This is a genomic window from Sphingomonas yantingensis, from assembly GCF_014199325.1.
In the GTDB taxonomy this organism is placed as follows: Bacteria; Pseudomonadota; Alphaproteobacteria; order Sphingomonadales; family Sphingomonadaceae; genus Sphingomonas; species Sphingomonas yantingensis.
In genome coordinates, this window is the sequence record NZ_JACIJJ010000004.1 from 335,178 (window position 1) to 391,620 (window position 56,443).

52 protein-coding genes (1 of these 52 running past the window's edge) are annotated in these 56,443 nt (G+C 68.4%); 26 read left to right on the top strand and 26 right to left on the bottom strand.

From position 1 onward, the window contains the following. Positions 1-112: 112 nt before the first annotated feature. The 3 genes from hslV to FHR19_RS14310 are packed head-to-tail and all read right to left on the bottom strand — an operon-like array spanning position 113 to position 1,677. Positions 113-664 carry an ATP-dependent protease subunit HslV gene (hslV, locus tag FHR19_RS14300; protein ID WP_184029677.1) on the bottom strand — a complete coding sequence of 184 codons (552 nt, stop codon included), beginning with the start codon at positions 662-664 and terminating at the stop codon, positions 113-115. A gap of 42 nt (positions 665-706) precedes the next feature. After that, positions 707-1,120, bottom strand: coding sequence for a holin family protein (locus FHR19_RS14305; RefSeq protein WP_184029680.1), 414 nt, complete (start codon positions 1,118-1,120; stop codon positions 707-709). Further along, positions 1,117-1,677 (bottom strand): glycoside hydrolase family 108 protein, encoded by a 561-nt coding sequence (locus FHR19_RS14310; RefSeq protein ID WP_184029683.1) that lies wholly within the window; start codon positions 1,675-1,677, stop codon positions 1,117-1,119. Before FHR19_RS14310 ends, FHR19_RS14305 begins: the two co-directional genes overlap by 4 nt. 76 nt (positions 1,678-1,753) lie before the next feature. Here FHR19_RS14310 and FHR19_RS14315 point away from each other — a divergent pair, with 76 nt between their 5' ends. Then, positions 1,754-2,359, top strand: coding sequence for an SOUL family heme-binding protein (locus tag FHR19_RS14315; protein WP_184029685.1), 606 nt, complete (start codon positions 1,754-1,756; stop codon positions 2,357-2,359). Positions 2,360-2,390: 31 nt separating this feature from the next. Continuing rightward, positions 2,391-2,612 carry a hypothetical protein gene (locus FHR19_RS14320; protein WP_184029688.1) on the top strand — a complete coding sequence of 74 codons (222 nt, stop codon included), beginning with the start codon at positions 2,391-2,393 and terminating at the stop codon, positions 2,610-2,612. Positions 2,613-2,667: 55 nt separating this feature from the next. On the opposite strand, the gene FHR19_RS14325 is transcribed toward FHR19_RS14320, so the two are convergent. Together FHR19_RS14325 and FHR19_RS14330 are read right to left on the bottom strand one after the other, a co-directional pair. Then, positions 2,668-3,234 carry a glycine zipper 2TM domain-containing protein gene (locus tag FHR19_RS14325; protein WP_184029691.1) on the bottom strand — a complete coding sequence of 189 codons (567 nt, stop codon included), beginning with the start codon at positions 3,232-3,234 and terminating at the stop codon, positions 2,668-2,670. Positions 3,235-3,317: 83 nt separating this feature from the next. Further along, on the bottom strand, positions 3,318-4,139 hold the full coding sequence (locus tag FHR19_RS14330; protein WP_184029693.1) for a class I mannose-6-phosphate isomerase: 822 nt from the start codon (positions 4,137-4,139) through the stop codon (positions 3,318-3,320). A gap of 144 nt (positions 4,140-4,283) precedes the next feature. Here FHR19_RS14330 and FHR19_RS14335 point away from each other — a divergent pair, with 144 nt between their 5' ends. Beyond that, positions 4,284-5,114: an outer membrane protein assembly factor BamD gene (locus FHR19_RS14335; RefSeq protein WP_184029696.1), complete on the top strand. Its 831-nt coding sequence runs from the start codon at positions 4,284-4,286 to the stop codon at positions 5,112-5,114. A gap of 22 nt (positions 5,115-5,136) precedes the next feature. Further along, positions 5,137-6,801 carry a DNA repair protein RecN gene (recN, locus tag FHR19_RS14340; RefSeq protein WP_184029698.1) on the top strand — a complete coding sequence of 555 codons (1,665 nt, stop codon included), beginning with the start codon at positions 5,137-5,139 and terminating at the stop codon, positions 6,799-6,801. Between the two features lie 272 nt (positions 6,802-7,073). Here recN and pyrF read toward each other — a convergent pair whose 3' ends face one another. The 7 genes from pyrF to FHR19_RS14375 form a co-directional block, all read right to left on the bottom strand. Further along, positions 7,074-7,748, bottom strand: a complete 675-nt coding sequence (gene pyrF, locus FHR19_RS14345) for an orotidine-5'-phosphate decarboxylase (RefSeq protein ID WP_184029701.1) — start codon at positions 7,746-7,748, stop codon at positions 7,074-7,076. Then, positions 7,745-8,107 carry a lipopolysaccharide assembly protein LapA domain-containing protein gene (locus FHR19_RS14350; RefSeq protein ID WP_184029704.1) on the bottom strand — a complete coding sequence of 121 codons (363 nt, stop codon included), beginning with the start codon at positions 8,105-8,107 and terminating at the stop codon, positions 7,745-7,747. The genes pyrF and FHR19_RS14350 overlap by 4 nt, the downstream gene beginning before the upstream one ends. Before the next feature lie 53 nt (positions 8,108-8,160). After that, positions 8,161-10,464: a patatin-like protein gene (locus FHR19_RS14355; RefSeq protein WP_184029707.1), complete on the bottom strand. Its 2,304-nt coding sequence runs from the start codon at positions 10,462-10,464 to the stop codon at positions 8,161-8,163. After that, positions 10,464-11,153 carry an endonuclease/exonuclease/phosphatase family protein gene (locus tag FHR19_RS14360; RefSeq protein WP_184029710.1) on the bottom strand — a complete coding sequence of 230 codons (690 nt, stop codon included), beginning with the start codon at positions 11,151-11,153 and terminating at the stop codon, positions 10,464-10,466. The genes FHR19_RS14355 and FHR19_RS14360 overlap by 1 nt, the downstream gene beginning before the upstream one ends. Before the next feature lie 43 nt (positions 11,154-11,196). Next, the gene (locus FHR19_RS14365; RefSeq protein ID WP_343053280.1) at positions 11,197-12,549 is read right to left on the bottom strand and encodes a sensor histidine kinase; all 1,353 of its coding nucleotides are present in this window, start codon (positions 12,547-12,549) and stop codon (positions 11,197-11,199) included. After that, the gene (locus FHR19_RS14370) at positions 12,546-13,265 is read right to left on the bottom strand and encodes a response regulator (protein WP_184029713.1); all 720 of its coding nucleotides are present in this window, start codon (positions 13,263-13,265) and stop codon (positions 12,546-12,548) included. The genes FHR19_RS14365 and FHR19_RS14370 overlap by 4 nt, the downstream gene beginning before the upstream one ends. Positions 13,266-13,361: 96 nt before the next feature. After that, positions 13,362-13,940: an EF-hand domain-containing protein gene (locus FHR19_RS14375; protein WP_184029716.1), complete on the bottom strand. Its 579-nt coding sequence runs from the start codon at positions 13,938-13,940 to the stop codon at positions 13,362-13,364. 304 nt (positions 13,941-14,244) lie between these two features. On the opposite strand from FHR19_RS14375, the gene FHR19_RS14380 reads away from it, so the two are divergent. Next, positions 14,245-17,040: a TonB-dependent receptor gene (locus FHR19_RS14380; RefSeq protein WP_184029719.1), complete on the top strand. Its 2,796-nt coding sequence runs from the start codon at positions 14,245-14,247 to the stop codon at positions 17,038-17,040. Between the two features lie 43 nt (positions 17,041-17,083). Here the strand turns inward: FHR19_RS14380 and FHR19_RS14385 are convergent, their stop codons facing one another. After that, complete coding sequence (locus tag FHR19_RS14385) at positions 17,084-18,169, bottom strand: Zn-dependent alcohol dehydrogenase (RefSeq protein ID WP_184029723.1); 1,086 nt, start codon at positions 18,167-18,169, stop codon at positions 17,084-17,086. After that, complete coding sequence (locus FHR19_RS14390; protein ID WP_184029726.1) at positions 18,166-19,404, bottom strand: acyl-CoA dehydrogenase family protein; 1,239 nt, start codon at positions 19,402-19,404, stop codon at positions 18,166-18,168. Before FHR19_RS14390 ends, FHR19_RS14385 begins: the two co-directional genes overlap by 4 nt. 156 nt (positions 19,405-19,560) lie before the next feature. Here FHR19_RS14390 and FHR19_RS14395 point away from each other — a divergent pair, with 156 nt between their 5' ends. From FHR19_RS14395 to FHR19_RS14410, 4 genes are all read left to right on the top strand, one after another. Next, positions 19,561-20,808, top strand: coding sequence for a TetR/AcrR family transcriptional regulator (locus tag FHR19_RS14395; protein ID WP_184029728.1), 1,248 nt, complete (start codon positions 19,561-19,563; stop codon positions 20,806-20,808). Further along, the gene (locus tag FHR19_RS14400) at positions 20,808-21,602 is read left to right on the top strand and encodes an SDR family NAD(P)-dependent oxidoreductase (protein ID WP_184029731.1); all 795 of its coding nucleotides are present in this window, start codon (positions 20,808-20,810) and stop codon (positions 21,600-21,602) included. The genes FHR19_RS14395 and FHR19_RS14400 overlap by 1 nt, the downstream gene beginning before the upstream one ends. 118 nt (positions 21,603-21,720) lie before the next feature. Further along, positions 21,721-22,746 carry an aspartate-semialdehyde dehydrogenase gene (locus FHR19_RS14405; RefSeq protein WP_184029734.1) on the top strand — a complete coding sequence of 342 codons (1,026 nt, stop codon included), beginning with the start codon at positions 21,721-21,723 and terminating at the stop codon, positions 22,744-22,746. 30 nt (positions 22,747-22,776) lie between these two features. Continuing rightward, positions 22,777-23,547 carry an alpha/beta fold hydrolase gene (locus tag FHR19_RS14410; RefSeq protein ID WP_184029737.1) on the top strand — a complete coding sequence of 257 codons (771 nt, stop codon included), beginning with the start codon at positions 22,777-22,779 and terminating at the stop codon, positions 23,545-23,547. A gap of 115 nt (positions 23,548-23,662) precedes the next feature. Here FHR19_RS14410 and FHR19_RS14415 read toward each other — a convergent pair whose 3' ends face one another. The 3 genes from FHR19_RS14415 to FHR19_RS14425 form a co-directional block, all read right to left on the bottom strand. Beyond that, on the bottom strand, positions 23,663-25,096 hold the full coding sequence (locus FHR19_RS14415) for an AMP nucleosidase (RefSeq protein ID WP_184029740.1): 1,434 nt from the start codon (positions 25,094-25,096) through the stop codon (positions 23,663-23,665). Between the two features lie 91 nt (positions 25,097-25,187). Next, entirely contained in the window at positions 25,188-25,640 is a 453-nt protein-coding gene (locus FHR19_RS14420; protein WP_184029742.1) for a hypothetical protein, read from the bottom strand. Between the two features lie 52 nt (positions 25,641-25,692). Beyond that, the gene (locus FHR19_RS14425; RefSeq protein ID WP_184029744.1) at positions 25,693-26,172 is read right to left on the bottom strand and encodes a peroxiredoxin; all 480 of its coding nucleotides are present in this window, start codon (positions 26,170-26,172) and stop codon (positions 25,693-25,695) included. Between the two features lie 102 nt (positions 26,173-26,274). Between FHR19_RS14425 and FHR19_RS14430 the strand changes: the two genes are divergently transcribed. After that, a complete protein-coding gene (locus FHR19_RS14430; RefSeq protein WP_425505971.1) occupies positions 26,275-26,841 on the top strand; it encodes a YqgE/AlgH family protein in 567 nt (188 codons plus the stop codon). Positions 26,842-26,946: 105 nt separating this feature from the next. Continuing rightward, positions 26,947-28,374, top strand: a complete 1,428-nt coding sequence (gene ahcY, locus FHR19_RS14435; protein WP_184029748.1) for an adenosylhomocysteinase — start codon at positions 26,947-26,949, stop codon at positions 28,372-28,374. A gap of 193 nt (positions 28,375-28,567) precedes the next feature. Here the strand turns inward: ahcY and FHR19_RS14440 are convergent, their stop codons facing one another. The 3 genes from FHR19_RS14440 to FHR19_RS14450 all read right to left on the bottom strand — a co-directional run bounded on the left by FHR19_RS14440 (position 28,568) and on the right by FHR19_RS14450 (position 32,759). Beyond that, positions 28,568-28,858, bottom strand: coding sequence for a GIY-YIG nuclease family protein (locus FHR19_RS14440; protein ID WP_246359535.1), 291 nt, complete (start codon positions 28,856-28,858; stop codon positions 28,568-28,570). 130 nt (positions 28,859-28,988) lie between these two features. Further along, positions 28,989-32,468, bottom strand: a complete 3,480-nt coding sequence (gene mfd / locus FHR19_RS14445; protein WP_184029750.1) for a transcription-repair coupling factor — start codon at positions 32,466-32,468, stop codon at positions 28,989-28,991. 24 nt (positions 32,469-32,492) lie between these two features. Then, positions 32,493-32,759, bottom strand: a complete 267-nt coding sequence (locus FHR19_RS14450; protein WP_184029754.1) for an FAD assembly factor SdhE — start codon at positions 32,757-32,759, stop codon at positions 32,493-32,495. Positions 32,760-32,834: 75 nt separating this feature from the next. On the opposite strand from FHR19_RS14450, the gene recG reads away from it, so the two are divergent. Further along, on the top strand, positions 32,835-34,895 hold the full coding sequence (recG, locus tag FHR19_RS14455) for an ATP-dependent DNA helicase RecG (protein ID WP_184029756.1): 2,061 nt from the start codon (positions 32,835-32,837) through the stop codon (positions 34,893-34,895). A 177-nt stretch (positions 34,896-35,072) separates the two neighbouring features. Next, the gene (locus tag FHR19_RS14460) at positions 35,073-35,513 is read left to right on the top strand and encodes a DMT family transporter (RefSeq protein ID WP_184029758.1); all 441 of its coding nucleotides are present in this window, start codon (positions 35,073-35,075) and stop codon (positions 35,511-35,513) included. Here the strand turns inward: FHR19_RS14460 and FHR19_RS14465 are convergent. Continuing rightward, positions 35,510-35,827 carry a PilZ domain-containing protein gene (locus FHR19_RS14465; RefSeq protein ID WP_184029760.1) on the bottom strand — a complete coding sequence of 106 codons (318 nt, stop codon included), beginning with the start codon at positions 35,825-35,827 and terminating at the stop codon, positions 35,510-35,512. The genes FHR19_RS14460 and FHR19_RS14465 overlap by 4 nt on opposite strands. Before the next feature lie 77 nt (positions 35,828-35,904). Beyond that, positions 35,905-37,137, bottom strand: coding sequence for a tyrosine--tRNA ligase (gene tyrS, locus FHR19_RS14470; protein ID WP_184029762.1), 1,233 nt, complete (start codon positions 37,135-37,137; stop codon positions 35,905-35,907). A gap of 83 nt (positions 37,138-37,220) precedes the next feature. Between tyrS and FHR19_RS14475 the strand changes: the two genes are divergently transcribed. From FHR19_RS14475 to FHR19_RS14490, 4 genes are read left to right on the top strand one after another with little or no spacing between them, the layout of a single operon-like run. Next, positions 37,221-38,321, top strand: a complete 1,101-nt coding sequence (locus tag FHR19_RS14475) for an anhydro-N-acetylmuramic acid kinase (RefSeq protein WP_184029764.1) — start codon at positions 37,221-37,223, stop codon at positions 38,319-38,321. Continuing rightward, positions 38,318-39,493 (top strand): hypothetical protein, encoded by a 1,176-nt coding sequence (locus tag FHR19_RS14480; protein WP_184029766.1) that lies wholly within the window; start codon positions 38,318-38,320, stop codon positions 39,491-39,493. The genes FHR19_RS14475 and FHR19_RS14480 overlap by 4 nt, the downstream gene beginning before the upstream one ends. Before the next feature lie 37 nt (positions 39,494-39,530). Continuing rightward, positions 39,531-40,610, top strand: a complete 1,080-nt coding sequence (locus FHR19_RS14485) for a hypothetical protein (protein WP_184029769.1) — start codon at positions 39,531-39,533, stop codon at positions 40,608-40,610. Then, positions 40,607-41,932 carry a sensor histidine kinase gene (locus tag FHR19_RS14490; RefSeq protein WP_184029771.1) on the top strand — a complete coding sequence of 442 codons (1,326 nt, stop codon included), beginning with the start codon at positions 40,607-40,609 and terminating at the stop codon, positions 41,930-41,932. Before FHR19_RS14485 ends, FHR19_RS14490 begins: the two co-directional genes overlap by 4 nt. A gap of 6 nt (positions 41,933-41,938) precedes the next feature. On the opposite strand, the gene FHR19_RS14495 is transcribed toward FHR19_RS14490, so the two are convergent. Genes FHR19_RS14495 through gltX form a run of 3 tightly spaced genes read right to left on the bottom strand, consistent with a single transcriptional unit; the run spans position 41,939 to position 44,898 of the window. Continuing rightward, entirely contained in the window at positions 41,939-42,139 is a 201-nt protein-coding gene (locus FHR19_RS14495) for a hypothetical protein (protein ID WP_184029773.1), read from the bottom strand. 10 nt (positions 42,140-42,149) lie between these two features. Next, positions 42,150-43,433 carry a citrate synthase gene (gene gltA / locus FHR19_RS14500; RefSeq protein ID WP_184029775.1) on the bottom strand — a complete coding sequence of 428 codons (1,284 nt, stop codon included), beginning with the start codon at positions 43,431-43,433 and terminating at the stop codon, positions 42,150-42,152. A 13-nt stretch (positions 43,434-43,446) separates the two neighbouring features. Next, on the bottom strand, positions 43,447-44,898 hold the full coding sequence (gene gltX / locus FHR19_RS14505; protein ID WP_184029777.1) for a glutamate--tRNA ligase: 1,452 nt from the start codon (positions 44,896-44,898) through the stop codon (positions 43,447-43,449). Between the two features lie 28 nt (positions 44,899-44,926). Between gltX and FHR19_RS14510 the strand changes: the two genes are divergently transcribed. Continuing rightward, entirely contained in the window at positions 44,927-47,101 is a 2,175-nt protein-coding gene (locus FHR19_RS14510; protein WP_184029779.1) for a ComEC/Rec2 family competence protein, read from the top strand. Beyond that, positions 47,098-47,946, top strand: coding sequence for a subclass B3 metallo-beta-lactamase (gene bla / locus FHR19_RS14515; RefSeq protein ID WP_184029781.1), 849 nt, complete (start codon positions 47,098-47,100; stop codon positions 47,944-47,946). Before FHR19_RS14510 ends, bla begins: the two co-directional genes overlap by 4 nt. Positions 47,947-48,043: 97 nt before the next feature. Here the strand turns inward: bla and FHR19_RS14520 are convergent, their stop codons facing one another. Beyond that, the gene (locus FHR19_RS14520; protein ID WP_184029784.1) at positions 48,044-48,496 is read right to left on the bottom strand and encodes a GatB/YqeY domain-containing protein; all 453 of its coding nucleotides are present in this window, start codon (positions 48,494-48,496) and stop codon (positions 48,044-48,046) included. A 141-nt stretch (positions 48,497-48,637) separates the two neighbouring features. Here FHR19_RS14520 and carA point away from each other — a divergent pair, with 141 nt between their 5' ends. From carA to FHR19_RS14555, 7 genes are all read left to right on the top strand, one after another. Continuing rightward, positions 48,638-49,837, top strand: a complete 1,200-nt coding sequence (carA, locus tag FHR19_RS14525) for a glutamine-hydrolyzing carbamoyl-phosphate synthase small subunit (protein ID WP_184029786.1) — start codon at positions 48,638-48,640, stop codon at positions 49,835-49,837. After that, positions 49,834-50,142 carry a hypothetical protein gene (locus FHR19_RS14530; RefSeq protein ID WP_184029789.1) on the top strand — a complete coding sequence of 103 codons (309 nt, stop codon included), beginning with the start codon at positions 49,834-49,836 and terminating at the stop codon, positions 50,140-50,142. Before carA ends, FHR19_RS14530 begins: the two co-directional genes overlap by 4 nt. A 2-nt stretch (positions 50,143-50,144) precedes the next feature. Then, complete coding sequence (gene carB, locus FHR19_RS14535) at positions 50,145-53,468, top strand: carbamoyl-phosphate synthase large subunit (protein WP_184029791.1); 3,324 nt, start codon at positions 50,145-50,147, stop codon at positions 53,466-53,468. 78 nt (positions 53,469-53,546) lie between these two features. Then, entirely contained in the window at positions 53,547-54,023 is a 477-nt protein-coding gene (greA, locus tag FHR19_RS14540; protein ID WP_184029794.1) for a transcription elongation factor GreA, read from the top strand. 8 nt (positions 54,024-54,031) lie between these two features. After that, positions 54,032-54,667: a rhomboid family intramembrane serine protease gene (locus FHR19_RS14545; RefSeq protein WP_343053281.1), complete on the top strand. Its 636-nt coding sequence runs from the start codon at positions 54,032-54,034 to the stop codon at positions 54,665-54,667. Further along, complete coding sequence (locus FHR19_RS14550; protein WP_184029797.1) at positions 54,664-55,530, top strand: aldose 1-epimerase family protein; 867 nt, start codon at positions 54,664-54,666, stop codon at positions 55,528-55,530. The genes FHR19_RS14545 and FHR19_RS14550 overlap by 4 nt, the downstream gene beginning before the upstream one ends. Positions 55,531-55,583: 53 nt before the next feature. Further along, on the top strand, positions 55,584-56,443 hold the 5' portion of the coding sequence (locus FHR19_RS14555) for an MFS transporter (protein WP_184029799.1). It continues 337 nt past the right edge of the window; the window shows 860 of its 1,197 coding nt (coding positions 1-860); the start codon lies at positions 55,584-55,586; the stop codon falls past the right edge of the window.

Sequence of the window (56,443 nt, forward strand, 5' to 3'; positions counted from 1 at the left end):
GCTCCCCTCCCTGGAAGGGAGGGGCTGGGGGTGGGTTGGTTCGCGGGGCAGACCGATCGTGCTTTGCAGACCGACCGACCCCCGGCCTCTCCCTTTCAGGGAGGGGAGTAGCTCAGCTTGCGCTTTCCAGCGTCTCCACCGTCAGCCGGTCGTTGGTGTAGACGCAGAGCTCCGCGGCGATGCCCATTGCTTTCCGCGCCAGCACTTCCGGATCGGGCTCGTAGTCGGCGAGCGCGCGCGCCGCGGCGAGGGCGAAGTTGCCGCCCGACCCGATCGCCGCAATCCCGCCCTCGGGCTCCAGCACGTCGCCATTGCCGGTGACGACCAGCGTCACGTCGTTGTCCGCGACGATCAGCATTGCCTCGAGATTGCGGAGGAACTTGTCGGTGCGCCAGTCCTTGGCCAGCTCGACCGCGGCGCGCAGGAGCTGGCCCTGATGCCGCTCGAGCTTGGCCTCCAGCCGCTCGAACAGGGTGAAGGCATCGGCGGTCGCGCCCGCGAAGCCTGCAATGACCTTGCCGTCGCCGAGCGGGCGTACCTTTCGGGCATTGGGCTTCATGACGGTGTTGCCGGCCGAGACCTGGCCGTCGCCCGCGATGACCACGCGGCCCCCGCGGCGCACGGAGAGGATCGTCGTGCCGTGCCACGCATTGTCTTTGCTCATGGCGCGCATATGGGGAGGGGCCGCCCGCTGCCAAGAGCGCGGCTATTTCTCCACGCCCCTGACCTTGCCCCACTGGCGCATCGCCGCATAGCCCAGATAGCCGGTGCCGAAGAGCGTGTAGAGTTCCTCGGGCAGTGCGCGCAGATAGCCGGTGATGCCGCGCGCGATCGCGTCGGCGGTGGCCGGGCTGGCGGCGGCGATCAGGCCCATCGGGATCGCCCAGAGAAACAGTGCGTACATGACGTAGAGGAAGCCCGGCCGCGCCCGACTGGTCCACGGGTCGGGTGACTGCGCCTCCGCCACGATTGCAGAGAGCTGGGCGCGCAGCTGTTCCAGCTCCTGGCTGCCCTGAAGCTTCAGCAGTTCCAGCTTGGCGGCGTCGCGCGCACGCGGGTCGGGGATCACCTTGTCGATGAGGCCGGCGAGCGGGCCGATGATCGTGTCGAGGATGCTCATGCGCCGTTCTCCACCGGATCGGCGAGGCGATTGGCGAGCCAGCCATAGAGAAACGCCTCGTTCGCCGGGCGCTGTTCGGCAAGGCGGAGATATCGCTCGCCCTGCATCGCCTCGACCGCTTTCAGAAGGACGATTTCGCCGCGATCCCCGCGAACCGCTAGAAACGCATCGAGCGCTGCGAGCGTTCGCGGCCCGATCCGGCCATCGACGGCGATGTCCGCATAGTCGCGGCCCTGCCGGTTGAGCGCGGTCAGCGCGCGCTGGAGGAACCCGCTCGCGACTGCCGGCCCCATGTTGACGCCGGTGTCGAACAGCTCCGCCGCCAGTCGCGGTGCCCGTTCCGCCACCGCATCGAAGCGCGGCGCCAGCCAGTAGCGGCTGCGATACAACGACGCGGCGGCACTTCGCGGATAGTCGCGCATCGCCCCGCGATAGCCCGAGGCGCGCGCAGTCTCCTCCGTCACGCCCCAGCGCGTCGGACCGCCGCGATCGGCGGGGTGATCGACGAAGCCCCCCTCGCGCGCGATGAGATCGTCGATCATCGTCTCGATTTCCATGCTACTCTCCCGCCCGAAACGATTCGACGGCTAACCCATATGGTTCGCTGTAGGACAGGTGCGAAAGGGCGTGAGCATGGGCGAGGATACCAACCGGCGGGCATGGCTGATCGGCGGTGGCGTCGCGGGCGCGGCGGCGGCGGGCGTCGCGGCGTGGTGGCTGACGCGTACCGAGACGCCCGATTACTCGCTGGTGCTCAAGGACGGGGCGATCGAGGTCCGCGCATATGGCGCGCTGCCGATCGCGGAGGCGGTGCATGAGGGCGACCGCGACGCGGCGCTCGGCAAGGGCTTTCGCGCGCTGGCCGACTATATCTTCGCCAAGTCGCGGGTGGGCGAGAAGATCGCGATGACCGCGCCGGTCATCGCCGACCGCGCCGGCGACAAGTGGCGCACCCGCTTCATCCTGCCCGCGCAGTATCGGGACCTGACGCCGCCCGAACCCACAGGGAACGAGGTGACGACGGCGACACTGCCCGCGCGCCGCGTGGCCGCAATCCGCTTTGCGGGCCGCGCCGATGATGCGCTGCTGGCCGAGCGCGAGGACGAACTGCGCGATTGGCTCGGCAGCTACGGCCTCAAGCCGACGGGGCCGGCCGAATACGCCTTCTACAACGCGCCCTTCGTGCCGGGGCCGCTTCGTCGGAACGAGGTGCTGCTGCCGGTCGCCAGTATCTATTGAAGCCGGTGTCCTAGAGGACTATATCACTCTCATGTTGAACCTGCTCTCGATCCTCATCGGACTCGTCGCGCTGCCGTTCCTGCTGTTCGGCTTCATCCCGTTCCTCGGCTGGTCGCTGTGGTTCGGGTTGATGATCCCGGCTGTGGGCGCGGTGGTAGGGGCGTTGTCGGACAGCAATGCCGGCCGCAACCTCAACCTCGTCATTCTGGGCATCGGCGCGATTCGCCTCGCGCTCGGCGGCGGCATCATCTGATACGAAAAAGGCCCGGCGATCGCTCGCCGGGCCTTTCGTTCAGGCTAACGGTCGCTTAGCGGCAGCTGACACCGCCGCGGTCGATCTCGCGGCCCAGCAGCGCACCGCCGCCTGCACCGAGCAGCGTTCCGAGCAGGCCCGAATTGCCGTTGGTCAGCACGTTGCCGAGCACGCCGCCGCCCACCGCGCCGATCACCAGACCGGTCGTGCCGTCATTGCGGCGGCAATAATACCGCCCATCATTGCCGCGATAGAGCCGGTCGTTCCGGCCAAGGCGGCGCGGCTGATAGTAGCGGCCGTCGCGATAATAGTTGTCGGCATAGTAGCGGCGCTGGCCCGGGGGCAGGCGATTCCAGTCATAGTTGCGGGCCTGACGCCAGTCGCGGCGATCCTCGCGATAGTCCTGGCGGGCGTCGCGGACGTTGTCGCGATACTCGCGGCGCGCCTCGCGCACGTCGCGGCGCGAGTCGGCGTCGCGAAGGTCCTCGCGATACTCGCGCTGCGCGTCGCGCACTTCGCGGTTGTATTCGCGGTTATACTCGCGCGGGCTCTGCTGGGCTATGGCGGGCACGGCCGGGATCGCGACTGCGGCGATCAGCGCGCCGAGGATGGGGGTACGCATCGAACTTCCTCCTGTCATAGGTGGCGGAAGAACGACGCGACCCACATCAAGTTTCGTGAACGTAAAACTACGTTCGGTTCAGGTTAGAGCCGGGTCGTGCCAGGATAGGCAAAAAGAAGATCAGTCTCCTGATCTGCCTCGATATTTTCCGAACCCGTCACCGATACGCATTCGCCCGCCTGCCATTCGACGCCGGCGACATTTCCATTGCCGCGGACCGGCACCAGCCATCCGGTAACGCCCACGGGCAGCGACACGTCGCGTCCGCCGGTCCAGCGTTCGAGCACGAACTTCGGCCCCTCGACGAGGATCGTGCGCCCCGCCTCGACCTCGCCGGGCGAGGGGTAGGGGACGTAGGGCACCGGATCGCTGACCGCGACGCCGTCGTCGAGATGCAATTCGCGCGGTCGGCCGTAGTCGTAGAGGCGATAGGTCGTCTCGCTGTTCTGCTGCACCTCGATCAGCGTGATGCCGGCACCGATCGCGTGGATCGTGTTCGATTCCGAATAGAGGAAGTCGCCCGCCTTCACCGGCTGCCAGTGGACCAGATCCTCGATTGACCCGTCCAGCGCGGCGGCGCGCAGTTCCTCCGCCGACAGCGGGCGGACCGTACCGAGCGCGATGGTCGAATCGGGTTCGGCATCGAGGATCAGCCAGCATTCGTCCTTGCCGCGCGGCAGGCCGCGGGCCTGCGCCTGCTCGTCATTGGGGTGGACCTGCACCGACAGCTTCTCGCTGGTGAACAGATATTTGATGAGCAGGTCGGGGGTCGCATCGCCCGGTTCCTGGAACCAGACCTCGCCCACCGGCTCGCCGCCGGGCGCCGGATCGGGAAAGCCGGGAAACAGGTGCGTGCGGCCCCAGGGTTTTTCGACGCGGTGGGTGGCAAGCTTGGTCGCGGGCAAGGGGCTTCTCCGTCGGATGGCAGTGGCTGCTGCAACGCAGCGGTATCGGCGCGGGCTCCCCCGCGAGCAACCGTTTTTCAGGTGCGTCCGCCCGCCTCCAAAAATCCGTTGTTCGCGCCTTCAACCCTCGGGTAAGGAGGCGCGATGCGTAGCCTGCCCACCCGCCCGTTCGCGATCGCCGCGATTGCCCTGTCCGCCTTCGGCCTGTCGGGCTGCGCCAAGTCGAAGAAGGGCGCGGATATCCCCTATGTCGCGCGCGACGTGGGCACGCTCTACACCGCGGCCAAGCAGCGCCTCGATCGCGGCCAGTACAAGCAGGCGGCGGCGCTGTTCGATGAGGTCGAGCGCCAGCATCCCTATTCGATCTGGGCGCGCCGCGCGCAGCTGATGAGCGCGTTCAGCTATTACCTGAACAAGGATTACACCGAGTCGATCCAGTCGGCGCAGCGCTTCCTGTCGGTGCATCCGGGCAATCGCGACGCGCCCTATGCCTATTATCTGATCGCGCTCGGCTATTACGAGCAGATCACCGATGTGACGCGCGACCAGAAGATCACGCAGCAGGCACTCGACGCGCTGGGCGAGCTGTCGCGCCGCTATCCCGACACGCGCTATGCCGCCGATGCGCGGCTGAAGGTCGATCTGGTCCGCGACCACCTGGCTGGCAAGGAGATGGAAGTCGGGCGCTTCTATGGTCGACGCGGCCAGTGGCTTGCCGCGTCGATGCGCTATCGCACCGTCGTCGACCAGTTCCAGACGACCAGCCACGCGCCCGAGGCGCTGCTGCGCCTGACCGAGGCCTATCTGAACCTCGGCCTGCGCGAGGAAGCGAAGAAGTCGGCCGCCGTGCTCGGCGCCAATTATCCGGGCACCGACTGGTACGAGCGCGCGTACAAGCTGGTGAACGAATATCCCGTGCTGCCGGCGCAGCAGGTCGAGAAGCCCGCCAAGGAAATGCAGCCGGTCGGCGCCTGACGCCCGCCGCGACGCCCCGCTCATGCTGAACGCGCTGTCGATCCGCGATGTGGTGCTGATCGAGGCGCTCGACCTCGATTTCGGCCCGGGCCTTGCCGTGCTCACGGGTGAGACGGGCGCGGGCAAGTCGATCCTGCTCGACGCGCTCGGCCTCGTCCTCGGCGCGCGCGGCGACAGTGGGCTGGTGCGCCACGGCGCCACGCAGGCGGTGGTGACGGCCAGTTTCGAGACGCCCGACGCCGCCGGCCCGATCGCCGCGCTGCTCGCCGACAACGGCCTCGACCTCGATCCCGGTGAGCCCTTGATGATCCGCCGCCTGGTCAAGGCCGATGGCGGCAGCCGTGCGTTCGTCAACGACCAGCCGGCGTCCGCCGGTCTGCTGCGCGAACTCGGCGCAATGCTGGTCGAGATCCACGGGCAGCACGACGATCGCGGGCTCCTCAACCCGCGCGGGCACAGGGCGCTGCTCGATGCGTTCGCGCGGACCGACACGGCGGCGGTCAATGCCGCGTGGCGGGACTGGCGCGCCGCGCTCGCCAAGCTGGACGAGGCGCGGGCGGTGCAGGAGGTGGCCGAGCGTGACCGCGACTACCTCGCCCACGCGGTCGAGGAACTGACGAAGCTCGCGCCCGAACCGGGCGAAGAGGCATTGCTGGCCGAGCGCCGCGCGACGATGCAGCACGGCGAACGGGCGGCGGGCGAACTCGCTGCGGTCGCCGACTTGCTCGACGGATCGGACGGCGCGCTGTCGCGCCTGCGGCAAGCGGCGCGTATCCTCGAACGCACCGGCGACGCGCATCCCGCGCTGGTCGAGGCTCTGGCGGCGATCGATCGCGCAATCGTCGAGGCGGCGGGGGCGCAGGATCAAATCGATGCCGCGGCAGAGGCGCTCGCCTTCGATCCCGCAGTGCTGGAGGCGGACGAAGCGCGGCTGTTCGAACTGCGCGGGCTGGCCCGCAAGCACCGCGTCCAGCCTGACGATCTCGCCGCGCTGGCGGCGGACTTCGCCGAGCGACTGGCGCTGGTCGAGGGCGGGGAGGCGAGCATCGCCGGCCTGACCCGCGCCGCCGCGACCGCAGAAGCGCGATTTGCAGAGGCGGCTGGCGTGCTTTCGGCGCAGCGGACAGAGGCGGCTGCTCGCCTTGATGCCGCGGTGATGGCCGAACTCGCGCCGCTGAAGCTCGACGCTGCTCGCTTCCGCACCGCCGTCGTGCCGCTGGCGCGCGAGGGCTGGGGGCCGGATGGCAGCGACCGCGTCGAGTTCGAGGTGTCAACCAATCCCGGCGCGCCGTTCGCCCCCTTGATGAAGATCGCCAGCGGCGGCGAATTGTCGCGCTTCATCCTCGCGCTCAAGGTCGCGCTGGCGGAGGAGGGCGGCGCCCGCGCGCTGGTGTTCGACGAGATCGATCGCGGCGTCGGCGGCGCGGTGGCGAGCGCGATCGGCGAACGGTTGTCGCGGCTGTCGGGCCGCAACCAGGTGCTCGTCGTCACGCACAGCCCACAGGTCGCGGCACGCGGCGACCGGCACTATCGCATCGCCAAGTCGAGCGACGGCACGGTCACACGCACCGGCGTCACCCCGTTGGATGCCGACGAACGGCGCGAGGAAATCGCTCGGATGCTGTCGGGGGCGGAAGTGACGCCCGAAGCCCGCGCGCAGGCGCAGCGATTGCTCGCCGTCGCCTGAACCCGTCGGTCACCCCGGACTTGATCCGGGGTCCCGCTTCTTTCTTTCGCCGGAAGCAAGAAGGTGGTTCACGCAGAGACGCGGAGAGGTTGCGATCGCTGCCGGGTCAGCGGCTCCTATCCGCGGCACACCTGCTTTCAGGAGTTGGGTTGGGCTGCTACGCGGCCGCAGGCGCGATCTCTCCGCGCCTCCGCGCCTCCGCGTGAACCTACTTTCCTTTTGCGCGAGGAGAAGAAGAAGCGGGACCCCGGATCAAGTCCGGGGTAACGAGGCTAGAGCGTCGCCTCGATCGCCCGAGCCGCCATGTCCGGGTCCTCCGCCTGCGTGATCGGACGACCCACCACCAGGATCGACGCCCCCGCATCCAGCGCGGCGCGCGGCGTCACTACCCGCTTCTGGTCGCCGACCGGGCCATCGGCGGGCCGCACCCCCGGTACGACGAAGAAACCGTGCGGCCACGCCTTCTTCGCTGCGGCGACCTCGGCGCCGGAGCATACGATGCCGTCGACCCCGGCATCGTATGCCAGCTCGGCGAGGCGCAGGACCTGCTCGTGCGGATCGCGCTCAACGCCGATCGCGCGGAGGTCCTCGCCGTCGAGGCTGGTGAGCGTCGTGACGGCGACGACCTTCGTCCCCGTCGGCGCCGCCGCCTTCGCATCCTCGAGCATCGCACGCCCGCCCGAGGCATGGACGGTCAGGATCGCCGGCTCCAGCGGGCGGAGCGCCTGGATCGCCTTGGCAACGGTATTGGGAATGTCGTGGAACTTGAGGTCGAGGAAGATCGGCAGCCCGATCTCCGCCATTTCCTTCACCCCTGACCGACCGTTCGCCATGAAGAATTCGAGGCCGAGTTTCAGCCCGCCGACATGATGCCGCACGCGCTTGGCAATCGCGGCGGCGCGCTCCAACTCGGGGGTGTCGAGCGCGACGAACAGCGGCGAGCTCATGCCCGCGTCTCCACCGGCGTCTCGGCAGGAATCAGCGGCGGTGCGGCGACGGGTGAGGCTGTGAGGACCGGATCGCCCGGCACCGCGGCGGGTGGAGGCGCCGCCTGAACCGCCCGAAGCTCCGCCACGGTCCGCTCGCTGCTGGCAAGCCGAGACTTCAGCCGCCAGCGCGTGCCGACATGGACCAGCCACAGCGGCAGAAACCCCAAGAGGAACATGACGCCCATCAGGAGCGGCAGGTTGATGTCGGCGACCAGCCCGCCCCACAGCTTCACCGGCACCGGTGCCCAATTGTTGAACGAGAAGGCAACGACGATGCCGGCGATCAGCACCCAAATCAACGTGCGCAGAAACTGCATTGCGACCCCTAGGGCAGTGGAGCCGCGATGCTAGGCCCAGATGCCCGCCGCGGCTAGTCCCCGCGGGGACCAAGCTCGGCGCGGATCGAGGCGAGCAGGCCCGGGATCGTCGTCAGCCGATCCGCTTCCTCGTCGAGGATCGCGTGGAACAGCGCGCGCTTGATCGCGGTCGCACGGCCGGGGCGCAGGCGGGTGCCGGCAGGCAGCGACGACAGGACGATATCGACCAGCCTCTCCGCCCCGTGCAGGCGGCCCCAGAGATAGTCGTTCTCTCGATAGGCGCGGCTGAAGAACGCGCCGAAATTGTGGAACTGCGTTCCCTTGAGGCAGGCGTCCGCGCCGCCTTCGCGGATCGCAGTCGCGTCGTCAGGGCTGATGCGGTCGACGCGGACGGGATCGAACTCGTCTAACCCCTCGCCCTGCAGCAGCGGCAGCGTGGCGATATCGAAGAAGGGAAAGCCGAGATAGGCGAGCAGCAGCGGCCGTTTGAGGTCGCGCGACAGCCCGCTCAGCGCCGTGGCGAGCGCGGCATCGGTTTCCGCGTCGAGCCGCGTCAGGTTCAGCGTAGCGTCCAACGCATCCAGCGCCGCACCGGCATCGGCGGGCAGCCGGCGCGCCACGTCGCGAAGGCCGGCATGCGGCTCGGCACGCTGCGCCTCCAGATAGGCCGACAAGGCGGTGTACGCCGCCTCGCGCACCTCGCTCAGGTCGCTGCGTTCGTGATCCCCGTCCTGCTCGCCGATGCGCCGGACGAGCAGGCGCAGGCGGCGGATGCGAAAGCCGATGTCGAACGCGCGCAGAAACGCGATCGCCTCCGGCCCCGCGCCGCCGGCATGGGCGGTGCCGATCTCGTACGCCCCCCGCTCGCGCGCGGCCGCAGCGACGGCTTCGCGGATGCGGCGCTGGGGTTCCGGGCCCTCGCGCCCGGCGAGCTGTGACAGGAGCTGGGCGGTGCGGTCGATCACGCCCTCGAGCTTGAGGATGCCGTATGCCGCCTGTCCGTAGCCCGCGCGCGTGGCCGCCGCCGCCTGCGCCCGGCGACGCCATGCCGCCAGCCGCTTCGGCGTCGGATAGTCGAGGAGGAAGGTATAGCCGAACAGACCCTCGACCTGCCCCTCCACCTCGCCGCGAAGCTGGTCGAGGATCGCGTTCATCCGCTCGATTCGCGCCGACCGGGCTGACAGCGCCTCCAGGCTGTCGCGGATCGGCTGCTGGCGCGGGATTTCTGACAGGGCGCCGATCAGCGTCTGGAAGAAGCCGGGCACGCCGTCGATCTTGCCGTTGAGCGCAAAGGCGAAGCCGGGGGCAGGGTCGATGAAGACGAAGCGACGGTCGATCTGTCGCCGCGCGGGCCGCTCGCGCAGCGCAGCGATGGCTGGGCGGAACGGCGCGTTGGCGAGGACGGAGCCGTCGATCAGCACCGCCCGCTCGGCCCCGCGCGCGCTTGCGTGGCGCGGCATTGCGCGGGCGAGGAAGGCGTCGCGCGTCGGCCATTCGCTCTGGCGCGCCGCCATCACGCGGTCGAGCTCGGCGACGGTGAAGGGCGGGAAGGCGCCCGGAAAGCTCGACGTCGCCCGTGCGGCGAAGGTGAGGTCGGGCGCCTCGGCCAGTCGCTCCCCCGGCCGCCCCTGCGACGAGAAGGAGAGGACGAGGCGATGCTCGGTCTCGACAACCTCCGCCGGCGAGTTGAGCCGCAGCCGTTCCGGATGCCCCGCGAAATCGGTGACGGTGACGAACAGGTCGAGGGGCTGGCCGGCGGGAAGCAGGCGCGGGCCGGCCGGCGCCGCCGCCATCGCGTCGAACGCGTCGAGGATCAGGTTGCACAGCCGCTCACCCCCGAACGGCGGCTCGAACCAGCGGGAGCGGACGAAATGGTCGAGCTTGGCGCGCACCTCATCCCGCGCCGCGGCCTCCACCGTTTCGTCGATCAGCTTGCCGCTGCCCGCCGCCATCCAGGCGAGCGGGCGCGCCCAGAACTTGGTCATCGCGTGGCCGGGCGCCTGGGCCGGGTCGATCAGCCGCTCCACATCGGCATCGCGCAGCCACAGGTCGGTCAGCGGGTCGAGGCTCTCGCCCGTGTCGATCGCCCGGGCGAGGAACACGCTGTTGATGCCGCCCGCCGATGCGCCGGCCAGAATGTCGGTCAGCACGCGCAGCCGCACGCCGGATGCTTCGGCGATCTCCTCGAACATCGCGCGATAGACGCGCTCGCTGCCTCCCGACGCCGGATCGCCCGCGCAGAACGCGCGGCTGGCGCTGAGCAGTCGCCACAATTCCTTGGTGATGCCGTGCATGTAAACGGCGAGGCTGATGCCGCCGTAACAGACCAGCGCGAGCCGCAATTCCTTGTCGCGCATCAGTGAAGTAGTGCCCAGATCGGCAGGTGGTCGGACGCGACACGGGCGGCGGCGCTCATATGGACGCCGCACTCGGTGATGGTGAGGCCGGGGCTCACCATGATCCGGTCGAGCCGGCCGATCGGTCGGCGCGCATGGAAGCTTGGCCCCGTTTCAGCGATTGCATGGCTGCGCCCGAAATCCTGAAGGCATCCGGCGGTCGGCCGCCATTCGTTGAGGTCGCCCATCATCACGCTCGGCAGCTTATGCTGTGCAGCATCGAGGTGGTCGAGCACCGCCTTCGCCTGTTTCCGTCGCCACAGGCCCGACAGGTCTAGATGCATTCCGACCACGCGCAACTTGTGCTTGCCGATGCGCAGGTCGGCGCGCACCGCGCCGCGCGGTTCGAGCGCCGGCAGGACGATCGGCTGCGCGTCGAGGATCTCGGCGGATTTGCGCACGAGCAGGACGTTGCCGTGCCAGCCCATGCTGGCGGCACGGACGGCGACGGGCACCGCCTGATAATCGCTGTGCTCGGCGAGTAGATGCGGGGTCAGCACCGCGGCGCGCGTGCCGAACCGGCGGTCGGCCTCCTGCAAAGCGACGATATCGGCGTCGATCTCGCGCAGCACCTCGAGGATGCGGTCCGGGCTGCGGCGGCGGTCGGTGCCGATGCCCTTTCGCATGTTGTAGCTGGCGACCTTCAGCATCGTCAGGCTGAAAGCCGCCGCGGCGCCGCGGGTTCCGCCCGGCTCACCGATCGAGCTCGATCCGCGCGATCAGCCCGCCCCCGTCGCGGTTCTGTAGCGTCACCCGCCCGCCCGCATCGCGCACGATCGCGCGAGTGAGCGCGAGGCCGAGGCCGATCCCGCCGGTATCGCGATTGCGCGAGCTTTCGAGGCGAACGAACGGATCGAACACCGCATCGAGCTTGTCGGGGGGCAGGCCGGGGCCGCGATCGCACACGGCGATGACGACGCGGCTCGCCTCGTTCGCGATCTGCACCTCGGCCGCGCCGGCATATTTGATTGCGTTCTCAATGAGGTTGCGCACCGCTCGCCGCATCAGGCTGGGGCGCAGGCGCATGCGGATGCGCTCTGCCTCGTCGAAGGCGACGTCGTGGTCGAGGTCGCGGAAATCCTCGACCACCGCATCGACGAGTGCCGCAAGGTCCACATCGGCCAGCGGCTCCGACGGGCGGCCGAGCCGCGCGAGCGAGAGAATGTCCTCCAGCGTCCGCGTCATCTCGTCGACGATATCGGCCATCCGCTGCCGGTCGGTGTCGTCGTCGACCGATTCGATGCGAACGCGCAGCGCCGCCAGCGGCGTACGCAGGTCGTGACCGATCGCGCCGAGCATCCGGTCCTTCTCATCCAGCATCGCCGACACCCGCGAAGACAGCTCGTTATACGCGGCGATCAGCGCGCGCAGGTCGCCCGGCCCGCGTTCGACCATGGGCTCGGGATCACTGCCCGGCGCGAAGGCTCTCGCACGGGCGGTGAGTTCGGACAGCGGCCGCGCCACGCGCCGGCCGATCCAGAGGACGGGCAGCAGGACGACCGCGTAGAGGATCAGCGTCTGCGCGATGAGCTGCCAGACCAGCCCCTGTTCGGTCCGCGGCCACGGGCCGTTGAGGCTGAGCCAGCGGCCGCCCGGCAGCTCGACCCCTACGATCACCTCGGCCCCCAGGCTGGCGAGGCGGCGGGCGCGGTCTGGGCGCATGTCCGCGAGCCGCGGGTCGTTCGGGCGGAAACGACGGATGCCGCTGACGACGGTCCGATAGGTGATGTTGCTGTCGGCAAGGCCGGCACGGATGCCCGCCTCGATCTCCTCGGCGTGCGGGAGCCCGGCGGGCACCGGGTTCGCCCGGACAATGCGCAGGCGCGAGCGCGGGCGCTCGAACCCGGCGATGCGGCCAGACTGATAGCGCTCGGCGGCGTCGACGACGCGCGTCACCGTGGGCACGACGATCTGCGTAAAGCGCAGTTCGCGCCGCTCGCGATAGAGGAGGGCGAAGTTGATCGCCTGCGCCACGAACAGCGCCACCGCAACGAGCAGCGCGATCTGGCCGGAGAGGCTGCGCGGCGGCCCGAGGGGAACTTTCACAGGCGGGTGACTTCGGCCGCCAGCGTGTAGCCGCCGCCCCACACAGTCTTGATAATCGCAGGGTTCTTTGCATCCGCCTCGATCTTCTTGCGCAGCCGGCTGACCTGATTGTCGATCGCGCGGTCGAAGGCAGCGGCTTCGCGCCCCTGTGTCAGGTCGAGCAGCTGGTCCCGCGTCAGCACCTGTCGCGGGCGCGTGACGAGCGCGAGAAGCAGATTGTATTCGCCGGTCGACAGCGGCACCTCCACCCCCTCGCGGTCGACCAGCGTGCGCTCGCCGGTCTTGAGAACCCAGCCCGAAAAGGCATAGGCGCCAGCCTCCGGCGCATGCTGCCGCACCGAGCCGGAAGCAACACGGCGCAGGATCACCTTGATCCGGGCGAGCAGCTCGCGCGGGGAAAACGGCTTCACCACGTAATCGTCGGCGCCCATCTCAAGGCCGACGATCCGGTCAGTCTCCTCGCTGCGCGCGGTCAGCAGGATGACCGGCGTCTCACTCGTCTCGCGGATGTGGCGACAGAGGCTGAGGCCGTCCTCGCCCGGCATCATGATATCGAGAATGGTAAGGTCGATCGCATAGGCCGCCAGCCGCGCACGCGCACCCTCCGCATCGCCCGCCTGCGTCACGCGAAAGCCCTGCTTGGTCAGGTACTGTGCGAGCGGTTCGCGGATCGAGCGTTCGTCGTCGACGAGGAGGAGGTGCGGAATCTCGGCCATGTGCAAACCTTGGCAGGCGGCGGGGCGCCCTGACTAGCGAAAAGGTTGCGCCGGGCGAGCGTCGGGGAGGAGGCTCGCCCGCCCGGCGCGCCGGCGTCAGGCGCCGGTAGCGGGTGGGGTCATGCCGGGGCCGCCGCGATGACCGCGCCGGGCCTGCATTTCGACGGCGTCGATGCGGCCGTCGGCGTTGGTGTCCATCTTCTGGAAGCGCTGCTGCGCGCCCGCGACGAACTCGGCCTGGCTGATCGCGCCGTCGCGATCGGTGTCGAGCCGGGCGAGCATCCGCTCGCCGCCGCCGCGTCCACCGCGCTTGCCCCATTTGCCCTGGCGCTCGCCGGGCTCGATCGTGCCGTCACGATCGGTGTCCGCCCGGGCGAAGCGATCGGCGGCGGCGGCGCGGAACTCGGCCTGGCTGATCGCGCCGTTCTTGTCGGTGTCGAAGCGGCCGATCATCCGGGCGGCGCGCGGCCCCTTGAGTTCGTCGGCGCTCAATTGGCCGTCGCGGTTCGCATCCAGCTTGGCGAAGCGCTGATCGGCGCGCGCCATCGCCTCGGCCTGCGTCGTGGGCGGGGCGGGGCGCTGGTTCATGTCCTGCGCGGCATAGGCCACACCGGCAAAGGCGGCGCCGCCGAGTGCGGTGGCGGCAATCCATCGGGGAAGGGTCCTGGCGTTCATCGTCATCGTCCTGTCTGGGCGACGGGGTTCATTCCCGACGTCGTGGGTCACGTTATGGCGGGCGCCTGTCGCGCCGATATGTCGCCCGGCCGTAGGGTTTGTCGCGAGATGTCGCAGTGCAAGGTTTCAAATCGCTACGTTTCGGAAGGCGGGTATGCTCCTTTCGAGTGATGGCATGGACGCAACACTGTCCGGAAATCCCCTTGATGACGGTGCAGATAGCGCTTGACGTACGAGGCGTCGCATCGCTTATTCGAGCAATGGGTACGCACAGGTTCAGATGTGCGGTCCGGGAGGAGAGGATATGACCAAGCCGCAGTTGATGACCGCGTGCGGGCTTGCCGCGCTGACGCTCGCATGGGGATCGCCCGCCTTCGCACAGACGGCCGCGACCGACCCCGCCGCGCAGCCGGCAAGCCCCACCGAACAGGCATCGACCGAGCAGTCGAGCGACGATGCCGCCGCCGACATCATCGTGACGGCGCAGGGCCGCGCGCAGATCCTGACCGACGTGCCCGTCGCCGTATCCGCGGTATCGGCGGAGGCGCTGCAGCTTTCGGGCGCGACGGACATTCGTGCGCTCAATCAGCTCGCACCGTCGCTGCTCGTCAGCTCGACGGGCTCGGAAGCGAACGGGTCGGCGCGTATCCGCGGCATCGGTACGGTCGGCGACAATCCCGGCCTCGAAAGCTCGGTCGCGGTGTTCATCGACGGCGTCTATCGCTCGCGCTCTGGCATCGGCCTCAACGAGCTGGGCGAGATCGACCGGATCGAGGTGCTGCGCGGGCCACAGGGGACGCTGTTCGGCCGCAACGCGTCGGCGGGCATCATCAACATCGTCTCGAAACAGCCGACCTTCGACGGCATCCACGGCATGGCCGAGGCGACGTACGGCAATTACGACTTCTGGCGGCTTCAGGGCGCGCTGAACCTGCCGCTCGGCGAGACGCTCGCGGCGCGGGTCGACGGCGTCTATGTGAAGCGCGACGGCTTCTACAACGACGTCGCCAACAACATCGACGTCAACAACCGCGACCGCTGGTTCGTCCGCGGCCAGCTGAAGTTCGAGCCGACGAGCGATTTCAGCGTCCGCATCATCGGCGACTATACCAAGCGCGACGAGCGGTGCTGCGGCGCGACTTATGTCGACCGCTCGGTCACGCCATCGGTCGGCAACCTCAACAACCCCGCGACGCCGCTGACGACGGGGCTGGCCAACGGTAACAACATCATCAACGTCCTGCGCGACCTCGGCCAGCCGCTGGCGTCGTTCAATCCGGGTTACGACCGGACGATCTATTCGACGCCGGGCCGCAGCTTTGCCGGCAAGACGACCGACAAGGGCATTTCGGGCCAGATCGACTATGATTTTGGCGCTGCGAAGCTGACTTCGATCACCGCCTATCGCGACTACAAGTCGGACCAGGGGTCGGACACGGACTATTCGACGATCGACATTCTTTACCGCGCGGCGGACGGCAATTCCTATCGCCAGTTCCAGACGTTCAGCCAGGAACTGCGGCTTCAGGGCGAGGCGTTCGGCGGCAAGCTCGACTGGCTGGTCGGCGGCTATTACGCCAACGAAGACCTGACGGTGAACGACAATCTGCGCTTCGGGAACCAGTATGGCCGGTTCGCGACCTGCCGCATCATTTCGGGCAGTGCGCTGGCGTCGCTCTACTCGCCGACCAACGCATCGTGCATCAGCCCCACGGGCCGCGCGGTGCTCAACGGGCAGGTGCCGGGCGTCGCCTCGCCGTTGGGCGCGGCGGGGCCGCTCGTCGTCGCCGCGCTCGACCGTCTGAACGGCATCAACGACCGCGGCACGGTGCGCGATCATTTCGAGCAGAACAGCCGCAACTATGCGTTCTTCACGCACAACATCATCCATCTGGCCGACACGCTCGATCTGACGCTCGGCCTTCGCTACACCAACGAGCGCAAGCGGCTGGATGCCAGCTTCCAGAACGACAACACCGCGTGCGTCCAGAACCAGCAGGCGCTGGGCAGCTTCCTCGCCAACCCCGCGCTTGCCGCGGTGGCGGGCGGCATCATCGGCCTGTCGTGCCAGGGTAACTCGACCGCAGAAATCAACAATGCGACGCTCAGCGACGAGCGCAAGGAAGACGAGTTCACCGGCACCGCGATCGTGTCGTGGAAGCCGACGGACGACGTGCTCCTCTACGGCAGCTATTCGCGCGGCTACAAGGCGGGCGGCTTTAACCTGGACAAGTCGGCGCTGAAGAATCCGCTTCAGAGCTTCGCGCAATTGGGCGGTGTGCAGGCGCTGTCGCGCAACCTCCAGTTCGACCCCGAGATCGTGAACGCGTACGAAGTCGGTGCCAAGCTGTCGGTCCGCAACTTCACGCTGACTGCTGCGGCATTCCGGCAGGAGTTCAAGAATTTCCAGCTCAACACCTTCAACGGCGCGGTCTTCCTCGTCGCGACCGTCAACTCGTGCGACACGGACCTGGGCGGCGGGGATCGCGATCTGAGCGCGGCGACTGGGGCGTGCGCGCCCGACGACGTGAAGTACGGCGTCGTCTCTCAGGGCGTCGAGCTAGAGGCGAGCGTGCGTCCAATTCGCGACGTCAACATCAACCTCGGCATGACGTACGCCGACACGCACTACCGCGAGAACCTGGTCGGCAGCGCCAACGGCATCCCGCTCGACCCGGCGCTGCGCGTCCTGCCCGGCAAACAATTGTCGAACGCGCCGGAAATCGTCGCGACGGCCAGCGCGTCGTGGACGCCGGAGCTCGGCAGCTCGGGGCTACAGGCGCTGTTCTACGTCGATACACGCGTGACCGACGACTATAACACCGGCTCCGACCTGTTCCCGCAAAAGGCGCAGGACAGCTTCGTCCTCGTCAACGCGCGCGTCGGCATCCGAGGCCGTGACGAACTATGGGCGCTGGAGCTCTGGGCGCAGAACCTGACCAATACCCAGTATACGCAGGTCGCGTTCAACTCGCCGTTCCAGGCGGGTGCGACCAGCGCGCCGTTCGTCGACCCGTCCTTCCCGGGCGGCCGCCAGATCTTCTCGCAATATCTGGCCGAGCCGCGCACCTATGGCGTGACGCTGCGTACCCGCTTCTGATGGGGAGAGGGGGGGCGGGGGCTTTCGGGCCTCCGCCCCTTTTCTATTCGAAGACGACAACCGACCGCACGCTGTCGCCGGCGCGCAGCTTGTCGAAGGCGGCATTGATGTCGGTCAGGGCGATCCGCTCGGCCACCATCGTGTCGAGGTCGAGCAGCCCGTCGAGATACATCCGCACCAGGCGCGGCAGGTCGATTGGGAAGCGGGTGGAGCCGAGTAGCGAGCCCTGCAATTTCTTGCCCGTCAGGAACGAGGGGCCGGGTAGCGACACCGAGTGACCCGGCGCGATCATGCCGAGGATCGTCGCGGTCCCGCCGCGTTTCAGGAGTGCCCAAGCGAGTTCGGCCGTCGCCTGCCGCCCGACCGCCTCGATCGCGTAATCGACCCCGCCGCCGGTCAGCGCCATCAGCTCGCGCGCGGTATCGTCCGGGGCAAAGGCGTGGGTGGCGCCCATCTTGAGCGCAAGGTCGCGCTTGTCGGCGACCGGGTCGATCGCGGCGATCACGCCGGCGCCTGCGATCCGCGCGGCGTTGATCGCGGCCAGCCCGATGCCGCCCGCGCCGATCACCGCAACGCTCTCGCCGGGCTTCACCTTGCTGTCGTTGAACACCGCCCCCGCGCCGGTGATGACTGCGCAGCCGAGCAGCGCGGCGCGATCGAGCGGCATCGCCTTGTCGATCGCGACACACGCATTCTCGTGCACCAGCATCGCGCCGGCGAAACCCGAGAGGTTCAAGAACGGTGTCAGCGGCGTGCCGTCCTCAAGACTGAGGCGCGGCGGCGCATCCTTCGGCCGCCGCGTTGCGGGACTGACGCACAGCGACGGGCGGCCGCTGGCGCAGAACTCGCACGCGCCGCAAAAGACGGTGAAGAAGGTGACGACATGATCGCCCGGCTTCACACTTACCACGCCGTCGCCAACGGCCAGCACGACGCCCGCTGCCTCGTGCCCCGGCACCATCGGCATAGGGTGGGGGAAGGCGCCGTCGACGAAGTGCAGGTCCGACCGGCACACCCCGCATGCGGCGGTGCGGATCAGCACTTCGCGCGGACCCGGCGCGTCGACCTCGATCGTCTCAATTGTCAGTGGGCTGCGGGGTTCGCGAAGGACGGCGGCCTCGACCTTCATGCGCCGTACCGCCCGAACTCGGCGCGGGCGATCGCGCGGTTATGCACCTCATCCGGCCCGTCGGCGAAGCGGAGCGTGCGCAGCCCGGCCCAGGCGGCGGCGAGCGGCGTATCCTGCGACACGCCCATGCCGCCGTGCGCCTGGACCGCGTCGTCGAGCAGTTGCAGCGCCATCGTCGGGGCCTGCACCTTGATCATCGCGATCTCGAGCTGCGCGGCCTTGTTGCCCGCGCGGTCCATCATGTCGGCGGCCTTGAGGCAGAGGAGGCGCGTCATCTCGATATCGATGCGCGCGCGGGCGATCCGCTGTTCCCAGATCGAATGGTCGGCGATCCGCTTGCCGAAGGCGGTGCGCGCCATGAGGCGCTTCGCCATCAGCTCGATCGCCATCTCGGCCGTGCCGATCGTGCGCATGCAGTGGTGGATGCGCCCCGGTCCGAGCCGTCCCTGCGCGATCTCGAACCCGCGCCCTTCGCCGAGCAGCAGGTTTTCGGCGGGCACGCGGACATTCTCCAGCACCACCTCGCCATGCCCGTGCGGCGCGTGGTCGTAGCCGTAGACGCTCAGCATCCGCTCGATCCGCACGCCCGGCGTGTCGAGAGGGACGAGGATCATCGACTGCTGCTGATGCCGCTTCGCCTCGGCATTGGTCTTGCCCATCAGAATCGCGATCTTGCAGCGCGGATCGCCTGTGCCCGACGACCACCATTTGCGGCCGTTGATGACATAATGGTCGCCGTCGCGCCGGATCGAGGTTTCGATGTTGGTCGCGTCGGACGAAGCGACCGCCGGCTCGGTCATCAAAAAGGCCGAGCGGATCTCGCCGTTCATCAGCGGGCGCAGCCAGCGCTCCTTCTGTTCCAGCGTGCCGTAGCGTTCGAACACTTCCATGTTGCCGGTGTCGGGCGCGGAGCAGTTGAACACTTCGCTCGCCCAGTGAAAGCGCCCCATTTCCTCGGCACAGAGCGCGTATTCGAGGTTGGTGAGCTGCTCCCCCTCGAACCGGAACGTCTCGTCCACGGGCTTTAGCGCGGGGGCGGGGGGCATGAACAGGTTCCAGAGGCCGGCGCCGCGCGCTCGCGGCTTCAGTTCCTCGATGACCGACGACGGCGCCCAACGGTCGCCGCGCTCGACCTCAATGTGATATTCATGGTCACGCGGGGCGATCTCGCGGGCGATGAAATCGCGCACCCGGTCGCGGAAATGCGTCTGGCGCTCGGTCAGCGTGAAGTCCATCTGGCCCCTCCGGCAATTGGCGTTTGCGATGGGGTTAGACCATACCCGATCTTCGGACAAGCCGGCCGAAGGGTGTCTCGCCGCTTCGTTAGCGAGGAGCGGCGGGCACGCGCAAAAAACACTGGTTCTTCGAAAACCATTCGCTAATCTCGGGCCATGAGCGCGAACGAGGGGGCCGTACGGGCGGCCGAGGGGACCAAACGCTTTCAGGCCAAGCGCGACGCGATCCTCGCGGCGGCGGCAGAGGCGATCAACGAGCAATCGGCAAAGGGCATGACCTTTGCCGACGTGGCGCGGCGTGTCGGGCTCAATACCACCAGCGTCACCTATTACTTCAAGCGCAAAGAGGATCTGGCCGCCGCGACGTTCGAGCAGACGATCGATACGCTGCTCGCGACGCTCGACGACGCGCTGGAACAGGCGACGCCGCAGGACCGGGTGGCACGGTTTGTCGCGCTCACCTTCGCCCGGCTGGCGCGGGTGCGCGAGGGGACGGATTCCTCGGTCGCCGTGCTGTCCGACCTTCGCGCGATGGACGAGCCCGCCAAGGGCGCGCTGCTCGCCCGCTGGCGCGAGGTGTTTCGGCGGACGCGGCAATTGTTCGGACCGATGACGACGCGGGCGCAGACCGACCTCAACGGCGCGCGCGCGCACGTGCTGCTCGAAAACAGCTTCTGGCTGACCGTCTGGCTCGACCGCTATGACCTGGACCAGTTCCCGCGGATCGAGGCGCGGCTGATGGAGCTGTTCGCCGGCGGGCTGGCCGGGCCGAACGCGCGCTGGTCGCCGCAATTGCTCGACCTCACCCACGGAGCGCCGCGGACGAGCCGGGAGAATTTCCTGCTCGCCGCCACGCGCCTCATCAACGAGCTCGGCTATCGCGGCGCATCGGTGCAGCGGATCGCGAGCGAGCTCAACGTCACCAAGGGCAGCTTCTACCACCATCTCGACGCCAAGGACGATCTGGTCGCGCAATGCTATGCGCGCAGTTTCGAGACGATTACCGGCGCGCAGCGAGAGGGCGATGCGGCGGGCGGCAGCCACTGGCAGCGGCTGTCGAGCATGATCGCAACGCTGCTCGACATCCAGTTTTCGGAAGCGGGGCCGCTCCTGCGCACCACCGCGCTGTCAGGCCTTCCGGTCGAGACGCGGCAGGGGATGATCGATCGGTCGAACCGAATCGCCCGTCGCTTTGCCGGCACGATCAGCGACGGGATTGCCGAGGGGTCGTGCCGCGCGGTCGACCCGCTGGTGGCGGCACAGGCGCTGATGGCGATCCAGAACGCCGCGTTCGACATGCGTAAATGGGCAAGCACGATGCCACGCGAGCGGGCGGTCGCGCTCTACGCCTCGACGCTGATGTTCGGGATGTTCGACGATTCGGTGATCGAGGGGGCACGCTGATGCGGTTCGAGGGTAAGTCGGCGATCGTCACGGGCGCGGGCTCCGGCATCGGCCGCGCGACTGCGATCTGGCTGGCAGTGGAAGGGGCGGCGGTGGTCTGCGCTGACCTGTCGGGTGCCGATGCAACCGCAGCGACGATCCGCGAGGCGGGCGGCCGGGCGATCCACGCGACCGCCGACGCAGGCGACGAAGCGGCGGTGGCCGAGCTGGTCGAGGCGGCGGTGGCGGCGCATGGCGGGCTCGACGTCTTCCACGCCAATGCCGGGGTGTCGGGCGGGCTGGCGGGTCTGTTCGACCAGAGCGCAGCCGACTGGGCGGAGATCCTGCGCATCAACCTGATCGGCCCCTTCCTTGCCGTAAAATACGCCGCGCCGCGCATGGCTGAGCGCGGGGGCGGATCGATCGTGCTGACCGCCAGTGTCGCGGGGCTTCGTTCGGGCGCGGGCGGGGCGGCTTACTCCGCGTCGAAGGCGGGCGTCATCAACCTGGCGCAGACCGCGGCGCAGCAGCTCACCGGCTCGGGCGTCCGGGTGAACGCGGTCTGTCCCGGTCTGATCGAAACCGGCATGACCCAGATGATTTTCGACCGCGCGCGCGAAAAGGGTGTGGAGGACAGGATCGGCGCGCTCAATCCGCTGAAACGCCACGGCGCGCCTGAGGAGATCGCCGCCGCCGTCCTGTTCCTCGCCAGCGACGCGGCCAGCTATGTCAACGGTCAGGCGATCGTCGTCGACGGCGGCCTCTCGTCCAGCCACCCGATGACCGTCCAGCGATATGGCCGCGTCGCTGCCTGATCAAGCAACGCTTGCCGTCCGACAAGCCGAAAGCCCTTCCATTCGCGGGCGGACCTTCTAAAGCGGCCGTCGTTTTCTTGTCCCCATGCGGGGCGTTTACGACAGGAAGTTGCGGACCATGGGTTATCGGATCGTCGTCGCGGGTGCCACGGGCAATGTCGGGCGCGAGATGCTCAACATCCTCGCCGAGCGCGAGTTTCCGGCCGACGAGATCGCGGTGCTCGCCAGCAGCCGCTCGGTCGGCGAGGAGGCCGAATATGGCGAGACCGGCCGCCGTCTGAAGATCCAGAATATCGAGCATTTCGATCCCAACGGTTGGGACATGGCGCTCTTCGCGATCGGCAGCGACGCGACCAAGATCCATGCGCCCCGGTTCGCGGCGGCGGGCTGCGTCGTGATCGACAATTCATCGCTTTATCGCATGGATCCCGACGTGCCGCTGATCGTGCCCGAGGTGAACCCCGACGCGATCGATGGCTATACGGCCAAGAACATCATCGCCAACCCGAACTGCTCGACTGCGCAGATGGTCGTGGCGCTGAAGCCGCTGCACGATGCCGCCGGCATCAAGCGTGTCGTCGTTGCAACCTATCAGTCGGTGTCGGGCGCGGGCAAGGCGGGGATGGACGAGCTGTTCGAGCAGAGCCGCAACATCTTCGTCGGCGATCAGGCGGAGCCCAAGAAGTTCACCAAGCAGATCGCCTTCAACGTCATCCCACACATCGACAGCTTCCTCGACGACGGGTCGACCAAGGAAGAGTGGAAGATGGTGGTCGAGACCAAGAAGATCCTCGACACCAAGATCAAGGTCGTCGCCACCTGTGTCCGCGTGCCGGTGTTCGTCGGCCATTCCGAAGCGATCAACATCGAGTTCGAGCGCGAGCTGTCGGCCGAGGATGCGCAGACGATCCTGCGCGAGGCGCCGGGCGTGATGCTCGTCGACAAGCGCGAGGACGGCGGATACGTCACGCCCGTAGAATGCGTCGGCGACTTCGCCACCTTCGTCAGCCGGGTGCGCGAGGATTCGACGGTCGAGAACGGCCTGTCGCTGTGGTGCGTCAGCGACAATCTGCGCAAGGGGGCGGCGCTGAATGCAGTGCAGATCGCCGAGCTCCTGGGCCGTCGCCACCTCAAAAAGGGTTGAGCGCAGCGGCCCTCGCGCTAGTCAGGCGCGATGACCGATCAATCGACGCTCCACCACCTGACCGCGGCCGACGGCACGCGCCTTGCCTGGCACGAACTGGGCGAGGGGCGGCCGATCGTCCTGATACACGGCTACATGTCCGATGCGTTCACCAACTGGATGCGTTGGGGCCATGCGGGCAAGGTCGCGGCGCAGGGTTACCGCGTCATCATGCCCGACCTGCGCGCGCACGGGCAAAGCGACCGCCCGCACGATGCCGCCGCCTACCGCCCCGACGTTCTGGCCGAGGATGCAGAAGCGTTGATCGCGCAGCTCGACCTTACCGACTATGACCTTGGCGGCTATTCGCTGGGCGCGCGCACGACGATGCGGGTGCTCGACCGGGCGATCGCGCCCGCGCCGCGGCGGGTGATCTTCGTCGGCATGGGGCTGGAGGGCCTCACCGACACGAACCGCCGTAGCGGCCGTTTCCGCGGCATCCTCGACAATCTCGGCACGTTCGAGCGCGGGTCGCCCAAATGGATGGTCGAGGCGTTCCTGAAGACGACGAAGGGCGATCCGGTGGCGCTACGCCACATCCTCGACACGTTCGTCGATACGCCGATCGAGCGGGTGCGCGCGATCACGCAGCCGACCTTGGTGCTGGCGGGCGAGGAGGACGACGACAATGGCTCGCATCGCGAGCTCGCGGCGGCGATCCCGGGCGCGGCGCTGGCGGAGGTGCCGGGCGGACATATGAGCGCGGTGACGAAGCCGGAACTGGGCGACGCACTGGCCGACTGGCTCGACCCGGCCCACTGAGTCGATCAGTCGGCCGGCGGCGGATTTCGCTTCAGCGTCCCGTCGCCCAGCCGCGTCGGGCGCAGCAGCAGCCACACGGTCGCCGCCACCCCGATCGCGCCGAGCGCTCGCGGGCTCACCGGAACGGTGGCTCGTTGAACGCGCGCAGCTTGCGGCTATGCAACTTGGCGCCCTCGCGGCGGAGTTCCTCGACCGTCTCGATGCCGATCCGCATATGCTCGCTGATCGCGCGCTCGTAGAAGCGGTTGGCCTGACCCGGCAGCTTGAGTTCGCCGTGCAGCGGCTTGTCGGAGACGCACAGCAGCGTGCCGTAGGGAACGCGGAAGCGGTATCCCTGCGCGGCGATCGTCGCCGATTCCATGTCGATCCCGACCGCGCGGCTGAGCGAGAACCGCAGCGCCGAGGCGGAGAAGCGCAGCTCCCAGTTGCGATCGTCCGTGGTGACGATCGTCCCGGTACGCAGCCGCCGCTTGAGCTCGTCGCCGGACTGCCCGGAGATCGTCTGTGCCGCGCGGGCGAGGGCCTGCTGCACCTCTGCGATGGCGGGCACGGGGATGGCCGGCGGCAACACCTCGTCCAGCACATGGTCGTCGCGCAGATAGGCGTGGGCGAGCACATAGTCGCCGATCCGCTGGCTGGGGCGCAGGCCGCCGCAATGGCCGATCATCAGCCAAGCCTCGGGCCGGGTGACGGCGAGGTGGTCGGTGATCGTCTTGGCGTTCGACGGGCCGACGCCGATGTTGACCAGCGTGATGCCGCTGCGATCGGGCGCGATCAGGTGATAGGCGGGCATCTGGTGCCGGCGCCACGCGCTGTCGGCGACATGATCGGTCGGATCGGCGCCCGGCTCCAGATACAGCCCACCCGCGCCCGACAGCGCGGTATACTGACCCTTGCCGAGCTGCTCGGTGCCCCAACGCACGAACTCGTCGACATAGCGGTGATAGTTGGTGAATAGCACATACTTCTGCACATGCTCGGTCGGCGTGCCGGTATAGTGGCGCAGCCGCGCGAGGCTGAAATCGGTGCGGAGGCCATCGAACAGCGCCAGCGGGCGCGTGCCGTCCAGGCTGACCCACAGACCGTCGGCAATCTCGTCGCCGATATGCGCGAGCTCGGTCGCGGGGAAGAAGCGGGCGAGTTCCGAGGCCGAAACCTCGTCCAGTTGCAGTGCATGGCCGGGATCGAGGACATAGGGGAAGGGGATTTCCTGCCGCCCCGGCACCGCCTCGACTTCGACGTCGTAATCTTCGATCAGGAGCGTCAGCTGTTCAGTCAGATAGTCGCCGTACATCGCCGGCTTGGTTACGCTGATGCGATAGTCGCCCGCGGTGACGAGTCGGCCGAACGAGCGCGTCGGCGCGGGACGGTCGGGGCCGCCGGTATAGCGGACGCGAATCTCGGGATAAGCGAAACTGCCGTCCTTGCGCATTTCGGGCGCGGGGGCTTCGCCGGTGGATAGATAGGTCTCGAGCGCCGCCTGAAGGCGCGAGACGGAGGCGGTGTAGAGCCGATCGAGTTCGGCGACGATTGATTCTGCCTTTGTCATCTTGGACGGCTAATTCGCCGCGATGACGCTGGCAAGACGGGGCCGTGACGATTCCGCGGCGGTACGCTGATCGCACCGCCGCGGGGGATCGTCAGTGCTGGGTCGCGCCGTTGGGCTTGGCGACGGGCTTCTTCGCGGCAGGTTTGCGCGCCGGCGCCTTGGTCGTCGCGGGCTTCTTGGCGGCAGCCGCCTTTGCGGTCGCCGGCTTCGGCGGAGTCGCGGCCTTCTTCACCGTGGGCTTGCGCTTGGGCGCGGGCTTGGCTTCCTTGCGCTTCTCGACCAGCTTGGTGGCGCCGAACGCAGCGCCGGCGATGGCGGCGGCGGTGCCCACCGCGATCGCGGCGGCGGCGACGGGGTGGCGCTTGGCCGTGTCGACCGTCGTCTCGGTCACTTCGTCCACGCGCTTCGCCGCCTTCTTGGCAACGATGCGGCTCTTGTCGGCGGCGGTGGTCGCCGCCTTCTTGACGGTGGCGCTTGCCTTTGCGGCCTTGGTCTTGGTCGCTTCGGCCGCGTCGTGCGCGGCCTTGGTCACGTCGGTGGTCATCGCGAAATCTCCTTTCGGACCAGCAACATTCCAAGGCCGTCACGGTTCCGGTTCAGAGCTTTTCGAGGAGATGGTCGGCCGAGCTGACGCTGAATTCGCCGGGCTGTTCGACATGGATCTGTTCGACGACGCCGTCGTTGACGATCATCGCATAACGCTGGCTGCGCATGCCCATCCCGTAAGCGCTGCCGTCCATCTCCAGCCCAGCCGCCTTCGCGAACTCGCCGTTGCCGTCGGCGAGCATCGTCACCGCATCGGCATTGTTCGCCTTGCCCCACGCGCCCATCACGAACGCATCGTTGACGGAGGTGCAGGCGATCTCGTCGATGCCCTTTTCCTTGAGCTCGTTCGCGCGCTCGATGAATCCGGGCAGGTGCCGCGCCGAGCAGGTCGGCGTGAACGCGCCGGGCACCGCGAACACCGCGACGCGGCGGCCCTTGAAGAAATCGGCGGCGCCGATCTGCTCTGGGCCTTCGGCGCCGGCCTTGACCAGTTTTGCGTCGGGAATGCGGTCGCCTGCCTTGATCGTCATGCCATGCTCCTGTTGGACTGGACGCCAGCTTGGCGCGGCCCACGCCTTTTTCAAGCGATGGCGGATCGCATTCGCCGCTCTTATTGTTCTTCGGCGATGGTTATGTCCGTTTCCGCCAGCCCGTTCCTGACCGGCCAGTTCCTGCTGGCGATGCCGGGGATCGGCGATCCGCGCTTCGAGCAGGCGGTGATCGCGATGTGCGTGCACGATGCCGACGGTGCGCTCGGCATCGGCATCGGTGCGCTGGTCGAGGGACTGACGTTCCACGACGTCCTCGAACAGCTCGACATCCCCACCGACGGCGTGCCCGCGGTGCCGGTGCATTTCGGTGGGCCGGTCGAGCCGCGTCGCGGCTTCGTCGTCCATAGCGCCGACTGGAGCGGCCAGGACACCGTCGATGTCGCGGGCCGCTGGGCGCTATCGAGCACCGTCGACGTACTGCGTGCGATCGCCGAGGGGCGGGGGCCGTCGCGCTGGATCGTCGCCTTGGGCTATGCCGGCTGGAGTGCGGGGCAGCTCGACGAGGAGATGACGCGCCACGGCTGGTTCAACGTCGACGGGGACGAGGCCTTGTTGTTCGATGCCGACGTCAATGCGCGCTGGCTGACCGGTTTCGCGAGCGTGGGCATCGACCCGCTGCTCCTTTCGACCAGCGCGGGCAACGCCTGACAGTCCCAGCGGCTGGCGATCACACTTAAAGATATCTTTATATCGCGTTTGCGTTTGAGCGATCGGCGCGGTAAGGCGCACGGCATCCATCCAGACCCAGGAGTAATGCCCGTGGCCACCGCCCCCGTCCTCGCGACGAAGGATTACGTCGTCGCCGATCTGTCGCTCGCCGATTTCGGCCGCGCCGAGATCAAGATCGCCGAGACCGAGATGCCGGGCCTGATGGCGCTGCGCGAGGAGTTCGGCGCGTCGCAGCCGCTCAAGGGCGCGCGCATCACCGGTTCGCTCCACATGACGATCCAGACCGCAGTGCTGATCGAGACGCTGACCGCGCTGGGCGCCGACGTTCGCTGGGCGACGTGCAACATCTTCTCGACGCAGGACCACGCCGCCGCCGCGATCGCCGCGTCGGGCGTGCCCGTCTTCGCCGTGAAGGGCGAGACGCTGGCCGATTACTGGAACTATGTCGGCGACATCTTCAGCTGGGACCATGAGGTCGAGGGCCAGACCGCTAACATCATCCTCGACGACGGCGGCGACGCGACGATGTTCGCGCTGTGGGGCGCCAAGCTCGAAGCCGGGCACACCATGCCCGAGCCCGAGAACGAGGAAGAGGTCGAGATGCAGCGCGCGCTCAAGGCGTTCGTGGCGCGCAAGCCCGGCTACCTGACAGAGACGGTCAAGAACCTGAAGGGCGTGTCGGAAGAGACGACGACCGGCGTCCACCGCCTGTACGAGATCGCCAAGAAGGGCGAGCTTCCGTTCCCCGCGATCAACGTCAACGACAGCGTCACCAAGTCGAAGTTCGACAACCTCTATGGCTGCAAAGAATCGCTGGTCGACGCGATCCGCCGCGCCACCGACGTGATGCTGGCGGGCAAGGTCGCGGTCGTCGCCGGCTTCGGCGACGTAGGTAAGGGCTCGGCCCAGTCGCTCCGCAACGGCGGCGCGCGCGTGATGGTGACCGAAGTCGATCCCATCTGCGCGCTCCAGGCCGCGATGGAAGGGTTCGAGGTCGTAACGATGGAGGAAGCGGTGACCCGCGCCGACATCTTCGTCACCGCCACCGGCAACGCCGACGTCATTACCGCCGATCACATGAAGGCGATGCGCCCCATGTCGATCGTCTGCAACATCGGCCACTTCGACAGCGAGATCCAGATCGCCGCTTTGTCGAACTACAAGTGGACCGAAGTGAAGCCGGGCACCGACCTGGTCGAGTTCCCCGACGGCAAGCAGATCATCGTCCTTGCCAAGGGTCGTCTCGTGAACCTCGGCTGCGCGACCGGCCACCCGTCGTTCGTCATGTCGGCCAGCTTCACCAACCAGACGCTCGCGCAGATCGAGCTCTGGACCGACGGCGACAAGTACGAGAACAAGGTCTACGTCCTGCCCAAGCACCTCGACGAAAAGGTCGCGGCGCTGCACCTCGAGAAGCTGGGCGTGAAGCTGTCGAAGCTGTCCGACAAGCAGGCCGGCTATATCGGCGTGCCGGTCGAGGGGCCGTTCAAGCCGGACCACTACCGCTATTGACGCGAGCGGGCGGGGCTACCCGTCCCCGTTCGAGAGGGGCGCGGCTTCCGCTCGGAGGTCGCGCCCTTTTCGTTGCGCGCGTGAGAGAAGAAGCGGGACCCCGGATCAAGTCCGGGGTGACATGGTTGGGTAGGTGTTGCCCTAGCCAAAATCGTCATCCCGGGCTTGACCCGGGATCCCGCTTCTTCCTTCTTCACCCAAGCGTTTCGAACAGGTCCCGCCACTCGCGATTGTCGCGCTCGATCAGCTCGAACTTCCAATCGCGCTGCCAGCGCTTGATCCGCTTCTCGTGCGCAATGGCGTCAAGCGTCGTTTCAGTACGCTCCGCCCAGACCAACCGGTCGAGGCCGTAGCGACGACAGAAGTCTGACCCTTCGCCGGCCCGATGTTGCGCGACGCGAGCCGCTACGTCCGCCGTCACCCCGACGTACATCGTGCCGCGGTAGCGATCCGCCATGATGTAGACCCAGCCGCCCGTCGCCATTGGCGGAAGAAGAAAGAAGCGGGATCCCGGGTCAAGCCCGGGATGACGTGACTGGTTAGGGACGGTCCCCAACAAAATCCGTCACCCCGGACTTGATGCGGGGTCCCGCTTCTTCTGCTTCTCCGGGCAGTCAACCCGCCGCCTTCGCCAACCCCCGACTGATCTGCAGCGCCGCGTTCAAGCGCGCCTTGGGCGTCGCGAAGGGGCGGTTGACGACCAGCTTCATGTCCGGGCGCAGCTTCGCCGTTCCCTCCAGCCGGCCGACATAGGCCATCAGCCCATCGACATTGGGGAAATGATCCTTGGCGAAGCTGACCAGCGCGCCCTTCGGTCCCACGTCGAGCTTGGCGATGCACGCGGTCTTGGCATTGAGCTTGGCTTCCATCAGCACCAGCAGGTTCTCGGTCGCCTCGGGCAGCTTGCCAAAGCGGTCGATGAGTTCGGCGGCGAACGCCTCGATCCCGCGACGGTCCTCGACGTCGTTGAGCCGGCGATAGAGACCCATGCGCAGGTCGAGGTCGGGGATGAACTCCTCGGGCAGCATGATCGGCGCATCGACGGTGATCTGGGGCGAGAAGTCGCCGGGCTTCAGGTCGCCGTCGTCGGCGGTGCGCCCTGACTTGGCCTCGAGGATCGCTTCCTCCAGCATCGCCTGGTAGAGTTCGTAGCCGACCTCCTTGATATGCCCCGACTGCTCGTCGCCGAGCAGGTTGCCCGCACCGCGAATGTCGAGGTCGTGGCTGGCGAGTTGGAAGCCCGCCCCCAGCGAATCGAGGTCGGACAGCACCTTCAGCCTCTTGTCCGCCGCCTCGGTCATCATCCGCTCGGGCGGGGTCGTCAGGTACGCATAGGCGCGCGTCTTGGCCCGCCCGACGCGGCCGCGAAGCTGATAGAGCTGGGCGAGGCCGAACTTGTCCGCGCGATTGACGATCATCGTGTTGGCGCTCGGAATATCGAGGCCGCTTTCGACGATGGTGGTGGAGATCAGCACCTCGAACTTCTTGTCGTAGAAGGCGGACATCCGCTCCTCGACCTCGCTTGCCGCCATCTGGCCGTGTGCGACGACGTAGCGAACCTCGGGCACTTCGTTTCTGAGGAACTCCTCGATCTCGGGAAGGTCGGCGATGCGCGGGGTGACGAAATAGCTCTGACCGCCGCGATAATGCTCGCGCAGCAACGCCTCGCGCAGCACGACCGGGTCCCATGGCATGACGTAAGTGCGCACGGCGAGGCGATCGACCGGCGGCGTCTGGATCACCGACAGCTCGCGCAGCCCCGACATCGCCATCTGAAGCGTGCGCGGGATCGGCGTGGCGGTGAGGGTGAGGACGTGGACGTCGGCCTTCAGCGCCTTCAGCCGCTCCTTGTGCGTGACGCCGAACCGCTGTTCCTCGTCGACGATGACGAGGCCGAGGCGCTTGAAGTCGAGGCCCTTGGCGAGCAGCGCGTGGGTGCCGATCACCACGTCGATCGTCCCGTCCGCCAGCCCTTCCTTCACCTTCTTGATCTCGGGCGCGGGGACGAGGCGGCTGATGCGGCCGACATTGATCGGGAACCCCTCGAACCGGGCGGAGAAGTTGGTGTAGTGCTGGCGCGCGAGCAGCGTGGTGGGGCAGATGACCGCGACCTGCATCCCCGCCATCGCCCCGACGAACGCGGCGCGCAGTGCCACCTCGGTCTTGCCGAAGCCCACGTCACCGACCACCAGCCGGTCCATCGGCTTGCCGGAGGACAGGTCGCCGAGCACGTCGTCGATCGCGCGGTCCTGATCCTCGGTCTCCTCGTAAGGGAAGCGGTCGAGGAAGGCGGGATAGCCGCCGGCATCGGGTTCGGCGACCTGGCCGGGGCGCAGCGCGCGCTTGGCGGCGGTCTTGATGAGCTCGCCCGCGATCTCGCGGATGCGTTCCTTCATCGCCGCCTTGCGCCGCTGCCAGCCCTCACCGCCGAGGCGGTCGAGGCTCGCGCCCTCTTCGCTCGAACCGTAGCGGCTCAGGACCTCGAGATTCTCGACCGGGACGTAGAGCTTGTCGCCGCCGGCATAGGTGAGCGCGACGCAGTCGTGCGGCGCCTTCTGTACCGGGATCTGCGTCAGCCCCTCGTACCGGCCGATGCCGTGATCGACATGGACGACGAGGTCGCCGGGCGACAGCGTGGCGAGTTCGGCGAGGAAGGCGTCGGTCGATTTCTTGCGCTTCTTGCGCCGGACCAGCCGGTCGCCGAGCATGTCCTGCTCGGTCAGCACCGCGATCCCAGGCGCGGTGAAGCCGTGGTCCAGGGGCAGGACGATCAGGCTGACGCCGAAGCTCTTGGTCGTATCCGCCTTGCCCAGCGCGTCCTGCCACGTGTCGGCGAGCACGGCGCCCTTCAGCCCGTGATCGACGAGCAGGCCCATCAACCGCTCGCGCGCGCCTGCCGAATAGCTGGCGAGGATCGGCTTGCGGCCGTCCTTGCGCAGCTTTTCGACATGGCTTGCGACGGCTTCGTACACGTTGGCCTGCGCGGTGCGTTCGGGCGTGAAGTCGCGCGGGCCGTCGACGCCGAAGTCGAGGACACGGGCGCTTTCCGGCTCGTGGAACGCGGTGACGAGGTGCGCGGGGGCTTCCTCGACCCGCTTCGCCCATTCGTCGGCGAGTAGGTAGAGCTGGTCCTGGCCGAGCGGGCGATAGCTGCCCGGATCGCTCGACTGCGCGCGGACGCGGTTCGCCTGATAGTCGGCGATCCCCTCGAACCGCGCCTCCGCCGCCGAGACGGCATTGGCGTCGCGGACGATGACGGCATCAGCGGGCAAATGGTCGAACAGCGTCTCCAGCCGCTCCTCGAACAAGGGCAACCAATGCTCCATGCCGGCAAGGCGGCGGCCGTCGCTGATTGCTTGATAGAGCGGGTCGCCCGTCGCGGTCGCGCCGAACCGCTCACGGTATCGGGTGCGGAAGCGTCTGATCGTGTCCTCGTCGAGCAGCGCTTCGGACGCGGGCAGGAGGGTGAAGCCGTCGATCCGGCCGGTGGTGCGCTGGTCGGCGGGATCGAACGTCCGCACGCTCTCGATCTCGTCGCCGAAGAAGTCGAGGCGCAGCGCCTGTTCCGCGCCGGAGGGGTAGAGGTCGGCCAGCCCGCCGCGAATCGCGAACTCGCCCGCGTCGTGGACGGTATCGGTGCGGACATAGCCGTTGCCCGCGAGCAGCGCCGCTAGCTTGTCGAGCGAGATGCGCTCGCCGGGGGCAAGACGGGCGACGAGCTGGCGGACGCGGAAGCGGGTCAGGACGCGCTGCGTCGCGGCATTGACCGTCGTCAGGAACAGGCGCGGGCGCGTGGCCTTCTGCTGAAGCGTGTGGAGCGCCGCCAGCCGTTCCGACATGACGCGCAGCGAGGGGCTGGCGCGGTCGTAGGGAAGGCAGTCCCAGGCGGGGAACTGCACCACCTCGATCTCCGGCGCGAAATAGGGCGCGGTTGCGGCGATCGCGCGCATCTCGTTGTCGTCGGTGGCGACGAACACCGCGCCGCCCGATGCCGCGCGCGTGAGGTCGGCGAGCAGCGAGGGCAGGAAGCCGCTCGGCACGCCCGCGAGGGTGAGCGGGGCCTTGGCGGTGAGGATCTTAGAGAGGTCGGGCATCGGCTTCCTAGGCGGCGCGGAGGATCACTCGGCGATCGGGACGTAGTTCAGCGCCTCCAGCGCCTGCATCATCGGGCCGCGATATTCGGGCGGGACCGGCTGCGACTGCGTGGCCCAGCCCATGATGTCGACGTCCTGCTCCTCCAGCAGCCGCTCGAACAGGTCGATCTGCGTGTCGTCCCATTCGCCATGCTGCCGGTCGAAGAAGCCGCCGATCAGCAGGTCAGCTTCCTTGGTCCCGCGATGCCAGGCGCGGAAGCGCAGGCGCTTCAGTCGGTGTTCGCGGTCCATGGGCGTTCCTCCAATGCCGAATAGCCGGCGGGCGCTGGCGGCGGCCGTCGGCTGGTGTATGGGGGCGAGATAGGCATGAGACCCCAATTGCTCAATCCGCTGTTTGCAGAGATCACCGCGCTGAAGGGCGTGGGGCCGGCGCTCGCCAAGCCGCTGGAGCGGCTGAAGATCGCGCGCGTCGTCGACATGGCGTTCCACCTGCCCACGGGTTACGTCGACCGCGTGCGGCGCGACACGCTGGATGCCGCCGACGCGGGGCGGGTCATCGCGATCACACTGACCGCGATCGATTATCGCACCTCGAGCGGGCGCGGGCCGACACGGGCGATCGCGGCCGATGCAGCAGGCAACGTCGTCGCGCTCACCTATTTCGGCGGCCATTCGGGCTGGGTGAAGAAGCTGTTTCCGCTGAACGAGCCGCGGTTCGTGTCGGGCAAGCTCGAAACCTATGGCGAGGTGCTCCAGATCGTTCACCCCGACATCGTTGTGCCGCCGGAGGAAGCGGAGACCGTGGGCGGGCGAGAGGCGATCTACCCGCAGTCGGAGGGGGTGAACTCCAAACGCCTCGCCAATTTCGCCGCACAGGCGATCGAGCGCGCGCCCGAGCTGCCGGAATGGATCGAGCCGAGCGTGCTCGCGCAGCGGCAATGGCCGGGCTGGCGCGAGGCGCTGGCGCGCATCCATGCCGACCCGTCGGACGGCCCGGCGCGCGCACGCCTCGCCTATGACGAACTCCTCGCCAATCAGCTCGCGCTGTTGCTGGTCCGCGGGGAGGCGCGGGCGAAGCGGGGGCGGGCGCTGACGGGCGACGGCCGGCTGCGCGCGAAGTTGACCCTGCCCTACACCCCCACCGGCGCGCAGTCGCGGACCGTGGGCGAGATCGAGGGCGACATGGCACAGGCGCGGCCGATGCTCCGCCTGCTTCAGGGCGATGTGGGCTCCGGCAAGACGCTGGTCGCGACGATGGCGCTGCTGATCGCGGTCGAGGGTGGGGCGCAGGGTGCGCTGCTGGCCCCCACCGAAATCCTCGCGCGCCAGCATTACGAGAACCTCTCACGCAGCCTGTCGGGCATCGCCCGCGTCGCGATCCTGACCGGCCGCGACAAGGGTCGTTTGCGAGAGGCGACGCTGATGGGCCTCGCCGCGGGCGAGATCGACATCCTGATTGGCACGCACGCGATCTTTCAGGAGGCCGTCACCTATCGCGACCTCGGCCTCGTCGTGGTGGACGAACAGCACCGCTTCGGCGTCGCGCAGCGGATGCTGTTGCAGGCGAAAGCAGAACGCCCGCCGCACCTGCTCGTCATGACCGCGACGCCAATCCCGCGCACGCTGACGCTCGCGCAATATGGCGAGATGGATGTCAGCCGCCTCGACGAGATGCCGCCGGGGCGCGAGCCGATCGAGACGCGCGTGGTGTCGGAAGATCGGCTGGCCGAGGTGATCGAGGGGCTGGGCCGGCATCTGGCGAGCGGCGGCCAGGCCTATTGGGTGTGCCCGCTGGTCGAGGAGAGCGAGAAGTCCGACATGGCCGCCGCCGAGATGCGCGCGGAGGTGCTGCGCAAGCGCTTCGGCGACGACGCGGTTGCGCTGGTCCATGGACGGATGAAACCGCCCGAAAAGGATGCCGAAATGGCGCGCTTCTTGTCCGCCCGCGCGGGCGTGCTCGTCGCGACGACGGTGATCGAGGTGGGCGTGGACGTGCCCAATGCGACGCTGATCGTCATCGAACATGCCGACCGGTTCGGCCTTGCCCAGCTCCACCAGCTGCGCGGCCGGGTGGGGCGCGGCGGGGGCAAGTCGATCTGCCTGCTCATGCGCGGCGGCGGGCTGTCGGAGACGTCACGCGCGCGGCTGGCGCTGATGCGCGAGAGCAACGACGGGTTCGTGATCGCCGAGCGCGACCTCGAGCTGCGCGGCGCCGGTGAACTGCTCGGCACGCGCCAGTCGGGGGAGGCGGCGTTCCGGCTGGCCGCGCCGGAAATGCTGGGCGAGCTGCTGCCCGTCGCCAATGCCGACGCCCGCCTGCTGGTCGATCGCGACGGGGGCCTGAGCGGCCCACGCGGGGAAGCGGCGCGGATGGCGCTGTACCTGTTCGAGCGCGACGCCGGGGTGGCGCTGCTGCGGTCGGGTTGAAGTAGCCCGCACCCCGGCGGAGGCCGGGGTCCAGTTGCGGGCGGCCGATTTGGATGCGGATACGGCACCCAACTGGACCCCGGCCTTCGCCAAAGTACGGTGAGGCGGGGAAGGGTGCCGCGAGCCCCGGAACAAGTCCGGGGTGACGATCAGGGAGCGATCCGCTACCGCGCGGCCATGAACGCGCTCCTTCCTTTCATCGCCGCGCTTCTGGGCGGGATCGGCCTGGCGTCGCAGCCGCCGACCAATGCCGCGCTCGGCCGCGCGGTGGGGTCAGTGACGCTCGCCGCGCTGATCTCGTTCGCGGTGGGGACGACGATCCTGATCGCCGCGTGGCTCAGCTTCGACCGGACGCCGCTGTCCGCGCTCCGGGGCGTGAAGCCCTGGATGTTCGTCGGCGGCGCGTACGGCGCCTTCTACGTCGCGGCGACGGCGTTCGCGGCGCCGCGGCTGGGTCTCGCCTCGATGCTGACGATCGCGATTGCGAGCCAGCTCGTTGCCGCGCTCGTCATCGACCATTTTGGCCTGATCGGTCTGCCGCGCTCGCCCGTCACCTGGGTCAAGATCGCGGGCGTGCTGCTCGTGCTCGTCGGCGTCGTGATCGTTCGAAAGGGTTAGGGGCGCAGGATCGCCGCCAGCATTTCGTAATAGCTTGCCCGGTCGATGCCCTGACCAAAGCGCCCGCCGATCCGGCCGCCGAGCGACCAGCGAACCTCCGCCACCACCACCCCCACGACGGGCAGTGTCACGCGGATGCGCGTCCCCTCCGCAAGCTCCGTGTCGCAGCGCGCCATCAGGCCGTGCGGCGACAGGTTCACGATGGTGAGCGACAGCGGCCGGGCATCCGGGCCAAAGGCGCGGGCACGCCAATGGACATGATCGCGATGCTCGGCCCGGTCGTCGTGAAAGATACGCTGCGCTGACTGTGCCACCTTAGCCCTCCGCCCCCGAGCGATCGTTATCCCGGACAGCGATAAAGGCTTGGCGAAGGAAGGCGGCTAACGCGACGTTACCCTTGCCGGATCAACAGCCCGTGATGCTTCTTGCCCGCCGACACGCGCACGTCGGCGCCGTCGACGGTGATGACCATCGCCTCATCCTCGACCTTGACGCCGTCCACGCGTGCGCCGCCGCCCTTGATGAGGCGGCGTGCCTCGCCCTTCGACGCGGCGAAACCAAGCGCGACGAGCGCATCGACGATGGCGATCGATTCGCCGGCGACGGCGTGGGTCGGCAGCGCCTCGCCCGCGGCGCCTTCCTCGAAGGTCCGCCGCGCGGTCTCGGCCGCCAGCACCGCGGCGTCGCGGCCGCGGCACATCGCCGTCGCCTCGTCCGCCAGCACCTTCTTCGCCTCGTTGATCTCGGCCCCGCCCAGCGCCTCCAGCCGCGCGATCTCATCGAGCGGCAGGTCGGTGAACAGGCGCAGGAACCGGCCAACGTCCGCGTCGTGCGTGTTCCGCCAGAACTGCCAATAGTCGTACGCCGGCAGCGCATCCTCGTTCAGCCAGACCGCGCCCGACATCGTCTTGCCCATCTTGCCGCCATCGGCCGTGGTGATGAGCGGGGTGGTGACGCCGTACACCTCGGTCCGGTCGACGCGGCGCGTCAGCTCGATGCCGTTGACGATGTTCCCCCACTGGTCGGACCCGCCCATCTGGAGCCGCACGCCCAGCCGCCGCGACAGCTCGCGGAAATCATAGGCCTGGAGGATCATGTAGTTGAATTCGAGGAAGCTCAGCGACTGCTCGCGGTCCAGCCGCAGCTTGACCGAATCGAAACTGAGCATCCGGTTGACCGAGAAATGCTGGCCGATGTCACGCAGGAACGGGATGTACTCGAGCTTGTCGAGCCAGTTGGCATTGTCGACCATCACCGCATCCGACGGCCCGTCGCCGAAGGTCAGGAAGCGGTCGAACACCGTCCTGATCGACGCGACGTTGCTCGCGATCACCTCGTCAGTCATCAGCCGCCGCGCCTCGTCCTTGAAGCTCGGGTCGCCGATCTTGCCGGTGCCGCCGCCCATCAGCACGACGGGCTTGTGCCCCGCCTGCTGCATCCGGCGCAGGAGCATGATCTGGACGAGGCTGCCGACATGGAGCGAGGGCGCGGTCGGGTCGAAACCGATATAGCCGGGCACGATCTGCTTTTCGGCCAGCGCATCGAGCGCCGCCGCGTCGGTGACCTGGTGGATATAGCCGCGCGCCGACAGCGTGCGAAGAAGCTTGGACCGGTATTCGCTCATGATGCCTGCGCCGATAGCATGAAATTGTCGCGGTGCGAGGGGGGACGTCTCGACTTCGCCCGCGCGGCGGCTAGAGGAAAGCGATGGACAAGGGTGCGTGCGTGAAGGCGATCGGGTTGATGTCGGGCACTTCGCTCGATGCGATCGATGCCGCGCTGATCGAAACCGACGGCGAGGGGCAGGTGCGCTCGCTGGGCTTCGTCGCGATCGAGTGGTCGGCCGAGGATCGCGAGCTATTGATGGCGGCGACCGAACGGGCGCTGACGATGGCATCGCCGGGCGCCGATCCGCTGATCGAGCGAGCCGAGGCTCGCGTTGGCGCCGCTCATGCCGAGGCGGTTGCGACGCTGCTTCGCGAAACGGGTGCCGACGACGTGGCGGTGATCGGCTTTCACGGCCAGACGATCGCGCACCGCCCGGATCGCGGCTGGACGTGGCAGCTCGGCGACGGCGCGGCGCTCGCGGCGGCAACGGGGATCGACGTGGTCGCCGATTTGCGCAGCGCCGACGTGGCCGCGGGCGGACAGGGGGCGCCGCTGCTCCCCGTCTATCACCGCGCGCTGGTCGCCGGACAGACGGGGCCGGTGGCGGTACTCAACCTTGGCGGGGTCGCCAACGTCACGTACATCGACGGCGACACGCTGATCGCGTTCGACACCGGCCCGGCCAATGGCCTGATCGACAGCTGGGTCGGCGAAACGCGCGGGGCTCGCTTCGACGAAGGCGGCGCGCTGGCGGCGGCGGGGCGGGTGGATGAGGCGGTGCTGACCGCGATGCTTGACCATCCCTATTTCGACATGGCGCCGCCCAAGTCGCTCGATCGCAACGACTTCACCGTCCAGCCCGCTCGCGGCCTAGCCGAGGCGGACGGGGCTGCGACGCTGACCGCGTTCACGGCGCAGACCGTGGCGGAGGGGTTGCGGTTGCTCCCCACCCGGCCGACGCGGCTGATCGTCGCGGGCGGCGGCCGGCATAATCCGACGCTGATGGCGATGATCGCCGAGCGGACCGGCCTGACGCCCGAGCCCGCCGACACGCTTGGCTGGAACGGCGACGCGCTGGAGGCGGAGGGGTTCGCTTATATGGCGGTGCGGGCGCTCAAGGGCCTGCCGATCAGCTTCCCCGGCACCACCGGCGCGCCAGAACCGATGACGGGCGGCGTCGTCCACCGGGCGTGCGCATGATCGCTGGCCTCATCTTCGCGACCGAAGCCGCCGAGGACCGCGGCGAGGCGCTGGCGGCGACGTCGCCGTTCGGCGGCATGACGCTGATCGAGTATCAGGCGCGGCTGCTGATCGGCTGCGGCGCAGGGCAGCTCATGATCGCCGTCGCGCGCGTCACGCCCGCGCTGCTGGCGGCAGTCAATCGCATCGCCCGGCGCGGCGTCGCGGTCGATGTCGTCCGCTCGGCCGAGGAAGCCGCGGCCAAGGCGCATCCGCTCGCCAGCATCGTCGTCGTTGCCGATTCGCTCGTCACCACCGATCAGGCGATGCGCGCCATCGCCTTTGCCCAGCCCGACACGCTGATGGTGACGGCGGAAGCCGCCTCGCCCGCCGCGGTGGAGCGGGTCGATGCAGGCCATGTCTGGGCGGGGCTTGCGGCGCTGAGTGCCACGCGGCTTAAGGAAATCGCGGGGATGCCGCGCGAATATGATTTCCAGTCGACGCTGCTGCGCGTCGTCGTGGCGGGCGGCGCGGCGCAGGTACAACTGCCCGTCGCCGCCAAGCGCGCGGGCCACGGGGTCGAACGCAATGCCGGTGCGCTCGCCAGCCGCGGCAATGCGGTGCTGGCGGCACTCGCCAACGGGCGGACCGGCTGGCCCGACCGCTTCGTGTTCACGCCCGTCTCGCGATTCGCGCTCCCGAAGCTGGCCGCACGCGGCCTGCCGCACTGGGCGGCGCCGGCGGCGGCGGGCGTGCTGACCGTGGCCGGGCTTGCCGCGGCGTGGTTCGGCAGCGCCGGGGCGGGGGTGCTGCTGTCGCTGTTCGGCATCGCGTCGCTGTCGACCGGATCGCTGCTCAGCTGGCTGCGCGGCGACGACCGGCGCGCGCTGGCACAAGAGGCGGCGATCGCGCTGATCGCGGCGATCACGGTGCTAGCGACGGGCGTCGCCGCCTCGGTCCAGGATGCGACGCTCACCCCGGTGGTGCTGGCCGCGGTCGCGGTGGCGGCGGCGGGGATGGGCGAGCGCAGCGGCGCGCGCGCATCCTGGTGGTGGGGCAGCCCGGCGGGCTACCCTCTGATCCTCGCGCCCTTTGCGCTGGCCGGCTTTTCGTGGGCGGGGCTCGCCGTCATCGCCGTCTATGCCATGGTGACGCTGGGCGCGGTCGTCGAAAGCTTGCGCGCCAAGGCTTAGCGCCTCTTTAACGACAGTCGGTTAGAACGTCCCCACGATGTCGATCGACCCGACCGACCCCCTTGGCGGCACCCCCGCCGACGTAGCGACCCTGTTGGCCGAGGCCGATGGGGCGGCCGCGCTCGTGCGCCGGTTGCGCGGCGCGGCGATCCGCGACCTGCTGATCCCCGATGCGGCGCGGCTCGACGACCGCCGCCGTGCCGCGCTTCGCACGCTGATTCGCGCGATCGTCGGCACGATCGGTGCCGACATTCACGATTTCGCGCTCCGCCGCCTGACCGAAGTGGATGAGGGCGGCGCGGCCGCGCTGTCGCGTGTCGATGCCTGTCATCTCATCGCGTCGATCGAGGCGCGGTTGGGCACCGACGAGGCGATTGCCGGCGATCTGATCGACCGCGTGACGCTGGACCTGATCGGCGACGGCCTGCCGACCGGCCTCATCGAGCAGGCGCCCGAGCCGTGGCAGGGCCGCGCCGCCGAGCGCGCGGGCGAGGCGCTGCGTCAAGCCGAGAGCCGTCGCCGCACGCCCCCCGATCAGCCCCCCTATGCCACCGACCTGCCGGCGGAGAGCCAGGCGGCGTTCACCTGGTGGATCGCGGCGGCGATCGCCGATGTCGCACGCCCGCCGCTAACCGACACGAGCGCCGCGCTCGACCGCGCGCTGGCCGATGGCGCCGCCCACTCGTTGGCACAGGCGGACGAGGGCGAGCGTCTGGAGGCGGCGGCGACGCGCCTTGCCGCGGTCGCGGATCTGCGCGGCGGGGCGCTGGTCGGCGCGCTCGACCACGCGCTTGCCGAGCGCCGTGTCGTGCTGCTCGCGGCGCTGATCGCCCATGCCGCGGGCACCAGCTTCGACAGCGTTCGCGTGCTGATGACCGAGCCCGCCGACCCGCGCCTGTGGCTGCTGCTGCGTAGCCTCGATCTGCCGCGCGAATCGATCGCGCGGATCGGCTTTGCCTTGTGCGAGGCCGATCATCGCCGCGACGTCGAACGCTTCGCCGATCAGCTCGATGCGGTGATGTCGCTACCCGTCGCCGACGCCGTGCTGGCGACCGCCGCGCTGCGCTTGCCGGCGGCGTTCCGTGCCGCGCGTGCGAGTGGAGAGACCGTCCGATGACTGACATGGCCGCGGCGTTGATCGACGGCGAAGGGCGCCTGGTCGAGGCCGATCCGCGGATCGCGGCGCTCAACGCGTCGGCGGGCGGCGGCATCGGACAGCCGCTGGCACTGCCGGCGATCGGCGAACTCGCGCGGCTGTCGCGCCGGCTCGGCATCGTCATCGCTCGCCCCGCGGTCGTCGCCGATGGCGAGGATGACGTGGAGCTCTGGATCCGCGCCCGCCCGCAACCCGACGGCATCCGCGTCGAAGTCAGCGGCTGGCGCGATCGTGCGCCCGAGCCGTCGCCGGCCCCGCGCGATGCCCACCGTTTCGATGCAGCCGAGGCGCAGTTTTTCTGGAAAAGCGACGCGGCGATGCTCGTGACCGCACTGTCGGGCGAGGGGTTCGACGCCGCCGCCGCGATCGGCCAGCCGCTGACCCGCCTGTTCGACCTCACCACCGACGAGGCGCTGTTGCCGCTCCTGTCGGCTGCCGCGGCGCGCGGCAGCTTTGCCGATCAGCCCGCGCGGATTGCCGCCGATGGCCGTGCGATCCGGCTGAGCGGACGCGCACAGGTCGATGGCGGCGGCGTCTTCGCCGGCTTCGTCGGGACCGGCCGCTTCGTCGATGCCGCGCCCGCCGAACCGGTGGTGGAGGCCACCCCGGCGTTCGGCGAGCAATTCGCCGACCGCCTCGACCGCGCGCTGCGCACCCCGCTGCAACGCATCGTCGCGCATGCCGATTCGATCGGCGCCCAGGCAGACGGCCCGGTTCGCCCCGAATATGTCGAATATGCGCAGGATATCTCGAGCGCCGCACGGCACCTGATGGGGCTGGTCGACGATCTGGTCGATCTGTCGGCGATCGAGCGACCCGATTTTGCCATCGCCAGCGAGACGATCGATCTGGCCGACGTGACTCGCCGCGCCGCCGGGCTGCTGGCGGTTCGGGCGGCCAATGCGGAAGTCCGGATCGACCGTCCGGCGATGGACGACGTGCTTCCGGCGATCGGCGAGTTTCGCCGCGCCCTTCAGATCCTCGTCAACCTGATCGGCAATGCGGTGCGTTACAGCCCGCGCGGCGGCGTCGTATGGCTTCGCTTGGATGGGGGAGAGGGCAGCGCCTCGGTCACCGTCGCCGATCAGGGGCGCGGGATCGCGCATGAGGATCAGGCGCGTATCTTCGACAAGTTCGGCCGCGTCGATGCGAGCGAGCCGGGCGGCAACGGCCTCGGCCTCTATATCGCCCGGCGGCTGGCGCGCGCGATGGGCGGCGACGTGACGGTGGAGAGCGAGCCGGGGCAGGGCGCGCGCTTCAAGCTCACCCTGCCCGAAGGCTGATCGGCCTTATCGAAGCCGGCGACCGATCAGGATCAGCAGCACCCCGGCCGCCGCGACTGCCGAGCCGATCGTCACCCATACCTGGTCACCGATCATGAAGCTCGACGCCGGCCAGCGGATCACGCCGAGCCCCTGGAGCATCCATAGGATGCCCATGAGCGCGACGACCAGCCCGACGACCGAGAGTATCGGGCGAAGTCGCCGCATCCTCCGATCCTCAGCGCTGGCCGAGCGGCACGTAGTCGCGCTGCGTCGGGCCGGTGTAGAGCTGGCGCGGGCGACCGATCTTCTGCTCTGGGTCCGAGATCATCTCGTTCCACTGTGCGACCCAGCCCACCGTGCGGGCGAGCGCGAACAGCACGGTGAACATCGTCGTCGGGAAACCGATCGCCGACAGGATCACGCCCGAATAGAAGTCGACGTTCGGGAACAGCTTTTTCTCGATGAAGTAATCGTCGCTGAGCGCAATTTCCTCGAGGCGAAGCGCGGTCTCGAACAGCGGGTCCTGGACGTTCAGCGCGTCGAACACCTCGCGCACCGTCTTCTGCATGACGGTCGCGCGCGGGTCGTAGTTCTTGTAGACGCGGTGGCCGAAGCCCATCAGGCGGAACGGATCGTTCTTGTCCTTGGCGCGGGCGATATATTCCGGAATCTTGTCGGGCGTGCCGATCTCGCGCAGCATGTTGAGCGCGGCCTCGTTCGCGCCGCCATGCGCCGGACCCCAGAGACAGGCGATGCCCGCCGCGATGCACGCGAACGGATTGGCGCCCGACGAACCCGCCAGCCGGACGGTCGAGGTCGACGCGTTCTGCTCGTGATCGGCGTGGAGGATGAAGATGCGGTCCATCGCCCGCTCAACCGCGGGATTGACCTCATACTGCTCGGCCGGAACGCCGAACGTCATGCGCAGGAAATTGCCCGTGTAGGACAGCGAGTTGTCGGGATAGAGGAACGGCTGCCCGATCGAATATTTGTACGCCATCGCCGCGATCGTCGGCATCTTGGCGATCAGCCGGTGGCTGGCGATCATCCGCTGGTGCGGATCGGCGATGTCGGTCGAATCGTGGTAGAAGGCCGACAGCGCGCCGACGACGCCGCACATCACCGCCATAGGGTGCGCGTCGCGGCGGAACCCGCGATAGAATTGCGCGAGCTGCTCATGCAGCATCGTGTGGCGGCTGATCGTGTAGATGAACTTGTCGAGCTCGTCCTTCGACGGCAGCTCGCCGTTCAGGAGGAGGTACGAAACTTCCATGAAGCTCGACTGCTCGGCGAGCTGTCCGATCGGATAGCCGCGATGGAGGAGCACGCCTTCGTCACCGTCGATGTACGTCAGCGCCGACTCGCAGCTCGCGGTCGAGGTGAAGCCCGGATCGTAGGTGAACATGCCCGACTGGGCATAGAATTTGCGGATGTCGACGACGTCCGGCCCGACGCTCCCGCTGCGGACGGGATAGTCCTTTTCACCGATCTTCAACGTCTGGCCGGTGGTGTCGCTCATTCGCGTTTCCTTCCTATCGGTCGGCCGTGACGGCCATCTGGTCTGCGATCCGTGCCAGGCTTTCCTGACGGCCGAGCAATGCCAGCACGTCATAGATACCCGGCGAGGTCCGCCGCCCGGTGAGCGCTGCACGCAGCGGCTGTGCCGCCGCGCCCAGCTTGATCCCGCGCGTCTCGGCGACCCCGCGTACCGCCGTTTCGAGCGCTTCCGTATCCCAGTGCGGCAGCGCGTCAAGTGCGGTGTGCAACGCAGCAAGAACCTCGGTGTTTCCACCCTCGAGCAGCGGACGCGCATCTTCGTCGATGGGCAGCGGCCGAACCGCAAACAGGAATCGCGCGCCGTCGGCCAACTCGTTGAGGTTGGCGGCGCGCAGCTTCAATACCGGCATCGCGGTTTCGATAGTCGTCCGGCCCGCCTCATCGACGCCAAGGCGCGCGGCGGTCAACTCGGCCAGCCGCGCATCGTCGGCGCCGCGGATATAGAGGCCGTTGAGGTTCTCGAGCTTCTTCTGGTCGAAGCGCGACGGCGACTTGCCGACGCCCGCCAGGTCGAACCACTCCACCGCCTGCTCGCGGCTGATGATCTCGTCGTCGCCGTGCCCCCAGCCGAGGCGGAGGAGGTAATTGCCCAGCGCCTCGGGGAGGATGCCGAGCTCGTCGCGATACGCCTCGACCCCCAGCGCGCCGTGCCGCTTCGACAGCTTGGCGCCGTCCGACCCGTGGATCAGCGGGATATGGGCATAGACCGGGTCGGGCCAGCCGCCCACGACCGCGTCCATCGCGCGGATGAGCGCAAGCTGGCGGAAGGCGTTGTTGAGATGATCGTCGCCGCGGATGACGTGGGTGACGCCCATGTCGTGGTCGTCGACGACGACGGCGAGCATGTAGGTCGGCGTCCCGTCCGAGCGGAGCAGCACGAAATCGTCCAGCTCGGCATTGTTGACGGTGACGTCGCCCTGCACGCGATCGGGGATGGTGACGCTGCCCGTGGTCGGCGCCTTGAGCCGCACGACGAAGGGCGCGCCCGCAGGCGCATCGCTCTCGGGGCGATCGCGCCAGCGGCCGTCATAGCGCATCGGCTTGCCCGCCGCGCGCTGGCTCTCACGTAGCGCGGTCAGCTCCTCGGGCGTGGCATAGCATTTATAGGCGTGGCCGGCGGCGAGCAGCTGATGCGCGACCGCGGCATGGCGGTCGGCGCGCGCGAACTGGAACACCGCCTCGCCGTCCCAGTCTAGACCGAGCCAGCGCATGCCCTCGAGGATCGCGTCGATCGCCGGCTGGGTAGAGCGCGCGCGGTCGGTATCTTCGATGCGCAGCAGGAACTTGCCGCCGTGATGGCGCGCAAACAGCCAGTTGAACAGCGCGGTGCGCGCGCCGCCGATATGCAGGAACCCCGTCGGCGACGGGGCGAAACGCGTGACCACGGGGGCAGCGGTGTCGGCGGCTTTATGATCGGTTGCGCCCACGCGCAGATGCTCCCAAGCTGAACAGGTGATGGCTTCTCGGCCCGGCGGCGCCCCTAGCACGCACCCCGGCACGCTTCAAATCGGGGCGTGGCGACCGGCCTTCAACCCGTGGCCGCCGATCGAGCGCTGGCTGGAAGCCGAGCGCGACCAGTTGCCGCTGTGGCTGCCGGTGGCACTGGGCGGCGGCATGACGGCATGGCTGGTATTGCCGTGGCAGGGCCAGTGGGCGGCGTTCGTGCTCCTTTGCCTTGCGATGGCATCGACGGCGCTCGCGCTGGGACGGGGCGGGCGGTCGCCTCGAATGATCGCGGTTGGCGCGCTGGCGGCGGCGCTCGGCTGCGCGCTGATCTGGTGGCGGGCCGAGCGGGTGGCGGCGCCGGTGCTCGCGCGGCCGGCGGTCGTCGACCTCGCCGCGCCGGTCGAGCGGATCGAGCGGCTGCCCGCACGCGGGATCGTGCGGTTGACACTGGCGTCGGGACGGGGCGATCTGCCGCCGCGTGTGCGGGTCAATGTCGATGCGACGAAGCTGCCCACCGGGATCGCGATCGGGTCGCGCGTCACGCTGAAGGCGCGGCTGATGCCGCCCGCCGCACCGGCGGTGCCGGGGGCTTACGACTTCGCGCGGGTCGCGTGGTTTTCGGGGCTGGGCGCGACGGGCACTTCGCTCAGCGCCGTGAAGGCCGAGGGGGCAGGGGGCGAGGCGGACGGGCTGCGCGATCGCCTGACCCGTCACATCCATGGCCGGGTCGAGGGCAGCGCGGGCGGGATCGCCGCCGCGCTCGTCACCGGCGACCGCGGCGCGATCGCGCCCGAGGATGACGAGGCGCTGCGCCGCGCGGGCCTCGCGCACCTGTTGTCGGTGAGCGGCCTGCACGTCACCGCCGTCGTCGGCGCGACGATGCTCGTTGCGCTGCGATTGCTGGCCCTCTTTCCGGTACTGGCGATCCGCTTTCGCCTGCCCGTCGTAGCGGCGCTGATCGCGGCGGGGGTGGCGGGCTTCTATACCTGGCTGACGGGCGCGGAGGTGCCGACGGTCCGCAGCCTCGTCGCCGCACTGATCGTGCTTGCGGCACTGGCGCTGGGGCGGGAGGCGATCACGCTTCGGCTGGTCGCCGCGGGGGCGCTGATCGTCCTCGTCCTCTGGCCCGAGGCGATCGCGTCGGCGAGCTTCCAGCTGAGTTTCGCCGCCGTCACCGCGATCGTCGCGTTGCATGAAAGCTCGATGATCGCCCGCTGGTTCGGCCCGCGTGAGGAGGGGCGGGGGTGGCGGCTGCTGCGCGGGCTCGGCTCACTGCTGCTGACGGGGCTCGTCATCGAACTGGTGCTGATGCCGATCGGGCTGTTCCATTTCCACAAGGCTGGGCTTTACGGATCGGTCGCCAATCTCGTCGCGATCCCGCTGACGACCTTCGTCGTGATGCCGGCAGAGGCGCTGGCGCTGGTGCTCGATGCCGGCGGGCTCGGCGCGCCGGTCTGGTGGGTGGTCGAGGTGTCGCTGAAGGGGCTGCTCTGGCTTTCGCATACCGTTGCCTCGGCCCCCGGATCGGTTGCGGCGCTGCCGACGATGCCGAATGCCGCCTTCGCGCTGATGGTCGCCGGCGGGCTGTGGATCGCGCTCTGGCGGACGCGGTGGCGGTGGTTCGGGGCACTGCCCTTTGCGCTTGGCGGGGCGATGGCCGTGGCGGCGCCGACGCCCGAGCTGATCGTCACCGGCGACGGTCGCCATGTCGCGATTAGGGGCAGCGACGGCTCGATGCGCGTCCTGCGCGAGCGGGCGGGGGAGTATGTGCGCGGCATCCTTGGCGAAGCCGCCGGCATCGACGGCGAACTCGGCGCGATCGACGATGCGGGCGATGCCCGGTGCAGCCGCGACGCCTGTACCGCGACATTGACCACGGGCGGGCGGCGATGGCGGGTGGCGGCGACGCGCAGCTTCGACCTGATCCCCATCGCCGCGATGATCCGCCTGTGCCGGACGAGCGACATCGTTATCAGCGATCGTCGCCTGCCGCGCGGTTGCAACCCCCGCTGGCTGCGGCTCGACCGGCCGATGCTGGCGAAGACCGGCGGCGTGTCGATCGACCTCGACGGGCCCCGCGTGACCAGGGTGTCGCGGCCGGGCGACCAGCCGTGGCTGAACCCGGTTCGCGTCGCCCCGCCGCGCTTGCCGCGCCCCAGGCGATCGGGCACGCCGAAGCGATGATCCGCACCCTCGCCCTCATCGCACTCGCCGCGCTGCAATCCGACCAGCGCGCCGAGTGGAACCGCCCGCAAGCCCCGTTCCGCATCGCCGGCAACCTCTATTATGTCGGGACGAGCGAGCTTGCCGCCTACCTGCTCACCGAGTCGAAGGGCCATGTCCTGATCGACGGCGCGATGTCCGAAAGCGTGCCGCAGATCCGCGCGAACATCCGCCAGCTCGGCTTTCGCGAGCGCGACGTGAAGCGCCTGCTCATCAACCACGCGCATTGGGACCATGCCGACGGGCTCGCCGGGCTGAAGGCCGCGACCGGCGCGCCGTTATGGGCGAGCGGGGCGGACCGGCGAACGCTGGAGACCGGCCGCGCGACCGATCGCGACGACCTGACGCCGTTCGCGCCGGTAAAGGTCGATCATGTGCTGAAGGACGGAGAGGTGGTGGAGGTCGGCGCGACCCGCATCGCGACGCTCGCGACGCCGGGGCACACCGCCGGCTGCACCAGCTTCACGACGACCGTCCGCGATCCGGCGATCGGGCGGGGGCGGCCGCTCAAGGTGCTGCTGGCGTGCAGCCTGTCGGTCGCCGACCAGCGGCTTGTCGGCAATCGCCGCTATCCCACCGCCGCCGCCGATTTCCGCCGCAGCTTTGCGCGGCTGGCACCGATGCGGCCCGATATCTTCGTCAACTTCCACGCCAGCGCCTTCGACCTCGCGGCCAAACGCGCGCGGCAGGTGAAGGGCAACACCGCGGCGTTCGTCGATCCGAGCGAGTGGCCGCGCCGCCTCGCCGCGACGAAGGGGGCGTTCGAGAAGGAATATGCCCGGCAGAGAGCGAAGGGCGGCGTCTGAAATCCTCCCCGCCAGGGGGAGGGTTCGGAGCGCTCGCTGCCCGCCCCCTCCGTCACCCTTCGGCTGCCATCTCCCCCTTGTGGGGGAGGATGAAGGATCAGGCCAGCGCCGCCTTCACCGCGGCGCTCGCCTTGCTCATGTCGAGCACCGCGCCGTGGCGCGCCTTCAGCTCGGCCATCACCCGGCCCATGTCCTTCATGCCGGTCGCGCCCAGCTCCGCCTTGATCGCCTCGATCGCCGCCGCGGTTTCGGCCGCGTCCATCTGGCGGGGGAGGAAGCGTTCGATCACCGCCACCTCGGCCGCTTCGGCGGCGGCGAGTTCGGGGCGGTTGCCCTTCTCGTACATCTCGATCGATTCGCGGCGCTGCTTGACCATCTTCTGAAGGACCTCGACCACCAGCGCGTCGTCGTCCGCCGGGGCGCTCCCCGTCCGCGCCTCGATATCGCGGTTCTTGATGGCCGACTGGATCAGGCGGATCGTGCCGGTCGTCTCCTTCTCGCCGCCCTTCATGGCGGTGACGAGCGCGGCCTTGATGTCGTCGCGAATCATGTTCGTCTCTTCGGTAAAGCGGAAACCGTGACGCCTAGCGGACGCGGCCACGCCCGTCACCCGGTTGACGGGGTGGGCTCCGAGGTCTAGCGGACGCGGCTTAGCGACATCGCCAACCTGTTTTACGGAGTAGCCAGCCCCATGGCCGACGCCACGCCCTTTGCCGCGCCTGAAGGAGCTACGGGGGTGTTGGTCCTCTCATCCGGGGAGGTGATCTGGGGCCGCGGGTTCGGCGCAGAGGGCGCGGCGGTGGGCGAGGTGTGCTTCAACACCGCGATGACTGGCTATCAGGAGGTGATGACCGATCCCTCCTATGCCGGGCAGATCGTCACCTTCACCTTCCCGCACATCGGCAATGTCGGCACCAATGCCGAGGATATCGAGGCCGACGACCCCCACGCGCTCGGCATGATCGTGCGCGAGGACGTGACCGAGCCGTCGAACTTCCGCTCGGCCGAGCGGCTGGACGACTGGATGAAGGCGCACGCGCGCATCGGCCTTGCCGGCATCGACACCCGCGCGCTGACCCGCCGCATCCGGGAGGGCGGGGCGCCCAATGCCGTCATCGCCCATTCGCCGAGCGGCCAGTTCGACGTGGACGCGCTGCTGGCGGAGGCGCGCGCCTGGCCCGGCCTCGAGGGCATGGACCTCGCCAAGTCGGTCTCCACCGCGACGCATTACGGCTGGGAGGGCGGCCTCTGGCGGCTCGGCGCCGGTTATGACGACAGCGTCGAGGACGGCGCCGACCGGCCCGCGGGTGACGAGAGCGACCGGCCGCACGTCGTCGCGATCGACTATGGGTCGAAGCGCAACATCTTCCGCAATCTCGTCGCCGCCGGTGCGCGAGTGTCGGTGCTGCCCGCCACCGCGACGTTCGATGAGGTGATGGCGCTGAAGCCCGCGGGCGTGTTCCTGTCGAACGGCCCCGGCGACCCCGCCGCGACCGGCGAGTACGCCGTCCCCGTCATCCGCCAGGTGCTGGAGGCAAAGATGCCGGTGTTCGGCATCTGCCTCGGCCACCAGCTGCTCGGGCTGGCGGTGGGGGCGAAGACCACGAAGATGCATCAGGGCCATCGTGGGGCCAACCACCCGGTCAAGCGCCTGTCCGACAATGTGGTCGAGATCACCAGCATGAACCACGGCTTCGCGGTCGTGACCGAAACGCTGCCCGAGACCGCGCGCGAGACGCACGTGTCGCTGTTCGATGGCTCCAACGCCGGCTTCGAACTCACCGACCGCCCCGCGTTCAGCGTGCAGTATCACCCCGAGGCGTCGCCGGGACCGCAGGACAGCTTCTATCTCTTCGAGCGGTTCGTGGGGATGCTGGCGGCCAAGCAATGATTGCGCTTGTTCCAGTCGTAGTTGAGCAATGCGTTGCTCCTGAAGCACCCACAGCTCGTACCGCCGAGACCTTCGTCAAATTGAAGGGCGCGCCGCGCGACGTTGAATCATTGCTGTCCGCCAAGTTGCCGGCTGGCTGGGAAATCAAGGCGGACGTGACCCGAAGTAATCGCCGAAGCGTGTCGATCTACGTTGGTCGGCAAGCCAAATACCGAGACATCGGCGGCTTCATTTATTCAGCACAGGCAAAGCGCCTTGAAGTGGCTGTCGTCACCAACCCCCCGATTTGCGGGATGGATCAATAACAATGCCCAAACGCACCGACATCTCCTCGATCCTCGTCATCGGCGCGGGGCCTATCGTCATCGGGCAGGCGTGCGAGTTCGACTATTCGGGCACGCAGGCGATCAAGGCGTTGAAGGAGGAGGGCTATCGCGTCGTCCTCGTCAATTCCAACCCCGCGACGATCATGACCGATCCGGAACTCGCCGACGCCACCTATGTCGAGCCGATCACCCCCGCGATCGTCGCCAAGATCATCGAGAAGGAGCGGCCCGACGCCGTCCTGCCGACGATGGGCGGCCAGACCGCGCTCAACACCGCGCTGGCGCTGTTCCACGACGGCACGTTCGAGAAGTACGGCGTCAAGATGATCGGCGCCGATGCCGAGGCGATCGACAAGGCCGAGGACCGGCAGAAGTTCCGCGTCGCGATGGACAAGATCGGGCTGGAATCCGCCCGCTCGGCGATCGCACACACTGTCGAGGAAGCACTCGAAGGGCTCGAGAAGACGGGTCTTCCCGCAATCATCCGCCCCAGCTTCACCTTGGGTGGCACCGGCGGCGGTATCGCGTACAACAAGGAGGAGTTCGTCGAGATCGTCCGCAAGGGCCTCGACGCCAGCCCCACGACCGAGGTGCTGATCGAGGAATCGCTGCTCGGCTGGAAGGAGTACGAGATGGAGGTCGTGCGCGATCGCGCCGACAACGCCATCATCGTCTGCTCGATCGAGAATATCGACCCGATGGGCGTCCATACCGGCGACAGCATCACCGTCGCCCCGGCGCTGACGCTGACCGACAAGGAATATCAGATCATGCGCTCGGCGAGCATCGCCGTGCTGCGTGAAATCGGCGTCGAAACAGGCGGTTCCAACGTCCAGTTCGCGGTCAATCCGAAGGACGGCCGCCTGATCGTCATCGAGATGAACCCGCGCGTCAGTCGCTCTTCGGCGCTGGCGTCCAAGGCGACGGGCTTCCCCATCGCCAAGGTCGCGGCGAAGCTGGCGGTCGGCTACACGCTCGACGAGATCGAGAACGACATCACCGGCGCCACCCCCGCGTCGTTCGAGCCGACGATCGACTATGTGGTGACGAAGATCCCGCGCTTCGCGTTCGAGAAGTTCAAGGGGTCCGAGCCGCTCCTGTCGACTGCGATGAAGTCGGTGGGCGAGGTGATGGCGATCGGCCGCTCGATCCACGAAAGCCTGCAAAAGGCGCTGCGGGGCCTGGAGACCGGCCTGTCGGGCTTCAACGACGTGGAGCATCTGAAGGGCGCGCCCAAGGCGGAGATCGAGGCGGCGCTGAGCCAGGCCACGCCCGACCGCCTGCTCGTCGCCGCGCAGGCGCTGCGCGAGGGCCTGTCGGTCGAGGAAGTCCACGCGATCGCCAAGTACGATCCGTGGTTCCTCAACCGCATCAAGGAGATCGTCGATGCCGAAGCCGAAGTGATCGAGCACGGCCTGCCGCGCGACGCCGCCGGCATGCGCCGGCTCAAGGCCATGGGCTTCAGCGACAAGCGGCTCGGCTATCTGTCGATGACCTCGGCGGGTCTGCGCGACCGTTTCCAGGCGCGCGGCGGCCTGATCCGCGAAGCGGTGAAGGCGATGACCGGCGGCGTGACCGAGAGCGAGGTGCGCGAGCTTCGCCACAAGCTGGGCGTGCGGCCGGTGTTCAAGCGCATCGACACCTGTGCCGCAGAGTTCGCGGCGAAGACGCCCTACATGTACTCGACCTACGAAGCGCCGATATTCGGCGCGCCGGAGGACGAGAGCCAGCCGACCAACCGGCGCAAGATCGTGATCCTCGGCGGCGGGCCGAACCGCATCGGGCAGGGGATCGAGTTCGACTATTGCTGCTGCCACGCCTGCTTCGCGCTGGCGGATGCGGGCTATGAGACGATCATGGTCAACTGCAACCCGGAGACGGTGAGCACCGACTACGACACGTCCGACCGCCTCTATTTCGAACCGCTGACCGCCGAGGACGTGCTCGAAATCCTCGAGACCGAGAAGGCGAACGGCGAGCTCGTCGGCGTGATCGTGCAGTTCGGCGGGCAGACCCCGCTCAATCTGGCGCGTGCGCTCGAAGCCGCCGGCATCCCGATCCTCGGCACTTCGCCCGACGCGATCGACCTGGCCGAAGACCGCGAGCGCTTCGCCGCGCTGGTCGCGAAGCAGGGCCTCAAGCAGCCCGCCAACGGCATCGCCCGCAGCCGCGAGGAAGCGATCGCGGTCGCCGAACGCATCGGCTATCCCGTCCTCATGCGCCCCAGCTACGTGCTCGGCGGCCGCGCGATGGAGATCGTCGACGGCACGCCGCAGCTGGAGGCCTATATCCAGACCGCCGTCCAAGTCTCTGGCGATGCGCCGGTCCTGATCGACCAGTATCTGCGCGACGCGATCGAGGTCGATGTCGACGCGATCAGCGATGGCACTGATGTTACCGTCTCGGGCGTGCTCCAGCATATCGAGGAAGCCGGCGTCCATTCGGGCGACAGCGCCTGCTCGCTGCCCCCCTACAGCCTGCCCGCCGACGTGATCGCCGAGATCGAGCGCCAGACCGCGGTGCTCGCCAAGGCGCTCAGCGTCGTCGGCCTGATGAACATCCAGTTCGCGGTGAAGGACGGCGAAGTGTACCTCATCGAGGTCAATCCGCGCGCCAGCCGCACGGTGCCCTTCGTCGCCAAGGCGATCGGCGTGCCCATCGCCAAGATCGCCAGCCGCGTGATGGCCGGCGAGAAGCTCGCCGACCTGCCGCCGATCGACCGCCATGTCGACCACATCGCGGTCAAGGAAGCCGTCTTCCCCTTCGCCCGCTTCCCCGGCGTCGATCCCGTCCTCTCGCCGGAAATGAAGTCGACCGGCGAAGTCATGGGCATCGATCGCGATTTCGCCACCGCTTTCGCCAAGTCTCAGCTCGGCGCGGGCACCGTCCTGCCCAAGTCGGGGACGCTGTTCGTCAGCGTCAAGGATAGCGACAAGACGGTCGTGCTCCCCGGCGTAAAGCTGCTCGCCGAGCAAGGCTTTACGATCATCGCGACCGGCGGCACCGCCAATTTCCTCGCGGGACAGGGTATCGCAGTCGAGCGCGTCAATAAGGTGGCGCAGGGTCGCCCGCACATCGTCGACCGCATCCTCGACGGCAGCGTCGACCTCATCTTCAACACGACCGAGGGGTGGCAGTCGCTGAAGGATTCGGCCGACATCCGCCGCTCCGCGCTCAACATGAAGGTGCCGTACTTCACCACCGCGCCCGCCAGCGTCGCGGCGGCGCGTGGGATCGCGGCGATGGAGAGCCAGTCCCTTGAAGTGCGGTCGTTACAAGCCTATTATTCGCGCTCGCACGATTAATCCCCATAACAATTGGTTTGGTGTGCGGGCGGTTTCGACAAGAAGCCGCGCGAAAAGGGGCTGTTGAAGGAACCGAGTATGGCGACCGTCGAGAAGATGCCGATGCTGCAGGAGGGCTATGACAAGCTCACCAGCGAGCTGAAGCGGTTGAAGGCGGAACGCCCTCTGATCGTCGATGCGATCGAGGAAGCGCGCGCGCACGGCGACCTGTCGGAAAACGCCGAATATCATGCCGCGAAGGAGCGGCAGGGCCAGATCGAGGCGTCGATCGCCGATATCGAGGACAAGCTCAGCCGCGCGCAGGTGATCGACCCGCGCGACCTGTCGGGTGACAAGGTCGTGTTCGGCGCGACCGTCACTCTGCTCGACGAGGACGACAAGGCGGTGAAGTACCAGATCGTCGGCCAGACCGAGGCGGATGCCAAGACCGGCCGCATCAGCTACAATTCGCCGCTCGGTCGCGCGCTGATTGGGCGCCGCCTCGACGACGAGGTCGAGGTGTCGGTGCCCGCCGGCGATCGTTATTACGTCGTGTCGAAGATCGAGTTCATCTGAGTCATAACGTGCTGACGCGCGCGCCCGCAACGGCCGCGATCACCATCGTGACGGGGATCGCGGGCGCAGTCCTGATCCTGTCCGATCTGGTCGGCTATGCGGCGATCTATGCCGGGTTCATACCCGCGCGGATTGGTGACGCGTTTCCGCTGCTCGACCAGTCGGACCTGCTGCCCGTGTGGCTGACGCCGTTCAGCGCGACCCTCGTCCACGCCAGTTTCTTCCACCTCGGCTTCAATCTGCTGATGCTCGGCTATACCGGCATGTCGGCGGAGCGGGCGCTGGGGGCGAAGGGGATCGCGGCGCTCTATCTGGTCGGCGCGATAGGCGCGGCGGCGGCGCAATGGGCGATCGACCCGGTATCCGCATCCCCGATGATCGGGGCGAGCGGCGCGATTTCCGCGATCGTCGGTGCCTATTCGGTGCTCTACAGTCGTAACCGCACCCGCGCGGTCGGCCCGTTTTCGGCGCAGGTCGTGCAGGGCGCGTGGCTGATCGCGGCGTGGACCGCGATCAACCTGCTTGTCACTTATGTCAGCGCGGGGACCGACATGCCCGTGGCGGGTGCGGCGCATGTCGGCGGGTTCGTCGTCGGCGTGATCCTCGCCCGGCCGCTGATGCGCTGGCACTGGCGGCGCGCATGATCGCGATCGGCGGCGCCGGCCTGTCGGCGCGGATCGACCCGCTGGGCGCCGAGCTCGTATCGCTTCGCGACGGCGACGGGCGAGAGCTGATGACAGACGCCGATCCGGCCTATTGGACCGGCCACGCGCCGATCCTGTTTCCCATCGTCGGGGCACTGAGGGACGGGGTCTATCGGCTGGACGGCCAAGAATATGCATTGCCGCAGCACGGTTTCGCCCGGCGGTCGATGTTCGAGGTGATCGAACAGACAACCGATGCGGTCACGCTGCGACTGACCGACAATGACGAGACGCGCGCGGTCTACCCGTTCGCCTTCGCGCTTGACGTGCGGCACGCGATTGAGGGCGCGACGCTGACGACGACGGTGACGGTGCACAATAATGGGCATCGCGACCTGCCAGCCAGCATCGGCTTCCACCCTGCCTTCGCCTGGCCGCTTCCCTATGGCCGCCCACGCGCCGGGCACCGGATCGAGTTCGAGCGCGAGGAGCCGTCAAAGCTGGTGCGGATCATGCCCGGCGCGGTGATCGGCCCCGCCGACCGGGAAAGTCCGCTCGACGGGCGGACGCTGGCACTGACCGACGAGCTGTTTGCGGTCGATGCGCTGGTCTGGCCGGCGATCGAGAGCCAGTCGGTGCTTTACGGCGTCGAGGGCGCGCGGCTGCTTCGCATCGACTTTCCCGACACGCCGATGCTGGGCATCTGGACCAAGCCCGGTGCCGCATTCGTATGTGTCGAGCCGTGGCACGGGATTGCCGATCCCGAGGGGTTCGCCGGCGACATCTGGGAAAAGCCCGGAATCAAGCGGTTGTCGCCCGATGCTCGCTGGTCAGTCGAGATGCGGATAACGCTGACGCATTGACGGTTGCGGCGCGCGCAGTTGACGCTGCGGTGCAGCATCACGATCTCCGGCCGATGCCAGCGCTCATCCAAGCCCGTCAGGCCCCCGTTGGCCTCATTCACCTCGCGCTCGCCGTGGGTGGCTTCGCGATCGGTACGACCGAGTTCGCGACGATGAGCCTGCTTCCCTTTTTCGCTCGCGACCTGGGCATCGACGCGACGACCGCGGGGCACGCGATCAGTGCCTATGCGCTTGGCGTGGTGGTGGGCGCGCCCGTCCTCGCGATCCTCGCGGCGCGCTATTCGAAGCGGCTGCTGCTTGTCGCGCTGATGGGGCTGTTCGCGATCGGCAACGGGCTGTCGGGGCTGGCGGGCAGTTACGAGCAGATGCTCGGCTTCCGCTTCCTCGCCGGCCTGCCGCACGGCGCCTATTTCGGGATCGCGGCGCTCGTCGCGGCCGGGCTGGTGCCGACGGAGCAGCGGACCAAGGCAGTGGCGCGCGTGATGCTGGGCCTCACTGCCGCGACGATCGTGGGCGTGCCGGTCGCCAATTTCCTGGGACAGGCAGTGGGCTGGCGCTGGGTATTCGCGCTGGTCGCCGGCCTTGCGCTCGCGACCGCGCTGCTCGTCTTCGTCCTCGCGCCCCGCGACGAGCCCGATCCGGCGGCGAGCCCGACCCGCGAGCTCAAGGCTCTCGGCAAGCCGCAGATCTGGCTGACGCTGGCGACCGGCGCGATCGGTTTCGGGGGCATGTTCGCGGTCTACACCTATCTCGCCGACACGATGCTGGAGGTGACGAAGGTGGGCGAGGGGGCGATCCCGATCGCGCTTGCCGCGTTCGGCATCGGCATGACCGGCGGCAATCTGATCGTGCCGCGCTTCGCCGACCGGGCGCTGCTGCCGACTGCCGCCGGGTTGCTGATCTGGTCGACGAT

Coding starts and splice junctions, on each gene's coding strand:
- hslV (WP_184029677.1), bottom strand. CDS start 664: ATGAGCAAAGACAATGCGTGGCACGGCACGACGATCCTCTCCGTGCGC.
- FHR19_RS14305 (WP_184029680.1), bottom strand. CDS start 1,120: ATGAGCATCCTCGACACGATCATCGGCCCGCTCGCCGGCCTCATCGAC.
- FHR19_RS14310 (WP_184029683.1), bottom strand. CDS start 1,677: ATGGAAATCGAGACGATGATCGACGATCTCATCGCGCGCGAGGGGGGC.
- FHR19_RS14315 (WP_184029685.1), top strand. CDS start 1,754: ATGGGCGAGGATACCAACCGGCGGGCATGGCTGATCGGCGGTGGCGTC.
- FHR19_RS14320 (WP_184029688.1), top strand. CDS start 2,391: ATGTTGAACCTGCTCTCGATCCTCATCGGACTCGTCGCGCTGCCGTTC.
- FHR19_RS14325 (WP_184029691.1), bottom strand. CDS start 3,234: ATGCGTACCCCCATCCTCGGCGCGCTGATCGCCGCAGTCGCGATCCCG.
- FHR19_RS14335 (WP_184029696.1), top strand. CDS start 4,284: ATGCGTAGCCTGCCCACCCGCCCGTTCGCGATCGCCGCGATTGCCCTG.
- recN (WP_184029698.1), top strand. CDS start 5,137: ATGCTGAACGCGCTGTCGATCCGCGATGTGGTGCTGATCGAGGCGCTC.
- pyrF (WP_184029701.1), bottom strand. CDS start 7,748: ATGAGCTCGCCGCTGTTCGTCGCGCTCGACACCCCCGAGTTGGAGCGC.
- FHR19_RS14350 (WP_184029704.1), bottom strand. CDS start 8,107: ATGCAGTTTCTGCGCACGTTGATTTGGGTGCTGATCGCCGGCATCGTC.
- FHR19_RS14355 (WP_184029707.1), bottom strand. CDS start 10,464: ATGCGCGACAAGGAATTGCGGCTCGCGCTGGTCTGTTACGGCGGCATC.
- FHR19_RS14360 (WP_184029710.1), bottom strand. CDS start 11,153: ATGCTGAAGGTCGCCAGCTACAACATGCGAAAGGGCATCGGCACCGAC.
- FHR19_RS14370 (WP_184029713.1), bottom strand. CDS start 13,265: ATGGCCGAGATTCCGCACCTCCTCCTCGTCGACGACGAACGCTCGATC.
- FHR19_RS14375 (WP_184029716.1), bottom strand. CDS start 13,940: ATGAACGCCAGGACCCTTCCCCGATGGATTGCCGCCACCGCACTCGGC.
- FHR19_RS14380 (WP_184029719.1), top strand. CDS start 14,245: ATGACCAAGCCGCAGTTGATGACCGCGTGCGGGCTTGCCGCGCTGACG.
- FHR19_RS14385 (WP_184029723.1), bottom strand. CDS start 18,169: ATGAAGGTCGAGGCCGCCGTCCTTCGCGAACCCCGCAGCCCACTGACA.
- FHR19_RS14390 (WP_184029726.1), bottom strand. CDS start 19,404: ATGGACTTCACGCTGACCGAGCGCCAGACGCATTTCCGCGACCGGGTG.
- FHR19_RS14395 (WP_184029728.1), top strand. CDS start 19,561: ATGAGCGCGAACGAGGGGGCCGTACGGGCGGCCGAGGGGACCAAACGC.
- FHR19_RS14400 (WP_184029731.1), top strand. CDS start 20,808: ATGCGGTTCGAGGGTAAGTCGGCGATCGTCACGGGCGCGGGCTCCGGC.
- FHR19_RS14405 (WP_184029734.1), top strand. CDS start 21,721: ATGGGTTATCGGATCGTCGTCGCGGGTGCCACGGGCAATGTCGGGCGC.
- FHR19_RS14410 (WP_184029737.1), top strand. CDS start 22,777: ATGACCGATCAATCGACGCTCCACCACCTGACCGCGGCCGACGGCACG.
- FHR19_RS14415 (WP_184029740.1), bottom strand. CDS start 25,096: ATGACAAAGGCAGAATCAATCGTCGCCGAACTCGATCGGCTCTACACC.
- FHR19_RS14420 (WP_184029742.1), bottom strand. CDS start 25,640: ATGACCACCGACGTGACCAAGGCCGCGCACGACGCGGCCGAAGCGACC.
- FHR19_RS14425 (WP_184029744.1), bottom strand. CDS start 26,172: ATGACGATCAAGGCAGGCGACCGCATTCCCGACGCAAAACTGGTCAAG.
- FHR19_RS14430 (WP_425505971.1), top strand. CDS start 26,275: ATGTCCGTTTCCGCCAGCCCGTTCCTGACCGGCCAGTTCCTGCTGGCG.
- ahcY (WP_184029748.1), top strand. CDS start 26,947: ATGCCCGTGGCCACCGCCCCCGTCCTCGCGACGAAGGATTACGTCGTC.
- FHR19_RS14440 (WP_246359535.1), bottom strand. CDS start 28,858: ATGGCGACGGGCGGCTGGGTCTACATCATGGCGGATCGCTACCGCGGC.
- mfd (WP_184029750.1), bottom strand. CDS start 32,468: ATGCCCGACCTCTCTAAGATCCTCACCGCCAAGGCCCCGCTCACCCTC.
- FHR19_RS14450 (WP_184029754.1), bottom strand. CDS start 32,759: ATGGACCGCGAACACCGACTGAAGCGCCTGCGCTTCCGCGCCTGGCAT.
- recG (WP_184029756.1), top strand. CDS start 32,835: ATGAGACCCCAATTGCTCAATCCGCTGTTTGCAGAGATCACCGCGCTG.
- FHR19_RS14460 (WP_184029758.1), top strand. CDS start 35,073: ATGAACGCGCTCCTTCCTTTCATCGCCGCGCTTCTGGGCGGGATCGGC.
- tyrS (WP_184029762.1), bottom strand. CDS start 37,137: ATGAGCGAATACCGGTCCAAGCTTCTTCGCACGCTGTCGGCGCGCGGC.
- FHR19_RS14475 (WP_184029764.1), top strand. CDS start 37,221: ATGGACAAGGGTGCGTGCGTGAAGGCGATCGGGTTGATGTCGGGCACT.
- FHR19_RS14480 (WP_184029766.1), top strand. CDS start 38,318: ATGATCGCTGGCCTCATCTTCGCGACCGAAGCCGCCGAGGACCGCGGC.
- FHR19_RS14485 (WP_184029769.1), top strand. CDS start 39,531: ATGTCGATCGACCCGACCGACCCCCTTGGCGGCACCCCCGCCGACGTA.
- FHR19_RS14490 (WP_184029771.1), top strand. CDS start 40,607: ATGACTGACATGGCCGCGGCGTTGATCGACGGCGAAGGGCGCCTGGTC.
- FHR19_RS14495 (WP_184029773.1), bottom strand. CDS start 42,139: ATGCGGCGACTTCGCCCGATACTCTCGGTCGTCGGGCTGGTCGTCGCG.
- gltA (WP_184029775.1), bottom strand. CDS start 43,433: ATGAGCGACACCACCGGCCAGACGTTGAAGATCGGTGAAAAGGACTAT.
- FHR19_RS14510 (WP_184029779.1), top strand. CDS start 44,927: ATGGCTTCTCGGCCCGGCGGCGCCCCTAGCACGCACCCCGGCACGCTT.
- bla (WP_184029781.1), top strand. CDS start 47,098: ATGATCCGCACCCTCGCCCTCATCGCACTCGCCGCGCTGCAATCCGAC.
- FHR19_RS14520 (WP_184029784.1), bottom strand. CDS start 48,496: ATGATTCGCGACGACATCAAGGCCGCGCTCGTCACCGCCATGAAGGGC.
- carA (WP_184029786.1), top strand. CDS start 48,638: ATGGCCGACGCCACGCCCTTTGCCGCGCCTGAAGGAGCTACGGGGGTG.
- FHR19_RS14530 (WP_184029789.1), top strand. CDS start 49,834: ATGATTGCGCTTGTTCCAGTCGTAGTTGAGCAATGCGTTGCTCCTGAA.
- carB (WP_184029791.1), top strand. CDS start 50,145: ATGCCCAAACGCACCGACATCTCCTCGATCCTCGTCATCGGCGCGGGG.
- greA (WP_184029794.1), top strand. CDS start 53,547: ATGGCGACCGTCGAGAAGATGCCGATGCTGCAGGAGGGCTATGACAAG.
- FHR19_RS14550 (WP_184029797.1), top strand. CDS start 54,664: ATGATCGCGATCGGCGGCGCCGGCCTGTCGGCGCGGATCGACCCGCTG.